The sequence below is a fragment of the Pseudomonas sp. 1121_17 genome, from assembly GCF_052850745.1.
On the sequence record NZ_VXCX01000015.1, the window covers coordinates 1 to 57,248 of the forward strand.

48 protein-coding genes, 1 other RNA gene and 2 pseudogenes (1 of these 51 running past the window's edge) are annotated in these 57,248 nt (G+C 60.0%); 21 read left to right on the forward strand and 30 right to left on the reverse strand.

Annotated elements, in window-relative coordinates:
• Positions 1-93: 93 nt before the first annotated feature.
• Both FW789_RS21650 and FW789_RS21655 read right to left on the reverse strand, forming a co-directional pair.
• Positions 94-963, reverse strand: a complete 870-nt coding sequence (locus FW789_RS21650) for a cation diffusion facilitator family transporter (protein ID WP_411562534.1) — start codon at positions 961-963, stop codon at positions 94-96.
• 22 nt (positions 964-985) lie between these two features.
• Complete coding sequence (locus FW789_RS21655) at positions 986-1,405, reverse strand: polyribonucleotide nucleotidyltransferase (protein ID WP_101322234.1); 420 nt, start codon at positions 1,403-1,405, stop codon at positions 986-988.
• 116 nt (positions 1,406-1,521) lie between these two features.
• Between FW789_RS21655 and hrpB the strand changes: the two genes are divergently transcribed.
• Positions 1,522-4,050 carry an ATP-dependent helicase HrpB gene (gene hrpB / locus FW789_RS21660; protein WP_446432015.1) on the forward strand — a complete coding sequence of 843 codons (2,529 nt, stop codon included), beginning with the start codon at positions 1,522-1,524 and terminating at the stop codon, positions 4,048-4,050.
• Between the two features lie 10 nt (positions 4,051-4,060).
• Here hrpB and FW789_RS21665 read toward each other — a convergent pair whose 3' ends face one another.
• From FW789_RS21665 to FW789_RS21675, 3 genes are all read right to left on the reverse strand, one after another.
• On the reverse strand, positions 4,061-4,573 hold the full coding sequence (locus FW789_RS21665; RefSeq protein ID WP_411564248.1) for a hypothetical protein: 513 nt from the start codon (positions 4,571-4,573) through the stop codon (positions 4,061-4,063).
• A 108-nt stretch (positions 4,574-4,681) separates the two neighbouring features.
• Positions 4,682-5,779, reverse strand: a complete 1,098-nt coding sequence (locus tag FW789_RS21670; RefSeq protein WP_103435088.1) for an endonuclease/exonuclease/phosphatase family protein — start codon at positions 5,777-5,779, stop codon at positions 4,682-4,684.
• A 65-nt stretch (positions 5,780-5,844) separates the two neighbouring features.
• On the reverse strand, positions 5,845-6,501 hold the full coding sequence (locus FW789_RS21675; RefSeq protein WP_101322230.1) for a YciC family protein: 657 nt from the start codon (positions 6,499-6,501) through the stop codon (positions 5,845-5,847).
• A 153-nt stretch (positions 6,502-6,654) separates the two neighbouring features.
• Between FW789_RS21675 and FW789_RS21680 the strand changes: the two genes are divergently transcribed.
• The 3 genes from FW789_RS21680 (at position 6,655) to FW789_RS21690 (ending at position 9,465) form a co-directional block, all read left to right on the forward strand.
• On the forward strand, positions 6,655-7,401 hold the full coding sequence (locus FW789_RS21680) for a DUF2076 domain-containing protein (RefSeq protein WP_103435087.1): 747 nt from the start codon (positions 6,655-6,657) through the stop codon (positions 7,399-7,401).
• A gap of 54 nt (positions 7,402-7,455) precedes the next feature.
• On the forward strand, positions 7,456-7,935 hold the full coding sequence (locus FW789_RS21685; protein ID WP_446432016.1) for a LabA-like NYN domain-containing protein: 480 nt from the start codon (positions 7,456-7,458) through the stop codon (positions 7,933-7,935).
• A 198-nt stretch (positions 7,936-8,133) separates the two neighbouring features.
• Positions 8,134-9,465 (forward strand): DEAD/DEAH box helicase, encoded by a 1,332-nt coding sequence (locus tag FW789_RS21690; RefSeq protein WP_103435085.1) that lies wholly within the window; start codon positions 8,134-8,136, stop codon positions 9,463-9,465.
• 46 nt (positions 9,466-9,511) lie between these two features.
• On the opposite strand, the gene FW789_RS21695 is transcribed toward FW789_RS21690, so the two are convergent.
• Together FW789_RS21695 and FW789_RS21700 are read right to left on the reverse strand one after the other, a co-directional pair.
• Positions 9,512-10,750, reverse strand: coding sequence for a TIGR03862 family flavoprotein (locus FW789_RS21695; RefSeq protein WP_446432017.1), 1,239 nt, complete (start codon positions 10,748-10,750; stop codon positions 9,512-9,514).
• A 152-nt stretch (positions 10,751-10,902) separates the two neighbouring features.
• A complete protein-coding gene (locus FW789_RS21700; protein ID WP_103435084.1) occupies positions 10,903-11,817 on the reverse strand; it encodes a histone deacetylase family protein in 915 nt (304 codons plus the stop codon).
• Positions 11,818-11,943: 126 nt separating this feature from the next.
• On the opposite strand from FW789_RS21700, the gene FW789_RS21705 reads away from it, so the two are divergent.
• From FW789_RS21705 to FW789_RS21720, 4 genes are all read left to right on the forward strand, one after another.
• Positions 11,944-12,513 (forward strand): GNAT family N-acetyltransferase, encoded by a 570-nt coding sequence (locus tag FW789_RS21705; protein WP_446432018.1) that lies wholly within the window; start codon positions 11,944-11,946, stop codon positions 12,511-12,513.
• A gap of 96 nt (positions 12,514-12,609) precedes the next feature.
• Positions 12,610-13,479 carry an acyl-CoA thioesterase II gene (tesB, locus tag FW789_RS21710; RefSeq protein WP_101322224.1) on the forward strand — a complete coding sequence of 290 codons (870 nt, stop codon included), beginning with the start codon at positions 12,610-12,612 and terminating at the stop codon, positions 13,477-13,479.
• On the forward strand, positions 13,476-14,066 hold the full coding sequence (locus FW789_RS21715) for an HAD family hydrolase (protein WP_103435081.1): 591 nt from the start codon (positions 13,476-13,478) through the stop codon (positions 14,064-14,066). The genes tesB and FW789_RS21715 overlap by 4 nt, the downstream gene beginning before the upstream one ends.
• Positions 14,067-14,106: 40 nt before the next feature.
• On the forward strand, positions 14,107-15,117 hold the full coding sequence (locus tag FW789_RS21720; protein ID WP_446432019.1) for a zinc-dependent alcohol dehydrogenase family protein: 1,011 nt from the start codon (positions 14,107-14,109) through the stop codon (positions 15,115-15,117).
• Between the two features lie 6 nt (positions 15,118-15,123).
• On the opposite strand, the gene FW789_RS21725 is transcribed toward FW789_RS21720, so the two are convergent.
• Entirely contained in the window at positions 15,124-15,837 is a 714-nt protein-coding gene (locus tag FW789_RS21725; protein ID WP_101322221.1) for a FadR/GntR family transcriptional regulator, read from the reverse strand.
• A 326-nt stretch (positions 15,838-16,163) separates the two neighbouring features.
• Between FW789_RS21725 and FW789_RS21730 the strand changes: the two genes are divergently transcribed.
• From FW789_RS21730 to gabP, 3 genes are all read left to right on the forward strand, one after another.
• Positions 16,164-17,513, forward strand: coding sequence for an MFS transporter (locus FW789_RS21730; protein ID WP_446432020.1), 1,350 nt, complete (start codon positions 16,164-16,166; stop codon positions 17,511-17,513).
• 24 nt (positions 17,514-17,537) lie between these two features.
• Positions 17,538-18,905, forward strand: coding sequence for a glucarate dehydratase (gene gudD / locus FW789_RS21735; RefSeq protein ID WP_446432044.1), 1,368 nt, complete (start codon positions 17,538-17,540; stop codon positions 18,903-18,905).
• Positions 18,906-19,397: 492 nt separating this feature from the next.
• Positions 19,398-20,801: a GABA permease gene (gene gabP, locus FW789_RS21740; RefSeq protein ID WP_103435078.1), complete on the forward strand. Its 1,404-nt coding sequence runs from the start codon at positions 19,398-19,400 to the stop codon at positions 20,799-20,801.
• A 72-nt stretch (positions 20,802-20,873) separates the two neighbouring features.
• On the opposite strand, the gene FW789_RS21745 is transcribed toward gabP, so the two are convergent.
• On the reverse strand, positions 20,874-21,749 hold the full coding sequence (locus tag FW789_RS21745) for a LysR family transcriptional regulator (protein WP_446432021.1): 876 nt from the start codon (positions 21,747-21,749) through the stop codon (positions 20,874-20,876).
• Between the two features lie 100 nt (positions 21,750-21,849).
• Between FW789_RS21745 and FW789_RS21750 the strand changes: the two genes are divergently transcribed.
• Complete coding sequence (locus FW789_RS21750; RefSeq protein WP_101322207.1) at positions 21,850-23,019, forward strand: mandelate racemase/muconate lactonizing enzyme family protein; 1,170 nt, start codon at positions 21,850-21,852, stop codon at positions 23,017-23,019.
• A gap of 101 nt (positions 23,020-23,120) precedes the next feature.
• Positions 23,121-24,428, forward strand: a complete 1,308-nt coding sequence (gene dctA / locus FW789_RS21755) for a C4-dicarboxylate transporter DctA (RefSeq protein ID WP_103435076.1) — start codon at positions 23,121-23,123, stop codon at positions 24,426-24,428.
• Positions 24,429-24,581: 153 nt separating this feature from the next.
• Here dctA and FW789_RS21760 read toward each other — a convergent pair whose 3' ends face one another.
• The 10 genes and pseudogenes from FW789_RS21760 to oxdA all read right to left on the reverse strand — a co-directional run bounded on the left by FW789_RS21760 (position 24,582) and on the right by oxdA (position 34,477).
• Positions 24,582-26,222 carry an AMP-binding protein gene (locus FW789_RS21760; protein WP_446432022.1) on the reverse strand — a complete coding sequence of 547 codons (1,641 nt, stop codon included), beginning with the start codon at positions 26,220-26,222 and terminating at the stop codon, positions 24,582-24,584.
• A 61-nt stretch (positions 26,223-26,283) separates the two neighbouring features.
• Positions 26,284-26,574, reverse strand: a pseudogene (locus FW789_RS21765) (methyl-accepting chemotaxis protein); the annotation flags it as partial.
• Positions 26,569-27,648: pseudogene (locus FW789_RS21770) on the reverse strand (PAS domain-containing protein); the annotation flags it as partial. The pseudogenes FW789_RS21770 and FW789_RS21765, both read right to left, overlap by 6 nt.
• Positions 27,581-28,837: a GTP-binding protein gene (locus FW789_RS21775; RefSeq protein ID WP_446432023.1), complete on the reverse strand. Its 1,257-nt coding sequence runs from the start codon at positions 28,835-28,837 to the stop codon at positions 27,581-27,583. The gene FW789_RS21775 and the pseudogene FW789_RS21770, both read right to left, overlap by 68 nt.
• Positions 28,834-29,496 (reverse strand): nitrile hydratase subunit beta, encoded by a 663-nt coding sequence (gene nthB, locus FW789_RS21780; RefSeq protein ID WP_207073868.1) that lies wholly within the window; start codon positions 29,494-29,496, stop codon positions 28,834-28,836. The genes FW789_RS21775 and nthB overlap by 4 nt, the downstream gene beginning before the upstream one ends.
• Before the next feature lie 39 nt (positions 29,497-29,535).
• On the reverse strand, positions 29,536-30,117 hold the full coding sequence (gene nthA, locus FW789_RS21785; RefSeq protein ID WP_186701299.1) for a nitrile hydratase subunit alpha: 582 nt from the start codon (positions 30,115-30,117) through the stop codon (positions 29,536-29,538).
• Between the two features lie 78 nt (positions 30,118-30,195).
• The gene (locus FW789_RS21790) at positions 30,196-31,710 is read right to left on the reverse strand and encodes an amidase (protein ID WP_411564256.1); all 1,515 of its coding nucleotides are present in this window, start codon (positions 31,708-31,710) and stop codon (positions 30,196-30,198) included.
• Positions 31,711-31,898: 188 nt separating this feature from the next.
• Entirely contained in the window at positions 31,899-32,423 is a 525-nt protein-coding gene (locus FW789_RS21795) for a group I truncated hemoglobin (RefSeq protein WP_446432024.1), read from the reverse strand.
• Between the two features lie 36 nt (positions 32,424-32,459).
• Complete coding sequence (locus FW789_RS21800) at positions 32,460-33,326, reverse strand: transporter (protein WP_446432025.1); 867 nt, start codon at positions 33,324-33,326, stop codon at positions 32,460-32,462.
• A gap of 92 nt (positions 33,327-33,418) precedes the next feature.
• Positions 33,419-34,477: an aliphatic aldoxime dehydratase gene (gene oxdA, locus FW789_RS21805; RefSeq protein ID WP_446432026.1), complete on the reverse strand. Its 1,059-nt coding sequence runs from the start codon at positions 34,475-34,477 to the stop codon at positions 33,419-33,421.
• A gap of 698 nt (positions 34,478-35,175) precedes the next feature.
• On the opposite strand from oxdA, the gene FW789_RS21810 reads away from it, so the two are divergent.
• On the forward strand, positions 35,176-36,117 hold the full coding sequence (locus FW789_RS21810) for an AraC-like ligand-binding domain-containing protein (RefSeq protein WP_446432027.1): 942 nt from the start codon (positions 35,176-35,178) through the stop codon (positions 36,115-36,117).
• A gap of 116 nt (positions 36,118-36,233) precedes the next feature.
• On the opposite strand, the gene FW789_RS21815 is transcribed toward FW789_RS21810, so the two are convergent.
• Complete coding sequence (locus FW789_RS21815; protein WP_446432028.1) at positions 36,234-37,040, reverse strand: HNH endonuclease; 807 nt, start codon at positions 37,038-37,040, stop codon at positions 36,234-36,236.
• Positions 37,041-37,603: 563 nt separating this feature from the next.
• On the opposite strand from FW789_RS21815, the gene FW789_RS21820 reads away from it, so the two are divergent.
• The 3 genes from FW789_RS21820 to FW789_RS21830 are packed head-to-tail and all read left to right on the forward strand — an operon-like array spanning position 37,604 to position 41,195.
• Complete coding sequence (locus FW789_RS21820) at positions 37,604-38,782, forward strand: ABC-three component system protein (RefSeq protein WP_446432029.1); 1,179 nt, start codon at positions 37,604-37,606, stop codon at positions 38,780-38,782.
• A complete protein-coding gene (locus FW789_RS21825; protein ID WP_446432030.1) occupies positions 38,779-39,258 on the forward strand; it encodes a hypothetical protein in 480 nt (159 codons plus the stop codon). Before FW789_RS21820 ends, FW789_RS21825 begins: the two co-directional genes overlap by 4 nt.
• On the forward strand, positions 39,255-41,195 hold the full coding sequence (locus FW789_RS21830) for an AAA family ATPase (RefSeq protein ID WP_446432031.1): 1,941 nt from the start codon (positions 39,255-39,257) through the stop codon (positions 41,193-41,195). The genes FW789_RS21825 and FW789_RS21830 overlap by 4 nt, the downstream gene beginning before the upstream one ends.
• A gap of 67 nt (positions 41,196-41,262) precedes the next feature.
• Here the strand turns inward: FW789_RS21830 and FW789_RS21835 are convergent, their stop codons facing one another.
• Genes FW789_RS21835 through FW789_RS21850 form a run of 4 tightly spaced genes read right to left on the reverse strand, consistent with a single transcriptional unit; the run spans position 41,263 to position 44,215 of the window.
• Complete coding sequence (locus FW789_RS21835; protein ID WP_446432032.1) at positions 41,263-41,550, reverse strand: hypothetical protein; 288 nt, start codon at positions 41,548-41,550, stop codon at positions 41,263-41,265.
• On the reverse strand, positions 41,547-42,527 hold the full coding sequence (locus FW789_RS21840) for an integrase domain-containing protein (RefSeq protein ID WP_446432033.1): 981 nt from the start codon (positions 42,525-42,527) through the stop codon (positions 41,547-41,549). Before FW789_RS21840 ends, FW789_RS21835 begins: the two co-directional genes overlap by 4 nt.
• Positions 42,505-42,864: a hypothetical protein gene (locus FW789_RS21845; RefSeq protein ID WP_446432034.1), complete on the reverse strand. Its 360-nt coding sequence runs from the start codon at positions 42,862-42,864 to the stop codon at positions 42,505-42,507. Before FW789_RS21845 ends, FW789_RS21840 begins: the two co-directional genes overlap by 23 nt.
• Positions 42,848-44,215, reverse strand: a complete 1,368-nt coding sequence (locus FW789_RS21850) for a YfjI family protein (RefSeq protein ID WP_446432035.1) — start codon at positions 44,213-44,215, stop codon at positions 42,848-42,850. Before FW789_RS21850 ends, FW789_RS21845 begins: the two co-directional genes overlap by 17 nt.
• 1,180 nt (positions 44,216-45,395) lie before the next feature.
• Between FW789_RS21850 and FW789_RS21855 the strand changes: the two genes are divergently transcribed.
• From FW789_RS21855 to FW789_RS21870, 4 genes are all read left to right on the forward strand, one after another.
• Positions 45,396-46,880 (forward strand): type I restriction-modification system subunit M, encoded by a 1,485-nt coding sequence (locus FW789_RS21855; protein WP_446432036.1) that lies wholly within the window; start codon positions 45,396-45,398, stop codon positions 46,878-46,880.
• A 5-nt stretch (positions 46,881-46,885) separates the two neighbouring features.
• A complete protein-coding gene (locus tag FW789_RS21860; protein ID WP_446432045.1) occupies positions 46,886-48,079 on the forward strand; it encodes a restriction endonuclease subunit S in 1,194 nt (397 codons plus the stop codon).
• Between the two features lie 112 nt (positions 48,080-48,191).
• Positions 48,192-50,081 carry a 3'-5' exonuclease gene (locus FW789_RS21865; RefSeq protein WP_446432037.1) on the forward strand — a complete coding sequence of 630 codons (1,890 nt, stop codon included), beginning with the start codon at positions 48,192-48,194 and terminating at the stop codon, positions 50,079-50,081.
• 1 nt (position 50,082) lies between these two features.
• Positions 50,083-53,559, forward strand: a complete 3,477-nt coding sequence (locus FW789_RS21870; RefSeq protein ID WP_446432038.1) for a DEAD/DEAH box helicase family protein — start codon at positions 50,083-50,085, stop codon at positions 53,557-53,559.
• Positions 53,560-53,723: 164 nt separating this feature from the next.
• On the opposite strand, the gene FW789_RS21875 is transcribed toward FW789_RS21870, so the two are convergent.
• From FW789_RS21875 to FW789_RS21900, 6 genes are all read right to left on the reverse strand, one after another.
• Positions 53,724-54,980, reverse strand: a complete 1,257-nt coding sequence (locus FW789_RS21875; protein WP_103392129.1) for an integrase domain-containing protein — start codon at positions 54,978-54,980, stop codon at positions 53,724-53,726.
• 187 nt (positions 54,981-55,167) lie between these two features.
• Positions 55,168-55,559, reverse strand: a transfer-messenger RNA (tmRNA) gene (ssrA, locus tag FW789_RS21880).
• Positions 55,560-55,665: 106 nt separating this feature from the next.
• Positions 55,666-55,962 carry a hypothetical protein gene (locus FW789_RS21885; RefSeq protein ID WP_103438619.1) on the reverse strand — a complete coding sequence of 99 codons (297 nt, stop codon included), beginning with the start codon at positions 55,960-55,962 and terminating at the stop codon, positions 55,666-55,668.
• A 105-nt stretch (positions 55,963-56,067) separates the two neighbouring features.
• Positions 56,068-56,328 (reverse strand): DUF3077 domain-containing protein, encoded by a 261-nt coding sequence (locus FW789_RS21890; RefSeq protein ID WP_186701278.1) that lies wholly within the window; start codon positions 56,326-56,328, stop codon positions 56,068-56,070.
• Positions 56,325-56,597 carry a hypothetical protein gene (locus FW789_RS21895; protein ID WP_103438617.1) on the reverse strand — a complete coding sequence of 91 codons (273 nt, stop codon included), beginning with the start codon at positions 56,595-56,597 and terminating at the stop codon, positions 56,325-56,327. Before FW789_RS21895 ends, FW789_RS21890 begins: the two co-directional genes overlap by 4 nt.
• Positions 56,598-56,952: 355 nt before the next feature.
• Positions 56,953-57,248 carry the 3' end of an FAD-binding and (Fe-S)-binding domain-containing protein gene (locus tag FW789_RS21900; protein ID WP_446432039.1) on the reverse strand. It continues 2,515 nt past the right edge of the window, so the window shows 296 of its 2,811 coding nt (coding positions 2,516-2,811); its start codon lies beyond the right edge, outside the window — the gene reads right to left on this strand; the stop codon is at positions 56,953-56,955.

Sequence of the window (57,248 nt, forward strand, 5' to 3'; positions counted from 1 at the left end):
CATAGCGCCCGAAGAAGGTGTACAAAATCATTAGGCCAGTTCACCTTGTGTCGCGAAAGGGGCGCAGAGCGCCCCCCGGCTTCCTGACTGACATCACAGCGGGTCAGCATGCACCATCACATCCGCCTGTGGGTAGCGCTCGCGGATCACTGCCGAGGCCTGCACGCACAGCGCGTGGGCATCATGCAGTGACAGCGTGCCGGGCAGCTCAAGGTGCAGTTGCACAAACCAGTAGCTGCCGGACACGCGCGTACGCAGATCATGCGCGCCGAGCACCCCGGGGATGGCTGTGACCAGCGCCAGCATCTGCTCGGCCACATCGCCGGGCAGCTCCTTGTCCATCAGGATCGCCGTACTTTCCCGAGCAATCTGCACTGCACTCCAGAGGATGTAGAACGCAATGCCCAAGCCGAACAGCGCATCCAGCTGCGGCCAGCCATAACCGGCCAGCAGCAGCGCCAGCAGGATGCTGCCATTGAGCAACAGGTCGGAGCGGTAATGCAGGGAATCGGCGCGCACCGCAGTCGAGCCGGTGGCCTTGATCACCTTGCGCTGCAGCGCAAGCAGAGCCACGGTCAGCACCAGCGACAGTAGCATCACGCCAATCCCCGCCGCCGTGTCGCCCAGCGGTTGCGGTGATTGCAGGCGACTGACCGCCTGCACCCCGATCAGCACCGCGCTGGCGCCGATGAACAACGCCTGGGCCATGCCGGCCAGCGCTTCCGCCTTGCCATGGCCAAAGCGGTGATCGTCGTCGGCCGGGCGCAGGGCGTAGTGCACTGCCAGCAAGTTGAGCAGCGAGGCCACCGCGTCCAGTGCCGAGTCGGTCAGCCCTGCCAGCAGGCTGACCGAGTCGCTCAGCCACCAGGCAATCGCCTTGCTCACCACCAGAATGCAGGCCACCGCCAGCGATGCGCGAGTGGCCAGGCGGAGCAAGCGTTGCTGTTCGGCAGTAGGCGTCATGCGTTGAGCATCCTGCGAAGTGTCAGGCGGCCGGGATCAGACCGTAGCTGGCCAACTGCTCGACGCTGCCGCGGTGCTGGATCAGGCGCGGGTCGTTGAGCGGCAGGCGCTGGCCCAGTTCGCTTTCGAGAATAGCCTGCAGCTTGCTGTTGTCGATGCTGCCATCGGCATTCACCGCCGGCTTGAGCTTGGCCGGGTCGACCTGGGCGGTGGTGCCGCCGGGGTAGTAGATCGCGCCAGTGGCAAAGTCGACACCAAAGGCGATCAGGCCCGGGATCACGTAGAACAGAATGCCGATGGCATCGAGGGCGACGATCACCGGGTCGACCTTGCCTTCGATCTGGCCACGGCGATCTGGATAGAACAACGTGCCGCAGGCCGTCAGCTGAGTCAGCAGGGTGGCAACCAGGGCGCCACCGATGACGCGGGAATGAATGCGCATGTAAATCTCCGATGGAAAATCGCAACGAAACAGGCCAGCGGCCTGCTGCCGATAGTATGACCTATCGGGCCTCGCCCGGTTCGCCGTTATACTCGGCGCCTCGTTCGAGGACCACCATGATTTCATTACCAATCGATGCCGTACTACCCGCCCTGCGCCAGGCGCTCAGCGCGCGCCACGAAGCCGTGCTGGAAGCGCCGCCTGGCGCCGGCAAGACCACCCGTGTGCCGCTGGCCCTGCTCGACGAGCCGTGGCTGGCCGGCCAGCGCATCATCATGCTCGAGCCACGCCGGCTGGCCGCACGGGCCGCAGCCGAGCGGCTCGCCAGCGAGCTGGGCGAGCAGGTTGGAGAAACGGTCGGCTATCGGATTCGGCTGGACAGCAAGGTCGGGCCGAACACCCGCATCGAAGTGGTCACCGAAGGCATCCTGACCCGCCGGCTGCAGTCCGACCCGGCACTGGATGGCGTTGGTTTGTTGATTTTCGACGAGTTTCACGAGCGCTCACTGGACGCCGATCTGGCGCTGGCGCTGACCCTCAACGGGCGGGCGCTGCTGCGCGACGAGCCAGCGCTGAAGATCCTGCTGATGTCGGCAACCCTCGAAGGCGAGCGCTTGTCGCGCCTGCTCGACGACGCTCCGGTGGTCAGCAGCCAGGGCCGCATGCACCCGGTAACGGTCCAGTGGGGCCGGCCGATGCAGCCGGGTGAGTTCGTCGAGCCGCGGGTGGTCGACTGCGTGCTGCAGGCGCTGGCCGATCAAAACGGCAGCCTGCTGGTGTTTCTGCCCGGCCAGGCCGAGATCCGCCGAGTCCATCAAAGCCTGCAGGAAGCCGTCGGCGAGCGCTCCGACATCATCCTCTGCCCGCTGCACGGCGAGCTTGACCTGAACGCCCAGCGTGCTGCCATCGAGCCGCCGGCCAAGGGCCAGCGCAAGGTGGTGCTGGCGACCAACATTGCCGAAACCAGCCTGACCATTGATGGCGTGCGGGTGGTGATCGACGCCGGCCTGGCGCGGGTGCCGCGGTTTGACCCGGGCAGCGGCATGACCCGCCTCGACACTCAGCGCATCTCCCGCGCCAGCGCCACCCAGCGCGCCGGGCGGGCAGGGCGGCTGGAGCCGGGCGTGTGCTACCGGCTGTGGTCCGAAGCGCAGCATGAACAACTGGCCGCCCACGGCACCGCAGAAATTCTCCAGGCCGACCTGGCCGGGCTGGCGCTGCAACTGGCGCGCTGGGGCGTGAGCCCGGACCAGTTGAGCTGGCTCGACCAGCCGCCTGCCGCTGCCTACGCCCAGTCGCAAGACCTGCTGGCCCGGCTTGGCGCCTTCAAACCGGCCAGCCGCAGCAACCTGAGTAGTCATGGCCAGGCCATGGCCGAACTGCCCGCGCATCCACGGATCGCCCATCTGTTGCTGCGCGGTCAGCAACTGGGCCTGAGCGAAATGGCCTGTGACGTCGCCGCGCTGCTGGGCGAGCGTGACATCCAGCGCGGTGGCGGCGCTGATCTGCACAGCCGGCTGGCACTGCTCAGCGGCCAGAGCAAAGCAGTGCGCGGTGCACAAGGCGGCGTGCAGCGCGCCCGCCAGTTGGCGCGCCAATACCGTGGCCTGCTGCGTGGCAGCGCGCAGACGCCGGTCGCCGACCCGCAGCACTCGCGCTGGCTCGGTGCACTGCTGGCGCTGGCGTATCCAGACCGGGTCGCCCAGCAGCGCCGTGACGGTGGTGCCGAGTACCGCCTGGCCAATGGTCGCGCAGCGTTGTTTGCCGAGGTCGATGGGCTGATGAAGTGCCCGTGGCTGGTGATTGCCGACCTCGGCAGCCGTCAGGGCCAGCGCGAAGAGCGGATCTATTTGGCTGCCGAGTTTGACCCTGAGTTATTCGACGGCGTGCTCGCCGAGCAGGTGCAAACCCTCGACCTGCTCGACTGGGATGAGCGTGAGCAGGTCCTGCGCGCCGAGCGCCAGCGCAAGGTCGGTGAGCTGGTGCTGAGCCGTGAAGCCCTGCCGGGGCTCAACGATGAAGCCCGCGCACAGGCGCTGCTCGGGCTGGTTCGACGCAAGAGCCTGGCCTTGTTGCCGTGGACCCCGGAGCTGCGCCAGTGGCAAGCTCGGGTGGCCTTGCTGCGACAGCTTGATGTGGCACAGAACGGCGCCAGTGACTGGCCCGATCTGTCTGAGCAGGCCCTGCTCGACAGCCTCGAAGATTGGTTACAGCCGTATCTGGGCAAAGTCTCGCGGCTCAGCCATTTTGCCCAACTGGACCTGTCGTCGATCCTGCGCAACCTGCTGCCCTGGCCGCTGCCGCAGCGGCTGGACGAGTGGGCGCCGCAGCATCTGCAGGTGCCCTCCGGCTCGAGTATCCGTCTGGACTACAGCGAGACGCCGCCGATTCTGGCGGTGCGCCTGCAAGAGCTGTTCGGTCTGGCCGACACCCCACGCATCGCCCAGGGCCGCCAGCAGGTCAAGCTGCACCTGCTGTCACCGGCACGCCGGCCAGTGCAGGTGACCCAGGATCTGGCCAACTTTTGGCGCATGACTTATGCCGAGGTGAAGAAAGACCTTAAAGGCCGTTATCCCAAGCACTACTGGCCTGATGATCCGCTGATCGCGCAGGCCACCTCGCGGGTCAAACCGCGAGGGACCTGAGCAGTGAGGGCTAGCTGGTTTTTTGCAGGAGGAACGTGGCGGTCTCACCTTCGCTGACATTCAGATAGTTGAACCGGCCGGGCTTGTGGTGGGGATTGTCTTGGAGAGTTGCTACCTTGTAGCCGCGATGGTCGCGCAGGTGGCAGAGCAGGCCCCCTTTGATCTCCTGCAAAGGTTCTACTTTCCAGTAGTCGGTTACCTCCTCGCGCCAGTAAAAGCCCAGGTATCCATTCATGCTTGCATCCAGCCTGCGCGGTACCAGCGGCCCGGTCGCGGTTTTGGGCGGGCCAGGGATGTGCAGGTGGTAATGCAGACGGTTTTCGTCCATCGAGTGGTAATCGAAGCTGATGACCAGCGATGGTTCATCGCCGCCAGTCTGCAGCCAATCGTATTCCGGAGTGACGCCCCAGGAGAACTTGTCTCTTGTCCGGCTCAAGCGCAGCGGAGTATTTCTGCCCGCTTCGTGCAGATACAGCTGGGCGCGAAATGAAGTGGCGTACGTCGCAATGATGCTCTGGTCCATGGCATGTTCCTCGCAATGTCTAAGGGGTGGGCCGCACGGTTTCGGGCGGTGTCACACCTTAGGTGGCGAGCTCTGCTCAACGGAGCCTGAAGCCCTTCCTGGCGCTGTTCATCTGCCCTGAACGGGCAACTGCAGCCCAGGCAGGGCGAGGTCGGCGCGTACGGGCAGGTGATCGGAAATCTGCTCGGTGCCGTTGCCCAGCACATAGGCCTGCAAGCGCAGCAGGCGCGGGCTATGGAAGATGAAGTCGACACTGCGATCAGGCCCGCTGAGGGCAGGGTCGTTGGGGAAGTGGGTCAGCCAGCGGGCACGCTCGGCGCCGCTGGCTTCAGCATTGCTGGGGATCATCGGGTACTTGTCCCAGAGCAGGTGCAGGTCGCTGTCCGGGGCGTAGCTGCCACGCTGGGCAGGCGGCAGGCGGCGATACTGGCCTAGCGGCAACTGCTTGAAGTCGCCGCCGAGCAGCCACGGCGTACCCTGACTTTCGAGGCGGTCGACGACCTTGCTGACGTGGTTCATTTGCCGCCTTTGCAGGTCGCTGCCGGCGCGGTAGGGCGACAGCTGGGTGTTGAGCACCGCCAGCCGGCTGCCATCGCTCAACGGCAGATAGCTGACCTGCAATGCCGGTTGCTGCTCGAGCAGCCGGCTCAGCGGGCCGTTCACGTCATTGGGCAGTTGCAGGCGCTCGGCCTTGGCGATCGAGTAGCGACTGAAGGTAGCCAGGGTGCGGCCCACGCTGCCGAAGATATGCCGGTCGGGCACAAAGCCAGCCTGCCACTGATAGCTCTGCACGCTGCACGGGTAGAGGTCGGCCAGACGCTCGTGGAGCAGGCCGAGCTGGTCCTGGTAATCGCTGGCCTTGGCGTCTTTGTCCAGCTCCTGCAGCAGCACCACATCAGGCTGCTCGGCACGGATCACCCGCGCAACCTCATCGAGGGTAAACGCCAGGTCTTCAGCGGTGGCGCGGGTATCGCTGCCCTGGCCCTGGTCGTTCCAGAACACATAGCGCTTGCCGGCCAGGTGCTGCACGTTCCAGCTCATCACCTTCAGCGGCTGGCCAGCTTGCAGGACTGGCGCCGGGTTCGGACAGGCGACTGGCAGCGCTTCACGCGGGGCAGGTTGCCAGCCCAGATGGTTGGCCAGCAACCAAAGCAAGGCCAGCGCCAGGAAAATCAATAGCAGGACGTTGCGCAGTAGTCGGATCATCGGCTCGGCTTGTCGGTGCGAATGGCGCCAGCATACCCAAGGTGGTGGCGCCGTGTCAGCGTGGTTCAGGCGCCAGCATTGGCCTCAAGCAGCATGAAGATGCGGAACAGCACCACGCTGCTGAACAACTGCAGCAGCCCACTGAGGCTGTCCATGGCCAATTGCACGCCGCCGGCGGGATCGGGGAAGGCCATCAGCAACAAGCCGTCGAGCAGCCATGCCGGTGCCAGCGAAACGAATACGCACACCAGAATGCGCATGAAATGGCCGGTGGTCATCCGCGCGCTTTCGCGCATGGCCTGCATCAACGGCATGCCGCGCAGCACCAGCAGGTACTCGGCAAACACCAGGTTGATCATGATCCAGATGCCGGGAAACACGAACAGTGCCAGGCCGGCCATGATCAACAAGGTGCTGATCATGATCAGCAAGGCCAGCGGCGGCCACAACTGCACGGCGCGGGCAAACAGATCGCGCTTGGCGATGTGCTGGTCTTGGCTGCGGGTGTCCAGGTAGAGGATCAGCGCCGCACTGTACAGCGGGTACAGTAGCAGGCTGACAAGCATGCCGTAGACCGGGGAGGCGCTGTCGCCAAGCTGGCGATAGAGCAGTTGGGTGGCCAGTGCCTCGAGCACGATCAACGGCAGGCAGAGCTGGACGATGCTCGCCAGGTGGCGGCGGAAAAAGTACAGGGAGTCGCGCAGAACGCTCAGCGGATTCATCAGTCAACATCGCATGGCAGTAATAGCAGGGGCGTAACTTTAGCCCACTCCGGCCCTTGCTGAAAAAAGTTTCACCCGTGCGCCGATTGAATCCCGCGCTGCCACCCCCCATCTTTGACGCATCCGATGTCCCGCCCAGCGCGTGAGGTAAGCATGAATACCGAAGAACAATCGCTGATCGATGGCCTGTTTGGCCGCATCAAGCAAGCCGAAGACCCCAACCAGCCGCGCGATGCCCAGGCCCAGGCCTGCATCGAAGCGCACCTGCGCACGCAGCCGGCGGCGCCGTACTACATGGCGCAGGCGATCCTGGTGCAGGAGGCTGCGCTCAAGCAGCTGGATGAAAAGAACAAGCAGCTGGAGGCCGAGCTGAAGCAGGCCCGCGCCCAGGTCGATGCGACCCGCAGCAGCACCAACAGCGGTGGCTTCCTGTCGAGCATCTTTGGTGCCGGTAGCCGCAGCCCTGATCCGCAGCCGCAGCGCCCGGCAGCACCAGCAACGTCTGGCGGTGGCTGGCGTGACCCTGCGCCTGCTGCGTACAACGCGCCACCACCAGCCCAGCAACCGCAGCAGTCGGCATTCAACGCCGCGCCGGCCCGCTCGGGTGCGTCGAGTTTTCTCGGTGGGGCCATGCAGACGGCAGCCGGCGTTGCCGGTGGCGTGCTGCTGGCGCAGGGCATCAGCAGCATGTTCCACCACAACTCGCAGCCAGAGGAAGTGGTCGAGGTGATCAAGGAAGAACCGGCGCCGGCCAGTGACAGCGGCGGCTGGCAGGACCAGGGCGGGCAGCAGCAGGTGGCCGACAACGGTGGCTACGGCGCTGACCAGGGCGGCTACGCCGACACTGACTATGGTAGCGACGATGGCGGCTTCTTCAGCGACGACGACAGCTTCGTCTGACAGCTGGCATACTGCTCAGCTTTGCGGGCGCCTGCCCGCTCAGCCGAGGCCTGGATGAAAAAAATCGCGCTGTTCGCCGACGTGCAGAACCTCTACTACACCGTCCGCCAGTCCCACGGCTGCCACTTCAACTATGCAGCCCTGTGGGCCGAAGTGAGCCGCGAGGGCACCATTGTCGAAGCGGTGGCCTATGCAATTGATCGCGGCGACAGCAAGCAACAGCAGTTTCAGCAGATTCTGCGCAACCTCGGTTTCGAGGTGCGCCTCAAGCCGTATATCCAGCGCAGCGATGGCTCGGCCAAGGGCGATTGGGATGTCGGCATTACCCTGGATGTGATCGAAGCGGCCAGCCGGGTCGACCAGGTGGTGCTGGCGTCTGGCGATGGAGATTTCGATCTGCTGCTGGAGCGGGCGATTCAGCGTCATGGGGTAGAGGCGGTGGTGTATGGCACGCCGGGGTTGACGGCGTTGTCGTTGATACGCGCGGCTAGCCGTTATGTGCCGATCGAGGGGCAGTTGCTACTGCGCCATTGACCCTGCGCGATCCCTCTGTAGCGGCCTTGCCGGGGCGCCGGACCGGTCGGAAAGGGTCGCGCAGCGGCCCCGCCATTCTGTGGTGCTGCACAGATCCTGGGCCCGCTGCGCGCGCCTTTCGCGACACAAGGCCGCTCCTACAGGGACGTATCTCAGGTTAAACTGCCGCCTTCGCTGAACCCCCCTGACGGTATTGAAATGAATTTCGCCCAACTCGGCCTGATCGAACCGCTGCTGCGCACCCTGCAGCAGCGCGACTACTCCACCCCGACGCCCGTGCAGGCCCAGGCCATCCCCGCCGTGCTGGCTGGCCGCGACCTGATGGCCGCCGCCCAGACCGGCACCGGCAAGACCGCAGGCTTTGCCCTGCCGGTGTTGCAGCGGCTGGCGCTGGAAGGTGAGAAGGTCGCCAGCAATTCGATCCGCGCACTGATCCTGGTGCCGACCCGCGAGCTGGCCGAGCAGGTCCATGCCAACGTCCAGCAATACGCCGAAAACCTGCCGGTTTCGACCTATGCCGTGTACGGCGGGGTCAGCATCAACCCGCAGATGATGCGCCTGCGCCGTGGTGTCGATCTGCTGGTGGCAACCCCAGGCCGACTGCTCGACCTGTTCCGGCAAAAAGCGGTCAAGTTCGGCCAGGTGCAGATGCTGGTGCTCGACGAAGCCGACCGCATGCTCGACCTGGGCTTTGCCGAAGAACTGCAATCGGTGTACGCCGCACTGCCGCGCAAGCGCCAGACCCTGTTGTTTTCGGCGACCTTCTCCGAGCAGATCCGCATGCTTGCAGGCCTCGCCCTGAACGACCCGCTGAGCATCGAAGTCAGCCCGCGCAACGCCGCTGCCAATACCGTCAAACAGTGGCTGGTGCCGGTCGACAAGAAGCGCAAGGCCGACCTGTTCTGCTACCTGCTGCGCAAGCAGCGCTGGAAGCAGGTGCTGGTGTTTGCCAAGACCCGTAACGGCGTCGATCAACTGGTCGAGCGCCTGCTCGCCGAAGGCGTAGTGGCCGACGGCATCCACGGCGATCGCCCGCAAGCGACTCGCCAGCGCGCACTGGATACCTTCAAGGCCCGCGAGATTCAGGTGCTGGTTGCTACCGACGTGGCCGCCCGTGGCCTGGACATCGACGACCTGCCGCTGGTGGTCAACCTCGACATGCCAATCGTCGCCGAAGACTACGTGCACCGGATTGGCCGTACTGGCCGGGCCGGCAACAAAGGCGAGGCGATTTCGCTGGTATGCGCCGATGAAGTGCAGATGCTCTCGGCGATTGAAACGCTGATCCGCCAGACGCTGCCACGCCACGAAGAACCGGACTTTATCCCCGAGCACCGGGTGCCGCTGACCGACGCCAGCGGGCAAGTGATCAAGAAACCGAAAAAGCCCAAGAAGCCCAAGGAAAACAGCGCCAAGCGTGGTCTGGGCAAATGGATGGACAGCACTGATTCGGCCGACGCCAAGCCAGCGGTGAAAGCCGTGCGCAAGGTGCCGAGCTTCAACGGTGGCCCGCGCAAGCGCAAGCCGTAAGCTGATCAGAGCCGAGCGCAGACCCTGCGTTCGGCTCGACTCGCCATCAGCGTGCGTTGAGCCACTCGGCCGCAGCCTTGCCCGCACGCAAGCCACTGGCAAAGCACGCCGTGAGCAGATAACCGCCCGTCGGTGCCTCCCAGTCGAGCATCTCGCCAGCGCAGAACACCCCCGGTAGCTGACGCAGCATCAAGCCCTCATCCAGCCCGGTAAAACGCACCCCACCGGCACTGCTGATAGCCTCGTCCAGCGGCCGCGTGCGTACCAGCTCGATCGGCAGCGCCTTGATCGCCGCCGCCAGTGCCTGCGGGTCAGCGAACGTGGCCTGATCGGTCAGTTCGCGCAACAACCCCGCCTTCACGCCATCGATGCCCAACTGACTGTGCAGATGCTTGGCCATCGAACGCGAGCCACGTGGCTTGGCCAGGGCCTGGACGATTTTGTCCACAGGCTTGTCTGGTAGCAGATCGAGCAGCAGGGTAGCGCGGCCCTCGCGGTTGATCGCCTCCCGTACCGGCGCCGACCAGGCATACACCAGGCTGCCTTCCACGCCTTGGGCGGTGAGGATGAATTCGCCCTTGCGCGGCGGGCTGTCGGGCATGGCCAGGGCGATGTTCTTCAGCGGTGCCCCGGCAAACTTGTTCACCAGCAGTTCGCTCCAGCCTGCCACTTCAAATCCACAGTTGCTCGGCTGCAATGGCGAGATATCCACAGCCCGCTCTGTCAGCAATGGCAGCCAGGCGCCGTCAGAGCCGAGCCGTGCCCAACTGCCACCACCCAGCGCCAGCACCACGGCATCAGTCTGCACGCTCAGTTCGCCCTGTGGATAAGCTATCCGCAGCGCGCCCTCGGCATTCCAGCCCAACCAACGATGCCGGGTGTGGATAACTACGCCGCTGTCGCGCAGGCGTTTGAGCCAGGCGCGCAGCAACGGCGCGGCTTTCATATCGGTGGGGAACACCCGCCCGGAGGTGCCGACAAAGGTCTCGATGCCGAGATCATGTATCCACTGGCGCAGCGAGTCGGCATCAAAGTCGCGTAACAGCGCGTCGATCTCGCGGCTGCGCTCGGCGTAGCGGCCGACAAACGCGGGATAGGGCTCGGAATGGGTGATGTTCATCCCGCCAACGCCCGCCAGGAGAAACTTGCGCCCAACCGACGGCATGGCGTCGAACACCTGCACCGCTGCGCCCGACGCTGCCAGGGCTTCGGCGGCCATCAGCCCGGCAGGGCCGGCACCGATAACGGCAACCAGAGGAGGGCGAGCAGGGTGAAGATCAGACATGGTCGGCGGCAACGGGCTGTGGAAAAGAGCCGGCATTCTACCCCAAGCACGCTTTCGCAAGCACTGCTCAAAAAATGATCAGTGCTGTGCAGGCCATACAGCTAGTGGCCTGCAGCGGGTTGCCAGCAGGTTATCCACAGGCGGTTCCACAGTCATTGTGAACAACTGATGACACGTGCTGCAGTGTGATGAAGGATGCCATGGCGTTTGGCCAGAGCCAGGCGGTCCTTGCTGTAGCCGCCACCAATCACCCCCACCACCGGAATATCCCGCCCCAGGCAATGCCGCAGGACCTTTTCATCGCGCGCCGCCAGGCCTTGGTCGGTCAGTTGCAGATAACCCAGCGCGTCGTCCTTGTGTACATCGACTCCGGCGTCGTACAGCACCAGGTCGGGCTGATACAGCGGCAGCAAATAGTTGAGCGCGTCATCCACCACCTGTAAGTACTCGGCGTCACCCATGCCCCGCGGCAGCGGGATGTCCCAATCGCTCTGCGCCTTGCGCGCGGGGAAGTTCTGCTCGCAGTGCAGCGACACGGTGATCGCCTCCGGGGTGTCTTGGAGCATGCGTGCGGTGCCGTCGCCTTGATGCACGTCGCAGTCGAAGATCAGTACCCGGTGCACGCGCCCGGCCTCCAGCAGATAACGGCTGATCACCGCCAGGTCATTGAAGATGCAAAAGCCTGCCGGGTGGTCGTAGTGGGCATGATGAGTACCGCCGGCGAGGTGGCAGGCGACGCCGTCGCGCAGGGCCATCTCGGCGCTCAACAGCGAGCCACCGACCGCCCGCACGGTGCGCCGGGCGAGCGCTTCGCTCCAGGGTAGGCCAAGCCGGCGCTGGTCTTCACGGGACAACTCGCCGCTCATGTAGCGCTCGATATAGCCGCGGTCGTGGGCCAGCGCGAGGATGTCATTGGGGCAGATTTCCGGGCGCAGCAAATCCTCGTCGCGGGTCAGGCCGCTGTCGATCAGGTGGTCGCGCAGCAGGCGAAACTTGTCCATCGGGAAGCGGTGCTCGGCGGGAAACTCCGGGCTGTAGTCGTCGTGGTAGATCAGCGGCAACGGCATGATGGGATCGCACTAGAGATGTGTGTGGATAGTGCCAGCTCCGATGGCCGTTGGGCTATTGCCGGGCGCCGCCGCGTTGCTGGGCCTACCCTGTAAGATGCGATACGACCTTTTCGGAGCTGGCTGATGACGCTGATCCCCAAACTTGAGAGCGCCCGCCTGATCTTGCGCCAGTGGCACGACGAAGACCTCGCCGAGTTTGCCGCGATGTCTGCCGACCCCCAGGTAATGCGTTACTTCCCGGCGCCGTTGAGCCGGGTCGAGACCGCTGCGCTGATCGGCCGGGTGCGCGGTCACTTCAATGAATACGGCTACGGCCTGTGGGCGCTGGAGCGCAAGGATACCGGTGCCTTCATCGGCATGACCGGCCTGCTCAACGTCAACTTCGACGCGCCGTTCGCCCCAGCGGTGGAAATCGGCTGGCGCCTGGCTCGTCGGCACTGGGGCCTGGGTTTTGCCAGCGAAGCGGCCTGGACCTGCCTGCGCTGCGCCTTCGCCCAGCTGCGTCTGGAGCAGGTGGTGTCGTTCACTACCGAGAGCAACCTGGCGTCGCAGAAGGTCATGCAGGCCATCGGCATGCAGCAGGACCTCGACGGCAGCTTCGACCACCCCAAGCTTGCCGCCGATGACCCGCTGCGCCGGCATGTGCTGTACCGCATCGACCGCGCCCACTGGCAGGACACCCTGCACGGCTGAATGGCGCTGCATGCGTAGCGCTGATGACAAATTCTGTATCATCTTGTCTTTCAAAAATGCTGTAGCGCCGTGCTGCCTAGCTAGGAGAACACCCCCATGAGCCACGTGTTGGACGACCTGGTCGACCTGTTGAGCCTTGAAGCGATCGAGGAAAACCTGTTCCGTGGCCGCAGCCAGGACCTGGGCTTTCGCCAGTTGTACGGCGGCCAGGTGCTCGGCCAGGCGCTGTCGGCTGCCAGCCAGACAGTCGAAGACGCCCGCCATGTGCATTCGCTGCATGGCTATTTTTTGCGCCCGGGCGATGCCAGCCTGCCAGTGGTGTATTCGGTTGATCGCGTGCGAGACGGTGGCAGCTTCAGCACCCGTCGGGTGACTGCGATCCAGAAAGGCCACACCATCTTTACCTGCAGCGCCTCGTTCCAGTACGACGAAGAAAGCTTCGAGCACCAGGCGCAGATGCCCGATGTGGTCGGCCCGGAAAACCTCCCCAGCGAAGTCGAACTGGCCAGCGCCATGGCCGAGCAATTGCCCGAGCGTATCCGCGACAAGGTGTTGTGTGATCGGCCGATCGAAGTGCGCCCGGTAACCGAGCGCGACCCGTTCAACCCCAAGCCCGGCGACCCGGTCAAATACGCCTGGTTCCGCACCAGCGGCAGCCTGCCGGACGTGCCCGCGCTGCACAAATACCTGCTTGCCTACGCCTCCGACTTCGGCCTGCTGACCACCGCACTGCTGCCCCATGCCAAGTCGGTGTGGCAGAAGGACATGCAGATCGCCAGCCTCGACCACTCGCTGTGGTTCCACCGTGACCTGCGCGCCGATGACTGGCTGCTGTATGCCACCGACAGCCCGTGGGCCGGCAACGCCCGTGGCTTCTGCCGCGGCAGCATCTACAACCGCGCCGGGCAACTGGTTGCCTCGTCGGCCCAGGAAGGCCTGATTCGCCATCGCAAGGACTGGTCATGAGCCTCTCGGCAGTACGCAACTGGGTGTTCGACATGGACGGCACGCTGACCGTGGCGGTGCATGACTTTGCCGCCATCCGGGTAGCGCTGGGCATTCCGCCCGAGGACGATATTCTTACCCATCTGGCCGCCTTGCCTGCTGCCGAGGCCGAAGCCAAACACGCCTGGTTGCTCGAACACGAGCGTGACCTGGCCGTGGCGTCGACTGCCGCAACTGGCGCGGTCGAGCTGGTGCGCGAGCTGGCCGGGCGTGGTTGCCAGTTGGCGATCCTCACCCGCAATGCCCGCGAGCTGGCACACGTCACCCTCGAGGCCATCGGCCTGGCCGATTGCTTCGACAAGGAGCTGGTGCTCGGCCGCGACGAAGCCGCGCCCAAACCAAGCCCCGACGGCCTGCTGAAAATCGCCCAGGCCTGGGACGTCGACCCCAGCGAGCTGGTGATGGTCGGCGATTACCGCATCGACCTGGAATGCGGCCGCACCGCGGGCGCACGCACGGTACTGGTCAACCTGCCGGACAACCCCTGGCCAGAGCTGACCGACTGGCACGCCGCCGACTGTCACCAGCTGCAGGCGATGCTCGGCTAAGCTGCACAGCACCCCAATCACTCACATAGGAACAGCTGCCATGACCAGCAAGGCCATCTACGTTCAGCCCGGCGGCGGTTACGCCAACGTCCAGATCGGCATCTGCGAGGCTGCCGCGCCGCAGGCTGGCGAGATCAGCGTGCGCCTGCACGCCAGCTCGCTCAACTACCATGACTTTGCCGTGGTCAGCGGCATGTGGGGGCCGAGCGAGCGGCGCATTCCGATGGCCGATGGCGCTGGGCTAGTGACGGCGGTGGGCGCGGGCGTCACCGAGTTCAAGGTCGGCGATGCGGTGGTCAGCACGTTCTTCCCCGACTGGCTCGACGGCCAGCCGCTGGTCGAGGGTTTTGCCAGCGTGCCTGGCGATGGTATCGATGGCTATGCGCGCCAGCAGGTTACTGCGCGCGCGACCTCGTTTACCCGTGCGCCCAGTGGCTACAGCCATGCCGAGGCCGCTACCCTGACCACGGCTGGGCTGACTGCCTGGCGTGCACTGATGGCCGATGATCAGCTCAAACCAGGTGACAGCGTGCTGGTGCAGGGCACCGGTGGCGTATCCATTTTTGCCCTGCAGTTCGCCAAGCTGGCCGGCGCTACGGTGATTGCTACTTCGTCCAGCGATGCCAAGCTGGAGCGGCTCAAGGCGCTGGGCGCCGATCATGTCATCAACTACCGCAGCACCCCGGCCTGGGGCGAGCAGGTGCGCAAGCTGACCGACAATCGTGGCGTCGATCATGTGATCGAAGTCGGCGGCCCGGCCACCCTTGAGCAGTCGATGATCGCGGCGCGGATTGGCGGGCATATTTCGCTGATCGGTATTCTTACCGGCGTCGCTGGGGAGTTGCCATTGGTGCAGGCGCTGGTGCGGCAGATTCGTCTGCAAGGCGTGCTGGTCGGCAGCCGCGCGCAGCAGCAGGCGATGGTTCGCGCTATCGACGCCAATGGCTTGCGGCCGGTGGTCGACAAGCACTTCGAGCTGGAACAGATCGTCGAGGCGTTCCAGCATCAGGAAAGCAATCGCCACTTCGGCAAGATTTGCCTGACCTTCTAAGGCCCTTCACTCGGGCAGCAAGCGGTCGCGGCTGTTGGACAGGTGCAGGCAGATCGCTGCCCGCGCCGCATCCGGGTCCTGCCGGCGGATGGCATTGAGGATCGCCTCATGTTCCAGGTTGGCCAGGTAGGCATGCCGGGCCAGCTTGGCGCCTGAGCGCTCATCGGCCGCCATGCGGTTGCGCGGGATCAAGCCGCTGCCCAGTTGCGCCATGGTCTCGCTGAAATACAGGTTGCCGGTGGCCTCGGCGATCAGCAGATGAAAGCGCCGGTCTGGTTCGATGCAACTGTCGCCGGCGGCGGCGAGGTCCTGATGATCATCCAGCGCCTGGCGCATGCGCTGCAACTGGCTGTCAGTTCGGCGCAGCGCGGCCAACGCCGCAGCCTGGCCTTCCAGACCAATCCGTAATTCCAGCAGATCACGCACGCTGGCTGCGCTTTCGGCGCCGACGCGCAGGCCGCTTTGTGCCTGGCGTTCGATAACGAAGGTGCCGATGCCATGGCGCGGCTCGACCAGCCCGGAAGCCTGCAACTTGGATAACGCCTCGCGCACCACGGTGCGGCTGACAGCGTGCTCGCGTACCAGGGTGTTTTCCGAGGGCAGCTTGTCGCCGGGCTTGAAGGTGCCGAGCAGAATCTGCTGGGTCAGGCTCGAGACCAGATCATGGGCGCGGCTGTGGCCACGTTTACGCGGGGGATCGATGGCTTCGGGGGCGGTCATGGGCGGCTCCGCAACGGTTCAGACAAGTGCCAGGGGCTCGCGGCGAGATTAGCATCGGCGCTTGTCTGACAAGTTGAAATTTCAAATTATTTTCGTCGGTATAAATCAGACAGGTGTTGTCGTTGTTTAAACCATATTCATTATTTTTGCCGAATTTATCCACTTTATAAGCTTGTATTTTGCTTTTTGCTGACCGTTCAGCATCTTGTCGTACAACTGCGTGAGGCCTATTCTGGCCTCCACTGGCATGTCAGACAACCAAGCGCGCTGCCCGCCGCCGTGACCGCCATCGACCCGCACAAAAACAATTAGTGGGAGATTCTGCAGTGAACGACACCCTCGCTCCGTCCGCACGGCGTGACGACGTGTTGACCAGCGCCGTGGCCAAGGTCAAACGCCACGTCCTGCCGCTGTTCGTCATCATGTTCATCGTCAATTACCTCGACCGCGTCAATATCGGCTTCGTCCGCCCGCACCTGGAGAGCGACCTCGGCATCAGCGCCGCCGCCTACGGCTTTGGCGCCGGGCTGTTCTTTATCGGCTACGCCTTGTTCGAGGTGCCGTCGAACATGCTGCTGCAGCGCGTCGGCGCCCGTGTGTGGCTGACCCGGATCATGTTCACCTGGGGTCTGGTGGCAACTGCCATGGCCTTCGTCCAGACCGAAACCCAGTTCTATGTGCTGCGCTTTCTGCTTGGCGTGGCCGAGGCGGGGTTCTTTCCGGGGGTGATCTATTACTTCACCCGCTGGTTGCCTGCGGCTGAGCGTGGCAAGGCGATTGCGATCTTCCTCAGTGGTTCGGCGGTTGCCTCGCTGATCTCCGGGCCATTGGCCGGCATGCTCATGCAGATTCAGGGCTTCGGCATGCACGGCTGGCAGTGGATGCTGTTCATCGAAGGCATGGCCTCGGTGTGCCTGACCTTTGTGGTGTGGTTCTGGCTCGACTCCAAACCCCACGACGCCAAGTGGCTGAGCCGTGCCGAGCAGGACGCGCTGGTCGAGACCATCGACCGCGAGCAGCGTGAGCGCGAGGCGAGCGGGGTGGTCAAGACCTCGGCCTGGCGCCTGCTCAAGGACCGGCAGATTCTGCTGTTCTGCGGCATCTACTTCTGCATCCAGCTGACCATTTACGCCGCGACCTTCTGGCTGCCGAGCATCATCAAGCGCATGGGTGATCTGTCCGACATCCAGGTCGGCTTCTTCAACTCGATCCCCTGGCTGATCTCGATCATCGCCATGTATGCCTTTGCCGCCGGCTCTGCCCGCTGGAAGTTCCAGCAAGCGTGGGTCGCCGCAGCGCTGATCATCGCCGCAATCGGCATGTTCATGTCCACCACCGGTGGCCCGGTGTTCGCCTTTGTCGCGGTGTGCTTTGCCGCCATCGGCTTCAAGTCGGCTTCGGCACTGTTCTGGCCGATCCCGCAGGGCTACCTGGATGCGCGCATCGCCGCGGCGGTGATCGCCTTGATCAACTCGGTCGGCAACCTCGGCGGCTTTGTCGCGCCAACCACCTTCGGCTTGCTCGAGCAGCACACCGGCTCGATCCAGGGCGGCCTGTATGGGCTGGCGGTGACCTCGGTACTGGCGGCGATTGTGGTGTTCTTCGTTCGCACCGGCCCCAAGGCCAACACGCCCAATGAGCTCAAACCGCAGTCGGCCCTGAGCCAGACCCACTGACCCGGCAGGAAAACAATAATGACTATGCATAACCCAGCAGACACCTTGAGCGTCACCCAGGCTCACAATGGCACCCCCGTGGTCACCGATTTGCGCGTGGTGCCGGTAGCCGGCCACGACAGCATGCTGCTCAACCTCAGCGGCGCCCATGGCCCGTATTTCACGCGCAATATCGTCGTCCTGCGCGACAGCGCCGGCAACACCGGCGTGGGCGAAGTACCTGGTGGCGAAACCATCCGCCAGACCCTCGAAGACGCCCGCAGCCTGGTAGTCGGCCAGCCCATCGGCCATTACCAGCGCGTGCTCAACTCCATGCGCCAGAACTTTGCCGGGCGCGACGTCGGCGGTCGCGGCCTGCAAACCTTCGACCTGCGCATTACCGTACACGCCGTGACGGCCATCGAGTCAGCGCTGCTCGACCTGCTCGGCCAGCACCTCGGCGTGCCCATCGCCGCCTTGCTCGGTGAAGGCCAGCAGCGCGATGCGGTGAAGATGCTCGGCTACCTGTTCTACATCGGCGACCGCCAGCAGACCGATCTGGCCTACCGTAACGAACACGATGCCGATGACGACTGGCTGCGCCTGCGCCACGAAAAGGCCATGACCCCAGAAGCGATCGTGCGCCTGGCCGAAGCCGCCAAGGCCCGCTACGGCTTCAGCGACTTCAAGCTCAAGGGCGGCGTGCTGCGGGGTGAGGACGAGATCGAAGCGGTTACCGCCCTGGCCGGACGCTTCCCGGAAGCGCGCATCACCCTCGACCCCAACGGCGCCTGGTCACTCAAGGAAGCGATTGCCCTATGCCGTGACCAGCACCATGTGCTGGCCTACGCCGAAGACCCTTGCGGTGCCGAAAACGGTTACTCCGGGCGTGAGGTGATGGCCGAGTTCCGCCGCGCCACCGGGCTGCCGACCGCGACCAACATGATCGCCACCGACTGGCGGCAGATGGGCCATGCGATCCAGCTGCAGTCGGTGGATATCCCGCTGGCCGATCCGCACTTCTGGACCATGCAAGGCTCAGTGCGCGTTGCGCAGATGTGCCATGACTGGGGCCTGACCTGGGGTTCGCATTCGAACAACCACTTTGATATTTCCCTGGCGATGTTCACCCAGGTGGCGGCCGCGGCGCCGGGCGAGATCACGGCGATCGACACGCATTGGATCTGGCAGGACGGCCAGCGTTTGACCCGTGAGCCGCTGCGCATTGTCGATGGCCATGTGCGCGTGCCGGCGCGTCCTGGCCTGGGCGTCGAGCTGGATGAAGATCAGTTGGCCAAGGCGCATGAGTGCTACCGCAATATGGGCCTCGGCGCGCGCGACGATGGCGTGGCCATGCAGTACCTGATCCCGGGGTGGAAATTCGATAACAAGCGGCCTTGCCTGGTGCGCTAGAAGACCGTGTAGCATCCGGGCGACGCGGCTTTTGTAGGAGCGGCCTTGTGTCGCGAAAGGCCCGCAAAGCGGGCCCGGCGATATCGGCGGCGAAGCCAGATCTGGGCCCGCTACGCAGGCCTTTCGCGACACAAGGCCGCTCCTACACAGACCGCGCATCATCGGCAAACCACGGCTGTACACGACAGAAAGCCCTGTCCGTTGCTACCCCTCCAGCCGCCCATGACGCAATCAGATATGCCATTCACGACATCTGCCGCGATTCGACATCGGCTGTCGTGATCGCGCACCTGCGAGGCGGTCTCGCATAATTTCCAGCCGCTCTGGCCCGGTTAAATGGATGTGCATTCGAGCTGGCGCGCTGCTCTGCAAAGCGTGTAAAACATCCCGCCAAGAGCACACACAATGTGCCTACCCCCTTGTATTCGAAGGAGATTATTTCGCCTACGCCTGCCCGTCCTTCCTTGTGTCAGCAAAAAGAGAACAAGATCAATGAACACCGTGGGATCTGATGGAAGTAACCTCGCGCAAGGGTTCAAACCCCGTCACGTAACGATGCTGTCCATCGCGGGCATTATCGGAGCGGGGCTCTTCGTAGGCTCCGGTCACGCCATTGCGGCGGCCGGCCCGGCCACCATAGTTTCTTATTTCGTCGCCGGCACCCTGGTCGTGCTGGTGATGCGCATGCTCGGCGAAATGGCCGTTGCGCACCCCGATACCGGCTCCTTTTCAACCTACGCCGACCAGGCCATCGGCCGCTGGGCCGGCTACACCATCGGCTGGCTGTACTGGTGGTTCTGGGTGCTGGTAATCCCCATCGAAGCGCTCGCCGCAGGGCATGTTCTCAACGCCTGGTTCCCACAGGTGGACAGTTGGATCTTTGCCCTGGCCTCGATCATTCTGCTGGCCGGCACCAACCTGTTTAGCGTGGCCAAGTACGGCGAGTTCGAGTTCTGGTTCGCTATCCTCAAGGTCGTGGCCATTCTCGGCTTTATCGGGCTGGGCTTTGCTGCGTTGCTGGGCTGGCTGCCCAACCGCGAAGTCAGCGGCCTTAGCACGCTGGTCGACGAGTACGGCGGCTTCGCACCAAAAGGCTGGTCGGCCGTGATCGGCGCGTTCATCACCGTGATGTTCAGCTTTATCGGCACCGAGGCGGTGACCATCGCCGCCTCCGAGTCCAGCGACCCATCGCGCAACATCGCCAAGGCCACCCGCTCGGTGATCTGGCGGATCAGCACCTTCTATATCCTGTCGATCTTCGTGATCATCTCGATCGTGCCGTGGAATGACCCGCAACTGGCCGTGGTCGGCTCGTACCAGCGCGCACTGGAAATCATGAACATCCCCAACGCTGCGTTCATGGTCGACTTCGTGGTGCTGGTCGCCGTGGCCAGTTGCATGAACTCGTCGATCTACATCGCCTCACGGATGATGTATTCGCTGGCCAAACGCGGCGACGCCCCGGCCCTGCTGAAAAACACCTCGAAGGTCGGCGTACCGCGTGCAGCCGTGTTCGGCAGCACCCTGATCGGCGCGGCGATTGCCATCCTCAACTACTTTGCCCCGGCCGGCGTGTTCGAGTTTCTGCTGGCCAGCTCCGGCGCCATCGCGCTGCTGGTGTACATGGTCATCGCCATCTCGCAGTTGCGCATGCGCCGCCGCCTGGAGCGGGAGAACACCGAGCTCAAGTTCCGCATGTGGCTGTTCCCGTACCTTACCTGGCTGGTGATCATCTTCATCGCTGCGGCGTTGAGCGTGATGATGTACACCCCCGAGCACCGCGTCGAAGTGTCGGCAACGTTGGGCTTGGCGATCATCATTTCGTTCCTCGGCATCATCACTACCCGCGGCCACGGCCGCGCCACCGCAGCCAAGCCGCTCGCAGACACCGCGTAGCATAGGCATGCGCTCCTGCTCTTGTCCGCGCATGGCATTGCTGTGCGCTGTCAGGTGTGGCTTGCAAGTGCCTCAGCCTGCCAACTTCCCCCAGAACTCCTGCGCTGACTGGCTGATCGGTCCGGTCGGTCGGGTCAGGTGGATTTCCAGTGGGATATCCCAACTCTCGTCCAGTGCGCGCACCAAGCGCCCATCGGTGACTTCCTGTTCGGTCAGGCTGCGCGGCAGCCAGGCCACGCCTTTGCTCTCCAGCGCCATCGACATCAGCACCGCCGCCAGGTGGCTGCTGAACAGCGGCTTCAGGTGCAGGTATTCCTCCTTGCCGCGCAAGCGGTGGGCAACGATGCGCCCCAGGCCCGACTCATGGGTGTAAGCCAGATAAGGCAGCGCCTCAGGTGAGGTGCCAAAGTTGGCCGAGGCACTCGCCAGCGGCACCAGCACATCCTCGCCGACCTTCTTGCTGACGAACTGATCCGGCGCCAGCAGCGGCGGTACGTCAGGGTGGCGGTGGCAGAGCATGAACTGCACCTGACCATGGATCAGCATCTGCTCGCACACCGCCATGCTGTCCGAATGCAGCTGCACCGCTTCGATCGGCGCGCCGTTTTCTGCGCTGCGCAGCCACTTCGGAAAGAACGTGAACGACAGCGAATGGGTGGCCGCAAAATGCAGCGACTTGGCCGCCATGCCCGCCACTTCCTGGGCCTCGGTGCGCATGCGGTACAGGCGCCTGGCCGCGTCCTGCGCACTCGGCAGGATCTGCCTGCCGGCCTCGGTCAAGGTCGCCCCCTGCGGGGTGCGGATGAACAGTTGCACGCCCATCCAGTTCTCCAGCGCCCGCACCCGACGGCTGAACGCCGGCTGGGTAACGTGGCGTGCTTCGGCGGCGCGCACGAAGCTGCCGTACTCCGCCAACGCGGAAAGATCCTCCAGCCAAACCAGTTCCAAGGGCCATGCCTCCTGTGCATAGGGTCCGGCATTAATAGCATTGGGCGGGTACCCTCGCAACGCCTAACGTGGGGCCACAAACAACAACAGGAACCCCGCCATGCGCATCGTCGACATTCGTGAAAAAACCGTTTCGATTGCCTCGCCCATCGCCAACGCCTACATCGACTTCTCGAAAATGACCTGCTCGGTGGTCGCCGTGGTCACCGACGTGATCCGCGATGGCAAGCCGGTGATCGGCTACGGCTTCAACTCAAACGGCCGCTACGGCCAGGGCGCGCTGATGCGCGATCGCTTCCTCGCGCGCATCACCGAAGCCGACCCGGAGACCTTGATCGACCACGAGAACAACAACCTCGACCCGTTCGCCATCTGGAAAACCCTGATGACCAACGAAAAGCCCGGCGGCCACGGTGAGCGCTCGGTTGCCGTCGGCACCATCGACATGGCCGTGTGGGATGCGGTGGCCAAGATCGAAGGCAAACCGCTCTATCGCCTGCTGGCTGACCGCTACCGCAATGGCGTCGCCGACGACAAGGTGTGGGTCTACGCCGCTGGCGGCTACTACTACCCCGGCAAAGACCAGACCAAGCTCAAGGCCGAAATGCAAAGCTACCTCGACCGCGGCTACGACGTGGTCAAGATGAAGATCGGCGCCGTGCCGCTGGACGAAGACATCCGCCGTATCGAAGCCGTGCTCGAAGTGGTCGGCGACGGCCAACGCCTGGCGGTCGACGCCAACGGCCGCTTCGACCTGCAGACCGGCATCGCCTACGCCGAGGCGATCAAGAAGTACAACCTGTTCTGGTACGAAGAAGTCGGCGACCCGCTCGATTACGCCCTGCAAGCCGAGCTCGCCAACCACTACGAATTGCCGATGGCCACCGGCGAAAACCTGTTCTCGCACCAGGACGCGCGCAACCTGCTGCGTCACGGCGGCATGCGCCCCGACCGCGACTACCTGCAGTTCGACTGCGCGCTGTCGTACGGCCTGGTCGAGTACATGCGCACCCTCAAAGTAATGGAAGACCTAGGCTGGTCATCGCGCCGCGTGGTCCCTCATGGCGGCCACCAGATGTCGCTGAATATCGCCGCCGGCCTGCACCTGGGCGGCAACGAATCCTACCCGGACGTGTTCCAGCCATTCGGCGGCTTTGCCGACGGCATCCAGGTTGAGAACGGCTATGTCGGCCTGCCGGATATCCCAGGCGTCGGCTTTGAAGCCAAGTCTGCGCTGTACGCAGTCATGCGCGAACTGGGCGAGGGCTGAGCCACCCCCGCGCTGCGGTCTTGCGATAGAGACCGCAGCGTCGGCGTCGCCTGCCGACGCCAAGCCACACGCCCATCACAACAATAAAATGAGGTGCATTCGTGGAAACGTCCAAGTCCCGCTGGTACAGCCAGCTCTACGTGCAAGTGCTGATCGGCATCGTCATCGGCGCCGCCATCGGTTACTTCGTGCCCGACATCGGCGCCAAGCTGCAGCCGTTTGCCGACGGCTTCATCAAACTGATCAAGATGCTGCTGGCGCCGATCATCTTCGGCACGGTGGTAGTCGGCATCGCCAAGATGGGCAGCATCAAGGAAGTCGGCCGCATCGGCGTCAAGGCGCTGATCTACTTCGAGATCCTCTCGACCATCGCCTTGGTGGTTGGCCTGATCGTGGTCAACCTGGTCAAACCCGGCGAAGGCATGAACATCAATGCCGCCGGCCTCGATGGCAGTGCCATCAGTAAGTACAGCCAGGCTGCCAGCGAACAGGGCGGTACCGTTGATTTCTTCCTCAATATCATCCCCAGTACTTTTGTTGGCGCGTTCTCCAATGGGGTGATGCTGCAGGTCATTCTGCTCTCGGTATTGATGGGTGTGGCGCTGGTGCAGATGGGCGAAACCAGCAAGCCGCTGATCAACACCATCGACCTGTTCCTGCAGGGCCTGTTCAAGATCGTCGCCATGGTCATGCGCCTGGCCCCGCTCGGCGCCGGTGCCGGCATGGCGTTCACCATCGGCAAGTACGGCATTGGCACCTTGCTCTCGCTCGGGCAGTTGCTGGTGGCGCTGTACATCACCACGCTGATCTTTATCGTGGTGGTGCTCGGGGCTGTGGCCAGATGGTCGGGCATGCCGTTGATGCAGTTTTTGCGTTACTTCAAGGACGAGATTCTGATCACCCTGGGGACCTGCTCAACCGAGGCGGTGCTGCCGCGGATGATGGTCAAGCTTGAGAAGCTAGGCTGCAAGAAGTCGGTGGTGGGGATGGTGTTGCCGACCGGGTATACCTTCAATGCCGACGGCACTTGCATCTATCTGACCATGGCGGCGATCTTCATCGCCCAGGCGACCAATACGCCGCTGACGTTCATGGATCAGATGATCTTGCTTGGCGTGTTTCTGCTGACCTCGAAAGGCTCGGCCGGGGTGGCGGGGGCAGGCTTTGTGACGCTGGCGGCGACGTTGACCACGATTCATTCGATACCGTTGGTGGGGCTGGTGTTGCTGCTTGGGATTGACCGCTTCCTGAACGAGGCGCGGGCGGTGACCAACTTGATTGGCAATGGGATTGGCACGATTGCGATTGCCAAGTGGGACAACTCGTTTGATGTGGCGGCGTGTGAGCGCGAGATTGCTGCGATGAAGGAAGAGAAGGCGGCGAGGAAAGCCCTGCTGGCGCATAAGTAAGCCGCACGCGTGTGCGTAGGAGCGGCCTTGTGTCGCGAAAGGCCAGCGCAGCTGGCCCGGCGATATTGGCGGCGAAGCTGAGAATCTGGGGCCGCTACGCGGCCCTTTCGCGACACAAGGCCGCTCCTACGCCGACCGCGTTATACCTTGGGTTCAGCTCTCGACGGTCTGCTGCTTGGCAATCTCCTGATTACGCAGAATAAACCGTTGCAACTTGCCGCTCGGGGTCTTCGGTAGTTGCTCGACGAAGTCGATCTCACGCGGGTAGGCATGCGCAGCCAGGCGGTTGCGCACGTGCAGGCGCAGCACTTCGGCAAGCTCCGGGCTTGGTGCATGGCCGCTGTGCAGTACCACAAACGCCTTGATCAACTCGGTGCGCTGCGGGTCGGGTTTGCCGATCACAGCGGCTTCGACCACCGCCGGGTGTTCGATCAGCGCGCTCTCGACATCGAACGGGCCGACGCGATAACCGGAGGTGGTGATCACGTCGTCGTTGCGGCCGACAAAGCTGATGCTGCCGTCGTCATTCAACTCGACGATATCGCCACTCAGGTAATAGTGGTCGACAAAGGCCTTGGTCGGCATGCCGTAATAACCGTCGAACCAGCACAGCGGCGAGCGCTTGCGATCGACCGCGAGCACGCCCGGCTGACCGGGTGGCAGCTCGCGGCGCTGTTCATCCAGCACCACGATGCGGCAACCCGGCACGGCGTAACCCGCTGAGCCCTCGCGGATCGGGTGGCTGAGGCCGTGGTGGTTGCACAGCACCATGCCGACTTCGGTTTGGCCGTAGTGGTCGTGAATCACCACGCCAAGCTCTTCGGCAAACCAGCGGATCACCTGCGGATTGAGCGGCTCGCCGGCACTGCTGACGGCGCGCAGTTTGCCGCGAATGGCATCGGAGAATTCAGCACCCGCGGCGATCAGCAAGCGGTACGCGGTGGGTGAGCCGGCGAGGTTGCTGATCGCGTATTTGTTGATCAGGCGGCTGGTGCTTTCGACCGAGAACGGGCCGTCGTAGAACAGCGTAGCCTGGCCGCAGGCGAGCGGGCCGGTGACGGCGTAGTACAGGCCGTAGGCCCAGCCGGGGTCGGCGAGGTTCCAGAAGCGGTCGTCGTCGCGCAGCTCGATCGCGTCGCGCATATAGCTCTTGAACGCGAGGATGGCGCGCAGGGGCACTTCCAGCGGTTTGGCCGGGCCGGTGGTGCCGGAGGTGCACATCAGCAGAAACGGCGCGTTGCCGTCGAGCAGCGCCGGCGGGCAGTCAGCCGAATGCTGGGACAGCACGTCCCAGAAATCGAAGTCGTCCAGGTCCAGCCTGTCCGCGCCAACGACGATGATGTTCGGGCAGTCGGCGATCTCGTCGAGCTTGGAGCGGTTGTGTGGGTCGGTGAGCAGCCAGCGCGCCTTGGAGCAGCTCAGGCGTTGTTCGATGGCCTTGGGCCCGAACGCAGTGAACAAGGGCTGATAGACCGCGCCGATGCGCCAGGTGCCGAGGATGGCAATCAACAGCTCAGCCGTGCGCGGCATCAGCCCGGCGACGCGGTCGCCCGGCTTGACGCCCTGGCTGCGCAGGAAGTTACCGAATTGCGCGGCCTGAATCTGCAGCTCGCGAAAGGTGTGCTGGGTCGCACGGCCATCACGGGTTTCGCAGTACAACGCCACGGCGTCACTGTAGGCGTGGCGGTCGCAGCATTCGATGCAGGCGTTCATCGCGGCCAGCTCGCCGCGAAGGTCTTGCGCGGCCAGCTGGTGGTAATTGAAGGAGGTCACTGCTGAGTCGTAATCGCGCATAAAGTACCTGATTGTTATTGTTTGGAATCTTTAACGCCGCGCTGGCGCTGGGTTAGCTGTCGATCATCTGCGCTGCTTGTTGCGTTGCCTGACTGGTGCGCGTGGCCAGCTTGCGCACCTCGTCGGCCACCACCGCAAACCCACGCCCGGCTTCGCCCGCGCGGGCCGCTTCGATGGCGGCGTTCAAGGCCAGCAGGTTGGTCTGGCTGGCGATGCCCTGGATGGTGGCGACGATGTGGGTCAGTTTGCCGAGGGTCTCCTGCATCACCTGGTGCTGTTGCGCCTGCGCCTCGCGGATGGTGCTTTCTTCATGGCGGGCATGGATATCAGTTATAGCTCCAACTACCCGCAACGGCGCGCCATCTGCAGCACGCCGGGTTTGCCCGCGGCCGCGGAACCAGCGGTAGGCGCCGCTTTGGTGGCGTAGGCGATACTCGACATCGAACGGGGTGTTGCCGCTGCGATCGTCGACATGGGCGACAAACGCCGCGATGGCGCGGGCGCTGTCGTCGGGGTGCAGGCGTGAGGTCCAGCTTTCCAGGGTGTTGGGGAATTCTTCGACGGTGCTGCAGCCGAGCAGCCGGCGCATCTGCGACGACCACCAGATGGTGTTGCTCGGGTTGGCCGGGTCGCCGGCGACGACTTCGATATCCCACAGACCGTCGTGGAGCATTTCGCGGGAAATGTCGAAACGCTCGGCGGCCAGCTCAAGCTCTTGGATGTGCAACTGTTGCTCGTGGATATCCAGCAGGGTGCCCGCCGTGGCGATGGCAACGCCGTTGGCGTCACGCAGCGAACTGCCGCTGACCCGGCACCAGCGATAGTCGCCGCCAGCGGTGAATTTCATGCGCAGGTCCAGCGCAAACGGTGTGCGCCCGCTGCGGTCGGCGAGGTGCCGGGCGAGGGCTTGCTGATGGGCGTGGCGATCAGCCGGATGCAGCTGTTCGTGCCACTGGCCCAGCTCAGGCAGATGCGGGGCATGGATCGCGGCTGAGCCCGTCCACTCCATCGCGCAGTCTGGTGCAGGCGTGCCTGTGGCAGGCAAATGCAGTTGCCAGAACAACTCATCGGCGCCTTCGGTGACCAGCGTCCAGCGCGCTTGCAACTGCTGCGCCTGTTCGTCGCGCTCAGCCAGGCGCTGTTGCAGTTGGCTCACCTGCGCGGCAAGTTCGCGAGCCTGCTCCTTGAGCGTGCGCCGCTCCTGCAGCAACTGCTCGACGCCGGTAAGGATGCGCCGCAGCAGCGGGTTGCGCGACGACAACGGTGCGCCCGGCTGGTCGGGCTGGTCGAGGCGGTCGGCGAGTGGGGCCAGAACCCAGCGGCTGGTGCGATTGAAAAACAGCATGCTACATCTCCAACTAGATAGCGGCAGCAGCCGGTAATGGCGGCGTCTGCCTGGCGGACAAGGCGAGGTTGTCGAAGGCATTCGCCCAGGGCAGTGCGGGCCAGGCCGACGGGCCGGTAGCGATTTCGTCTGCGCTCAACAGGCAGTGGTCGAGCTCGCGTTGCAACGCTTCGGTGTCCAGGTCCTGGCCGATGAACACCAGCTCTTGCCGGCAGTCGCCGACGATGCTGTCCCACTTGGCCATGATCCCCTGCAGGCGATACTTGTCCTGCGGCCACTGCGAAGGGTCGATGAAGTTCCACCAGTGGCCGACGTAGTCCCACTGGAACTGCTTGCCGCTGTGCACCAGCAGGCCGATTTCGCGGTGGCGGCTGGCCACCCAGAAGTAGCCTTTGCTGCGCAGCAGGCGGCCATTGCCCCACGGGCGGGAGAGAAATTCGAGCAAGCGTTGCGGGTGAAACGGGGCGCGCTCGCGATAGACCCACGACGTCACGCCGTAGGTGTCCGACTCGGCGGCGGGAGTGTCGTCGGCGTCCATCTGCTTCATCCAACCGGGCGCGGCGGCCAGGCTGTGCAGGTCGAACAGCTGGGTGCCGAGGATGGTGGACAGCTCAACATTGCCAGCGACCATCGGCAGGATCTGCGCGCCGGGATTGAGCCCGGCCAGCACCGCCCGCAGCGTCTGGTATTGCGTGTCGTCGATCAGGTCGCACTTGTTCACCAGAATCACGTTGGCGTACTCGACCTGCTCGATCAGCAGGTCAGCCAACGGACGCCGCGGCGCAGTGGCGTCGGCCCGCTCGACGGTTGCCGGTGAGTCGAGCAGGGCCTGAAACTGGCTGGCATCGACCACGGTTACCAAAGTATCCAGTCGCGCCAGTTCACTGAGGCTGAAACCCTCGGTGTCGAGAAAGGCAAAGGTCTCGGCCACCGGCATCGGCTCGGAAATACCGGTGGACTCGATCAGCAGATAATCGAAACGCTGCTGGCGCGCCAGCGCACTGATCTGCTCGAGCAGGTCGGCGCGCAGGGTGCAGCAGATGCAGCCGTTGCTCATCTCGATCAACTCGTCCTGGCCACGGTGCAGCGTTACATCACGCTGTACCTCGGCGGCGTCGATGTTGACCTCGCTCATGTCGTTGACGATCACCGCCACTTTCAAACCCTGGCGATTGCGCAGGATATGGTTGAGCAGGGTGGTCTTGCCTGCGCCGAGGAAGCCGGAAAGAACCGTCACCGGCAGTCGGCCTGCCTGGGCGCCGGCAGTCATGCGTGCACCGCTCGCGGGCTGTCGACTTTGTCCAGGTAGCTCTCGAACAGGTCGACCACCACCAGGCCATCGTCAGCGGCGTCGCCCCACAGGTCCTTTACCCGGAACTCGACGTGGTAGGTCGGTTGATGCGCCGCGCTGCGGTCGCCGTGGCCGATCGCATCCGGGAACGGCCACTGCGCAGTGGTGCGGTGCAGCACCACGCCTTGCTTGCCGCGCACATAGGCCGGCATGCGCACATGCCCGGCGACGTATTCATCACGCACGCTGACCCGGTCGCCGACTTCAAACGGCGGGCGCCCGGTGATCGCTTCGCGGCCTTGGGCATGGGCTGGGTTGGCCAGCTTGAAGTGCGAGCCGAGGGCCTCATCCAGTTCGGCCTGAGTGATGACGCCGGTCTCGACCAGCAGGGTGGCGGTGGCGATGACATAGCGCTCGTAGTACTCGGTACCGACATGCTGGCGTACATCGATGCGCTCCACGGCATGACGGATTTCGTCGACGCTGAACTTGCCCATGTGGTCGGCGCCAATGAACATCAGGCTGTAGGCCAGGTGCTCCCAGTCCTGCTTGAACACCTGCTTGTAGCTGAGGCTGTTGATGCGGTGGGGCACTTTGCCAAAGCCCTGGAAACCGCCGAGATCGTGAAAGCCATCCATTTTGAACACTCCGCAAGGGTAGGGGGTTGGGCGCGTTGCTCAGCCGACACGCGGCAGGGCGACGCCAATCAGCACGTCCTTTGTCACCAGTTGGCGCAGCTGCTCTTCGCTCATGTGCTCGGAGCCCGCTGGCCGCTGTGGCAGCACCAGGTAACGGCTTTCAGCGCTGGTGTCCCAAACCTTGATCAGCACGTCTTCCGCCAACTCGGTGCCCAGCTCGCGCAACACCGTGCGCCCCTCCCGTACCAGCCGCGCGCGGAACTCGAAGCCCTTGTACCACTCAGGCGGCAGGCCCAGCACCGGCCAGTTGGTGCAGGAGCACAGGCTGCAGACGATCACGTTTTTAAGCTGCGGGGTGTCTTCCAGGGCGACGATGTATTCGCCCTGCGGCCCGGTGAAACCGAACTGCGCGCAGGCGGCAGTGCCGTCCTTGAGCAGCAGCTCGCGGAAGGCCGGATCGACCCAGGCCTTGGCGACGATGCGCGCGCCGTTGTCCGGGCTCCAGCCGTGTTCCATCAGCTGGGTGAGCTGCTCGATGTAGCCTTCAGGGATGAGGTCTTTGTTCTTCAGCACTGCGTACAGTGCCCGCGCCCGCTCACCCGGGGTTGAGGTTGCCGTCATGGAATTACTCCTCTCGTTGAACACGGTTGTTGATCTAATTGTTGTTGTTGTTCGGGGCTGTGGCGCTGGCCGCATGCGCTACAGCGTGCGCCAGTCCACTGCGCCTTCGAATGCCGCCGCCGCCTGGTAAATAGTGCCCTCGGCGTAATGCTTGCCGACCAGCATCAGCCCAACGGGCAAGCCGTCGACCAAACCGCAGGGGATGGACATGGCCGGGTGGCCAGTGATGTCCTGGGCGGCGGTGTTGCCGAGCATTTCCAGCGCCCGTGAGACGTTCTCGGTGATCGAGCAATCCGCCTCTGGCAGCGGCTGGGCGATGATCGGCACGGTCGGCATCACCAGCAGGTCGTATTGCTCCAGCGCCTTGTCGTAACCGGCGCGGGCGAAGCGGGCGATGTTTTGCGCCTTGGCGTAGTAACGGCCGTGGTAGTGATCGAGACCAAACTGGCCGACCAGCATGCACAGCTTTAGCGAAGGCGAGAGGGCGTTGGCCTGGGTGCGCCAGCCGACCTGTTTGTCGAGCAGGCCGACGTCGTACAGCCCCTTCCAGTTAAACCCCGCACCGTTGCCGTGCATCATCTGCATGGTCAGGCCTTCGCAGCCGATCGGGCCCCACAATGTGCCGGCCAGGGTGTGCTCGGGCACCGAGACTTCCTCGACGACCGCGCCCAATGCTTCGAACTGGGTGATGGCGCTGCGCACCGATTTGGCAACCCGCGGGTCGAGGTTGGCCAGCTCGAAGCCTTGTTTGAGGATGCCGATGCGCAGGCCGCGCACGCCACGATCTAGGTAGTGGCTGTAAGCGTCGACTTCAGGCGTGCCCTGGCGGGGATCGAGCCCATCGGCGCCGGCCATCACTTCCAGCATCAGCGCGTTGTCGCGCACGTTGTTGGTCATCGGGCCGACATGGTCGAAAGTCGCCTCGACCGCCATCACCCCGGTATACGGCACCAGGCCGAAGGTCGGCTTCAGGCCATAGATACCGCACCACGCCGCAGGAATACGCGCCGAACCGCCTTGATCGCCGCCCACCGCCAGGTCGACTTCGCCGGCCGCCACCAGCGCCGCACTGCCCGAAGACGAGCCACCGGTACTGAAGCCTGGGCGCAGAGGGTTATGCACTGGCGCCGGGTCCGAAGTGTGGCTGGCGCCGGACAGGCAGTAGTGCTCGCAGGTGGCCTTGCCGAGGATGGTCACCCCGGCGTCGAGCAAGCGGGTAACCACGGTGGCATCGAACGACGGTACATGGCCGGCCAGCGGTGCGGCGCCGTTCATCATTGGCACGCCGGCCAGGGAGATGTTGTCTTTCAGGGCCACGGTTTTACCGAGCAGTTTGCCGGAGCTGGCGCCCATCACCTCGGTGCGGTAGTACCAGGCGTTCAGCGGATTTTCGCGGCTGGACGGGCGATACCCGGCGGTGCGCTCGTAACGCACCAGCGGGGTGAAGTCGGGCAGCTCGTCGACCAGGTCGTAGGCGTCCAGGCTGGGCTGCATGAGTGCCAGGTATTCGCTGGCTTGCTCGGGTGTCAGCTGCATATGCAGGCGCGCGGCGAGGGCCTGCAGTTGTTCGAGCGTCGGGCGGGTGATGGCCATGGTGTGTCCTGTTTCCGATGCCAGGCCTCAGGGCCTGGCAAATGGCTGTGCGAGAGGCCCGCCGCGGCTGGGCCTGCTACTAAGCTAGCGCCAGCGCGCGGCCGGCACTTGGTTGAGCAGGACAGTTGCTTGGTTGAGAAGGACTGCCTGCGCCAGGTGCTGAGCCCCATCTAGGTGGCCGAGCGGTGTTACGACTCGAGCTTGGGCACCGCGGCCTGTGCCGCCGCTTCGCCGCGCGCGGGCCAGACCACGCCGACGCTCTTCATGCCCTTGGCTGGGTCCATCTCCGGGTTGGCCAGGACCACGTCGCGGTAGGACGGGCTGCCGATCACCGCCGGCTTGAACTTGATCAGAAAATCGTTGACCTCCTCGCGCAGCTCCGGCGCCAGGTTGTAGTCGTTGTAGCACTCCTCCAGGCAGTCCAGCGTGGCTTGCCAGTGCACCTCGGTCAGGCCCATGCCGCGGTGCGCGGTGACCATGTCGCGGCCGCGGTACTTGGCGCTGCCACCCCAGTGCTGGGAGAGGAAGTCGACAAAGTTGATGTGCTCTTTCTGGAAGGTCGACTCGGACATATGCGCCCAGATATGCCCAATGGCCGGGTGGCCCATGGTCTTGCGCAATACCGCGCCGGCGAACTGGTAGATCACGTCGTAACCGCCCAGGCGGGTGTACAGCGAAGGTTGTTGTTCGGTAGAGGCGTTTTGGTCAGTCATGTGAATGCTCCATTTCAGCTGAGGATCGGCAGACGGTTAAAAGACCCGGGCGTACCTGAGGTTCAGGCGGAAGTTCTCTTTCGGGCCGTTTTCTACCGCGAGGTCACGGCCCAGCTGCATCTGCAGCTGGTCCTGAGCGGTAAAGAACTTGGTCGCGGTGACGCGGAAGTTGGTGGTCTCGCCGCGGTCGTCCTGGGAAGTGCCATCAACTTTGTTTTCGCCGCCCCAGGTGTGGCCAAAACCAAGCGCCAGGGACGTGCCCGGGTCGATGATGTAGCGCCCCATCAACTGCGCTGCGTAGGACATATCCTGCTCACGGCGGACCGAGTTGGCGCCGAAGTCGTCGTTGTCGCTGTACCAGATCGCATCGCCGACCAAATCGACCGCCCACTTCTCGCCGAAATGCTTGATGTACGCCGCCTGCAAGTCGACCTTCCAGCGGTTTTCGCCCAGGTTGAGCCCGTCTTTGCGGTCGTAGTTGCCCGTCGGTGCGGTGATGTAAACAGTTGCGCCGACCGTGTCGTTGGCTTCGTTGAGGCGGTACTTCAGCGGCGCCGTCACGGTGAGGTCACCGATGCCGCTGGTGTCGCCCAGGGCCGAAGCGTCACCGCCGCTGGAGACACGGCCGAACGGCAGCAGAAATTGTGGCGAGATGGTCAGGCGGTCAGTCAATTGATAGACGTGCAGCAGCCGCAAAATGCCAACATTGGAGGTCAGATTGAAATCCGAGCTGGCCTTGTGGCCTTGGGCGTAGGCACTGTCGGTGGTGGAATGCTGGTAGTACAGCAAACCGACAGTTGCACCCACCGGCAGAATTTCATAATCCCCCGGCGAAACTTCAATTGCCTGGGCAGAGAAGCACGGCGCGGCCGCCGCGAGCATCAGGTAACGGAGCTGTTTCATGGACTAAGTCCTTACTGTGAGCCCAAACTCGGGCAAAAAGAGCCCCGCTGCCGTAACAACGACAGGTGCAAGGCTAAACGTGGAGTTCGTTGTTAGTTGGTGTTTACTTGCGCGTCACGCAACATGCCCGTGTGCGGGTGGCAGTTGATGTATTCGAACACCTGGCTGCTTGCATCCGACACCGACACCTCGTGGTACAGGCGCAACTTCTGCAGACCCGCCGCCACTCGGAAGAAGGTCACGAAGATGCGCAAATGAGTCGGGTGTGATTCCGCCCAGCGTTCGAGTTTCTCTACCGAGCGCCAGTGGCCGATGTTGTAACTCATGTCGAGGAAGTTGCCGTCGGCATCGATATTGCGCACGAAGCGATTGCTGTAACAGCCCAACGGCTGGCCGTTATCGCGCAAGAAGTCCATGCCGTCCTGCAAGGTCGGCAAGATCTCATCCAGGTACAACGAACGCTCCGCCGCCTCCGCCGCGGCCCAGTCCTGGCCCGAGCGAATCAACGCGATATTGTCATGGCCGACCACCACCACCCGACCGCCCTTGGCCGGGTCGCCAGACACCACCCGCAGCTCGCCGTTAGGGTTCATCCAATCGGTTTGCGACACCGGGAAACGGTCGCGCATCGAGCCCCAGTAACCGTGCTCTTCGATCTCGCCACTGGTGTTGTTCATCACCGCGCCAACGCCCGGCAAGTCGCTCTGAAACGCATACAACGTCTCGAACTGCTCCGCCCGCGGCGCAGAGATTTCGCGGTAATAACCCAGGCCATCATTCAAGCGCTGCGGCGAACTCCACCAGCCCTCCACCTCGGCCGAACGCACCCAGCGGCAATAAGCGCCCGCGTCCTTCCAGTAGCCGACGATCATCAGGTTGTCGTAGCCGCTGCTGTCGGTGTGGTGAGTCAAGTCGTGAGTCAACGGGCCGTCGGCCAGGCTGAAGCTGGCAACGATGTCACGCATCGCCTGCAAGGCCTGCTCACGCTGGCCGTCACCTTTGTATTGCACGCCCAGGTAAGCCATCACCACCTGAGTCAGCTGCTCATCAGCGCGGCCAACCCACATCGGGAAGGGCGGCTGGTAATCATCAGGCACCCGGCGCGACAACGTGCGCGGGCACTTGAGGTGTTTGTCGATTGCAGACTCCATCACAGGCTCCTCATTATTTTATTTTCAGGCACACGCTCAGTATTCAGGGTCATTGCTTTCAAACGCTTCCTACTCCCCCGAACAGCACCCCTGTCGGACGCGGTAGCCCTGTTGGGCGCGGTCCGTGTAGGAGCGGCCTTGTGTCGCGAAAGGGCTGCAAAGCAGCCCCCAACCCACGCAAACCAGACCCGATTTTTCGCTTTCAAAGCCATGGCATTAAGCAAGCCCCTCCCCAACCGAGCCCGCACCGCACATCCCCCCCACTCAAGCACCCAAGACAAAAACTCCTCGGGCGCCAGATCACGCATATGCAGCCACCTCAACTCATCGGCCACCTGCTGTTGTTGTTCGAATTGCATGGGCTCACCTCATCGGCATGGGTTGCTGATTTGCCGTAAGGTCAAAGTTAGGCAGGACTGACCAGCCCCGCTTTGTTCGCAAGGACAACCGTTTGGTTGGAAAAGACAGCACCAAAACACCCGCCTGAGCACGAACCAAGAGGGTGCGGCGCACCGCGCAAAAAAGGACTTTTGCCCTAAAACGGGGGGGAAGTTGACGCTGTTTACAGCCACACGTTTGCGCAATCACGCAGTAGACACTCTCGCGCCACCACAACCCGCTGGCGTGTTTATTGCCTGTACCACCCACGGTAACAGTGCCCCGTTTTCTCCCGTTGTTGCATCAAGGTGAGCGCCATCATGGCTGAGACCAACCACTACACCACCCTTGCCGTTTCACCCGCTCGCCGCTTTGATTACTGGCGAGAAGTGGTCTGCCATCATTGCCTGTCGGCAGACAGCAAACCCTCGTCGCAGAGCGATTTCGAAGGTGCGCTGCAGGTCAACGGAATTGGCCCCCTGGACATCACCACCCTGTCGTCGCCGCTGCACCACTGGGTGCGTTCCGAGCAGCATTTGCGCAGCGACCCCGCCGAAGATATCTGGCTCGGATTCACCCTCGACGGCTACGGCGAAATCGAACAACACACCCGCAAAGCCAGCCTCAGCGCCGGCAGTTTGTTTCTTTACGACGCAACCCAACCCTTCCGCTTCAGTCTCGGTGGTACCGAAAACCACCTGATCCGCATCCCCCGCCCACTGCTCGTCCAACGCCTGCCGCGCATCGGCGACTTCACCGCGCTGGTGCTCGACGAAACCCGCCCCGGCGTGACCCCGCTGCGGCAGATGATCGGCCAGGCGGCCAGCTCAGTCGCGCTGCTGCAGGATGAAGGCATCTCCCGGCGCTACTCCAACACCATCATTGATTTGCTGGTGCTCAGCCTGGAGCTGCAGGACCTGAAGACTACCCATCAAGAGCTGGATTTGTATGGGCGGATCATGAACTACATACAGCGGCATTTGACTGAGCCTGAGTTGTCGATCGAGACGATTGCGGTGGCGCATCATGTGTCCACGCGGACGGTGACTAGGGCGTTTGCTCGGCATCAGAAGTCGCCGGTGGCGGAGATTTGGAAGGAAAGGCTGAATGCTAGCCGGGCGGCGATTGAGTGTGGGCAGGTTAGGAGTGTTTCGCAGGCGGCGTTGGAGTTTGGGTTTTCGGATTTTTCGCATTTTAGTCATGCGTTTCGGAAGGCGTTTGGGGTGGCGCCGCATACTTTGTTGCCGAAGAGTGGGGGGTGAGACTTTTTGGGGAGGCGAACAGGAGGAGGGCACGGTAAACACGGCGTTGGATGCCCGTCGCTATGGCGGCCCCGATCTAGCGCTCGGGTTGTGAGCCAGCACCGGCCAGGCGCTGGCTATTCCGCGGTAACCCAGTGGCCTCGCAACATTTCTTTGAGCTCATCGATGGTCAAGGTCATATCTCGCTTGAGATGAACTACCGCGTGACAGTTGGCGCATAGAGGAACTAGGTCAGTTTTAGGATTAACGGCTTTCTCTCCATCGTATGTCGAAAGCGGTACGACGTGATGGATGTGTATGAATCCCTTAGCGTGCTTGCCGTAAGCTCGCTCAAAATCGAATCCGCAGGCTTTGCATTCCACGCCATGAAGCTTGATCGCCATCGACCTTAGTTCTCTTCGCCGCTCGTACTTGGTGCCAAAGTAACTCGACTTACCGCCCTCATTGGCGGATTCGAACGTCTGAGGACCGTGGTCGATATCTGCTTCGGCGACGTCAAAAACGGGCGTTAGTGTGAGTTCGAGGTGGCTCAGGATGGCATCGTAGTCGGCTTGAGAAATGTGGCGGACCCCATCCCTCCAGTAATTTTTTACGCGGGTGGCAGGGATGGTCTCTAGATACTCGCCGTCAATTTTTGCGGGGATGGGGCTCTCGAATGGGGTGTAGCTTTCGATTGCCGCAAAAAGGTCTCCCTTCTTACTCGACTTATCTGAGTCAACCTTGCCGATACGGGCTATCGCGAAATAGTGCGGCGCGTTGCTGAGACGGGCAGACGCAAAGGCTTTGTCCTTGAGGCGGCCCTTGTAGTAGATCACCTCTGTGCCCTGGGCTAGCCATTTCTCATAGCGCTTGGGGAAGTGGTAAACGGCGCCTGTCTGGTCGGCCCACTGGGATGTGTCGTTTTCGACGATGACGACGGGCATATCGCTTCCTCTGAAGTGGTGGCTGAAGCCTACCAAAAAAGAGGAAATTTCCTACGTGATTGTCAGATCGAGTACGGAGTCAGGTCTGTTGCCTGGCTTCGCATGGCGCGCCAACCGTGCTCTTGCCAATGATCTGCTGATAGAAGAGCGGCCTGCTCATACGCGCCGGGGTAATCTGAACTGTCCGCGTATCACGTTGATTTTGTTTATTATTTCCAGTTAACTATTTTTTTTGGAATACCAACTGGAATACCACTGATTCAAAGATTCAAAATGTATCGGCTGGCAACGGATATTTTTTCGCCAAATCCATCAAGCTTCAGTCGGCTCAACGGCTGCGGTCTCCCGTTGAAGGACATAAGCCGCTGGCTATCATCGGCGATTGCTTCCTGTCCTTGATGGCTCATTGCCTTTCTGAATGCTAATATTTCAGATCTTTTCCAAAGGCCGTAGAGAATGGACTCGCTAGGTATCGATCAGCGCATCAATTCTGCTCCAGAATTGGGCTGCGCGTTCCATGTTTGCGCTCCAGCACTCTCCAATACCATCACCAAGAGAATGGCATGACTAATCATCAAAAGCCCATGCTGGGCGTTTTCGTGCATGGCTTCACCGGCGGCAGCGAAACGTGGAAAAACCCTAGCGGCTTAACTTTCAAGAGCCTGCTCGCAGCAGAGCCTGAAATCAACCAACAGTTCGATTTTGTCGAGTTCGAATACTTTACTAAGGTAGTAAGTATTTTTAATACAAACCTCTTGCAGAAGGCTGCAGGCTTTTTGGGGTTTGGGCGTAGTGCTGTCAGATATAATAGGCCAATTAACAAGTTGGCCCAGGAGCTTCAAACGTTTATCCAGTTGAATGCTGATGCTTATGAAGGCATAGTATTAATAGGGCACAGCATGGGTGGACTAATCTGTAAGGAAGTAGTTTTATCGCAAGTGAGAGGAGAGGTTCCAGAAATAGTTGGTTATGTGTCTGTAGCAGTTCCGCATAAGGGATCTCTCAATGCAATGCTTCTTTCAGGTGTGAACACTAACGCCAAAGAATTTACTCCTCTTAATGAATATAATGATCAGCTAAATAATAGATGGATAGATCAAAAGAGTAGTCTTCCTGAGTCCTTGTATTTAGTCGGGCAGCATGATCAATACGTGCCTAGTACCAGTGCACTTCCTTTCAACACCAAGCACTTTACATTGGCGCACGATCACAACACTATTTCCAAACCGGTAGGTCCTGCTGATGGATCATTCAAAGCAGTTGCTAAATTTATCTCAAAAATCGCTAAGGCGAAAATGATGGAGGCAGCTTTAAATGTTTCATATGACGAAGCTGCCCCTGAATATGATAAAGAGATTTTCGTCATAAAAATGATTCTTGCTGAAATCGGGCCAAAGGGGATAGATGATGCGAAAGAGTCATTTTTTAATGCGGAAATAATCACCAAGGCAGCCGACGACGCCGACAAGGAAATGTTACGCGACTTGCGAGCGAAGGTTATATCCCTCTACCGCCAAACGTACAATCACTACACAGCAATCCAGAATTCACCAAATGTGGTTTTTGCACAAGTGCATGAGAAGCTTCTATCGCAAGACAGACAAAGTCTTGAAGTGGGTGCTAAGTATGTAAATTTTCTGCATAAAAAGGGATTGCTTCATCAGGTTGCCAATAAGCTATGCACTACCGTTGTTTGGCACGACGACACCGATCTTGACGAATTACATAGGAAGACTCAATGAGCATCGACTACATGTTCTTCGATTATCGGGAAGAACAGTATACGAGTATGTTCAGAATATGGGCGATTGCTGAGACATTAGACCGCAATAGTAAGGGGCGCAATGTCTTGACCTTGAATAAGGCTCTGCTCATTGATTTGATAGTGAAAAACCCGTCTTTGTTTCGGCGAACCTGCGAGTTTTTGAGCGGGAAAGGAACTGCTCGAATGGTGGGGGACGTTCTATACAGTACTCATGTCGATAAAAGCCATAGAACTCGGCAAAAAGACTTTCTAGCTAAAGTTCTTCTCCTGCAAAAAGATGGAGTAGTTAACTTCTTTCGTGAGGAGGAGGACTACTACTTGCAGTGCTTGCAACCGCTGCCGATTAGTGAAGATGAGAGTCTTGTTCACCTCAAGAGTCAGCTTGTTGCAATAAAAGGCATCCTTAGTAAATCGGATGCAATTATCGAGAAAATGATTTTAGGTGCCGAATGAGCAATAGACCGTCTTTAATAATCCAGCGATTAGTTTTGTCTGGGGTAAGCAAGAATTATGAGTCTACTTTTGCGCCAGGACTGAATATCGTTCGTGGTGCAATGGACTCTGGAAAATCTACAATTCTTCACATGATCAATTATTGCCTTGGTGGGTCAAATAGGAAAATTCTATATGACGAGGTAAGAGCAAAAGTTCGTATAATATCTCTTCAGGTTTCGCTGAACGGCCAAGTTTTTACTTTCGAGCGCCAATTGCTGGATTCTAAAGCTGCTGTCAAAGTTTATGCCTGCCCCTACGATAATCGCGATGAGGTTTTTCCTCAGTTTATGTCCGCTGATTCGCAAGGCTCTATGCCTGATGGCTGGCTGTCGGACTTCATTCTCGAAAACTTGGGGGTCGCTCGTGTAAAAATCACTGAGTCGTCTAGGAATCCGAACGCAGGCGAAGATCGTCTTAGCTTTCGTGATCTAATGAAATTAATGTTTTTAAAACAAACCGAAGTCGGTTCTGACGGTCTGTTAGACTATAAGAATAAGTCGGTATTTTTTAAGAATGTTAATGTTCAAAAATTTGTTTTTAATGTTCATGATGAACAGCTTTCCAATCTAAAAACTCAACGAAATCTAGAATCTACAATACTTAATGAACTTCAAAAAAGCGAAAAAACAATATCTGCATTTTTAAAAGACGTAAGAATTCCTCTTGATAGATTTTCTGCGGGCGATCAGATTGATGAGGCGAAGAGTAAAATTCAAGAGCTAGATGCTGCGACTCAAGAGTTAAAAAATGACTTGGGTTTTAGCACTCAAGCCTCATTAGCTCTGCGTCAAACTATAGTAAATTTCAAATCGGAACTTGACACTAAAAATTTAGCGATCGATCTCGCAAAAAAGCAAATTGACAATTTTACAAAATTGAAAAGTACTTATCGGCTTGAATATGACAGTCTTCAGTACTCCAAGCTGGCACGGCCTCATATTTTTAGTATGCAATCCTGTAAGACAATTGCGTGTCCTTTATGCACTTCCGAGTTGTCGCTCGATACGGAGGTTATCCCAGAGGAGGATATAGCCGCGCTTGAACGTTCTCTTAAAAATCGTTTGGCGGGGTTAGATGCGTCAATCAAAAATTCTTTAGAAAAAATCGAGAGTATAAAAACTGAGACTGCTCATATAGAAAGCTTGATCAACGAAAATACTCAGATTTTCGATCAGAGTAATCTGTCTAGCATTTCTCCATTGATTTCGATGATTGAAGCTTCTGAAAAAACGAAAATACAAGCTCATCTTGATCTTTCCCAATTGAAGCGAAACTTATCGATATATAATAAATATACGGAAATAAAAGATAAAATTCGAAATAAACAGGCGGTGATTGATAATCTTAATGATGCCATTTCTACCGTCGAGGGTGGTCTGGTTGATTTGGATAATGTAGTAACTGAATTAGGCGCCATGTTTCGTAATTACATGAGCCGTAGCGCGGTTCAGAATGTCCAAGCGGCCAGTTATAATAAGACATTTACAGCTAGCTTGAGGGGGGTTTCCTATTATGATCATCTTTCGGGTGGTATAAAAACTGTTACTTCGATTGGGATGTATCTGACGCGTTTCTTATACACGCTGGATCATAAAAGTAATTTGCCTCCGCTTCTTATGATTGATACCCCTGGGCAGAATATCGGTCGAAAGCGTTCAGCGGATGATGGTGATGCAAGCGTTTCCGATCCGGATGTTTATGAGAAAATCTATCAGCAATTATTAGACGCTGTTAATTATGCTGAGGAAAAACAAATTCCTTGCCAGATAATTGTAGTCGATAATGATTTTCCAGATATTTTGACTACACCACCGTACAGCGATAAATATCATTTGGTGAAAAGGTTTCAGAAAAATAGTGATAAATTTGATAAGGGCCTTATTGATGATGCGTGATTTATCTTGCTAATAAATTAACGGGTTGTCAGGGCTCTAGCTGATTGGTGTTGGTTTTTTAAAGGTGTCATTTAGGGTGGGGATTAACTTTGAAGGGGTTTTTCCTCATTCGCTTCCAGATAATGAGAGCGGTGAGTTGGTAGTAATACCGGGACGCGTATGAATGGGCTTTTAGGTGCTGATTAAAAAACCAGTGCACATGTTTGAGTTGCCAGGCCCAGGGATTATCTCGTTGCCATCGCTGGTGAATGGCTGTTTGCATGATTTGGGCTTGCCGTAGATGGCGTTGTCGAGTGGCCTTTGAGCCAGTTAAGACACCGCTGAGGAACAGCCCCATATCGTAGGGCTTGGTCATGCTCGAACTCCAATGTAGGCCGAAACCACATCGATTCGGTTATGCCCAAGCTCGAGACTGATTTGCCGTCGCGCCTGTTGGTCCAGAACGCGGTCGATGCTATAGCATCGGCCACCGTTGACGGGGGCTGCGTGGCCAGTAAATTGTGCGTAACGCTCGCACGCATAGGCCGCTCGCAGTTCATGAAGCCCCTTCAGCCCCAACTTCTGTAGTAATTCACGGGTGGGCCTAACGGACTGTTGCTGGAACTTGGCGTAGCTTTCACCTTGGGCCAGCAAATTGCGGCTGTGGGGCGGCGAAGCGTGACGAGCCATTTGCAAGGCTGCCTTAACCTCGTTATTTGCGATGATCCAACGTGGTGCCGAAGCTCCGGCCCGGCCGCCTTTGGTCCCGTCCTGAATATTGATGCGGCCTAAGTGTTCAGCCTCGCGCTGCAAGCGTGGCAAGTCAGCCAGGATTGCTTCGCGCAAGCGGATGCCGGTTGCGCGGGCCAAGCAGACAATCGCAGCGACGCGGTGGTGTTGCTGTTCGCGAAGCGCTTCAATCACTCGACTCAGTTGTTGGTGGTCTTGGCCATCCGGTGCGCGGGTGCGTACGCTTGATCGCAGCATGCCGAGTGCCTTGCTCGGGCTGGCGATGTTCACGTACTGGTCACCGCGTAGCGCTGCGAGTGTGCGGTTGACGCTACTCAGGCGGTTCTGCGCGGTGGCGATGCAGATTTCACCTTGTTGGATTTGCTGACGCAGGTGTGTGGCGTAGCTGTGCAAGGTACTGCGATCTATCTGGCGAGCGTCGTTGTAACCGGGGCCATCTGTTGACCGACACCACTTCACAAACGCTTGCCAGCGATCACTGTGTGCTTTGACCGTAGCGAAATGTCCGCCGGCAAACATATCTTTCAGCGCTTGTGGGCCGGCATAGCTGAGCTGACGGCCGTAGCCAAAGTTGCGGCCATCACGCCGGCCGACCAGTGCCATCGGCTTCACCGTTTTCCGTGTCTTGCAGAAAGCGCAGCACCGCTTTCCAGTGGGCGCTGATCTTGTTCACTTGTTGCCAATGTGTGGGGCGAATCAGCAGTGCATGTTGCTGATGCCGCAGCATTGCTCCCTCTTCGCGCAGTTGGTGGACCAGTTGGCCGATGTCGATAGGCCCTAAGGCGGGTGTGGCGACAGAGGCGACAGTGGCGACAACCCTTGTAGTTGCTGCTCTGAAGCATGGCGACAAGGCGGCGACGGAAGTGGCGACACTCCGCAACGCAGGCCGTGTCTGATGCTGCGCCTGATAACGGCGCACCGCATCATTGAGGCGGAACATGGCGCACCTCGAAAGTCTTGGCATCGCGACTGTTCAACCAGTTATGCGTGATCAATTCGACCAGCAGCGTAATGGTGTGATGACTGCTTCTGCGGGCAAAGCGGGGGCCATTACGATTGAGATCGCGCACGGTAAATTGGTTCCAGCCTTTTTGCGTCAGCCAACGCAGCAGGCGATCCGCCTCTTCGCGTAACGTGTTGATGGGTTCTTGTTCTGTCAGGCGCTGGATCTCAGCCAGGTAGTAATCCATCAGCGTCGAAGCGCGCTGGATATGGACTTCGCCTACCACTTTGGCGTCTTCAATTACTGCTAGTACGCCGGCAATGCGCAGCACATTGGCTGCCGCTTTTCCCGCGACGGATTGGATGCTGGCCAGTTCGCCGAATTCGCCAGACTGGCATTCGATTGTGTCGTGAATATCAATCCAGGCAGTGCGGGCGCTAGGCGTCAGTTCCAGCCTGGCTGGGTTAAGTGAACCGTCCTTATGCAGCGACAACGGCTTATCCAGCAGGGTAATGATGCGTGCTTGGTAGCGCTGGACCTTTGCATCTCGCGTCAGGTCGATTGCCTTGTACAGGCGCCGACCGACCAGGCGTTCGGGCCAACTGATCAGGCAGCGGCCTAGGATGCCTTGACCATTGATTACCGGATCTTTGAGTAGCTGGTTGGCCAGGTAAGGCTGAAGCATCAGATGCAGACTTAGGCGGCGATCATAGGCACGCAGGCTTTCCCCGGGCATGGAGCGCGCTCGGTCGATTGGGCTGCCATCCCAGAGCGAGGATAGGGTAGTAATGGCCTTGAGTTGGTTCTCTTTGCTCATGGTGCTGCTGCCGAGGAACTGGCCACCTTCATCGTTGAATAACCCCATACTGGGCAAACCATGGCACAGGCTTTTGATCAAAGCCTCGATAGTGGGTTCGGCGATGATCAACCTGGGCGGTACGGGTTCGGAAAGCTCACGGGCTTCAAGCTTTCCACGGATGGCTGCGCGGTAGGCTTTCAGCTGTTCCGAGTACAAGGCCCATTGCTGCCGCTCCCATTCGCGCGCCGCTGTCAGCGCCAAGTGGTCCACCGCGCTTTTGCGATCACCCGACGACGCCACCGTCAGCATATACAGGGACAACGGATAAATGCGGCCATCGAGATGCACATTGGCGTGCGGCTGGCTCACCAGGGCTGAGGTGGCCAACACCGATTGCGCGGCCATAGCGCAAGGCACGCCGATGACGTCGGCCATCCGCTCCACCGCTGGCCCCAATATCTGTCCCAACGCTTCGACCGGATACGCCAGCGGCTCGGGCCGATACCCCAGCAGCGGCCGTGGCAGGTCGAACGTTTCGCACAATTGCATCGCCATTCTCCTGGTGCTTCGAGTTTTTTCCTCACTTTCCCCGCCACGGTTGTTGAGTGTTATCAGGGATCAAGGCCCCTGCCGCCTGTGAGGGTTGTCCACTAACGCGGGACTGGCGGCTCCTTACGGCCGAGAGCTTGGGCATCTCATGATCTGGCCCCCTGAGCACCGATACCGGTGGGCGGGTGGAGGCTGCGTCGGGTGACGAGACCGGCGCCGCGAGATCCTGAGTCGGTTGCAGGTAGTAATGCGATGACCGGGGCGTGCCTGACTGTCAGTCAGGTGCAGTCCATTCCATGGGCTGCGGCACCATCATCTGCATCGCTGCTGCGGGTGACATCGGGATTTGTCATGCCGATTGTCACTGGGACAAAAGCCGCAATGCATTGCCGGGTAAGGGCTGCGGCAGTGGTTTCGGCGCCCGTCTCTTTCCGGGAGAAAGAGACGGGCTTGGGTTGCCGCATTTGCACTGTGGATAAGTTGGCTTCCATCACGTTGGGCGTGACCGCGCGTACTACCGGAAGCGAACGCGCATGGGCATGGACCACCACGGCGTGGCGTAGCCTTAAAGGTCCTGGCTACCTGGGCATGCTGTCGCGGACAGCGGTTTACGGTTCTGGTGTAACGCTTGCGCGGCGGGTGGTCAACCGAGTGTGCGGTGGGTTTTTTATGCGGTGTACGAGTATGGAAGAGGGTGGCATTGAGTGGACGAGAGGCCATTCGTCGGTTTTTTAAGTGAGCCTCTGAGGACGGGAAGGCGAAGCCTTCCTGCCCTCAGGGGCTTGGCCGGTAAAGCTCAAGGGCAACGCAGATGGTGGCGACTGTCGCCGATTTGTCGCCATATGCCAGACCCGTTAATGCGCGGGTTGTCGCCACTGTCGCCGCTGTCGCCAACAGAACTGTCACTGCGTCTGAGGTGTTACGGATACTGGCGCCATCCACTGAGTGCTTAACGTATCGGTATGGCGTTGCGGTCCTGCGTTTAATTGATCGCTGGGCCAATCCATCATCGTACGGCGGCGTTCGATGCTGTCCTCGCGGTTGTACCTGACAGCCTCAACCGCTAGTCGTTACACTGCGCGCACCTTGTCAGGCTGGCGTTTCCCCGGCTTGGCATATTGCCCTCAGTGTTGCTTCGCTGAGCATCAAATCCATTATTCAATTCAGGTAGTCATCAGTAGTGATCACAGGCGCCATCAAATCCCAAGTTGACCAGATCTGGAGTGCGTTCTGGAGCGGCGGTATTTCCAACCCCATGGAAGTTATCGAGCAGATGACCTATCTGCTGTTTATCAAACGCCTCGACGAGTTGCAGACGGTTAAAGAGCGTAAGGCCGCGCGCACCGGGCAGCCGATTGATAATCCGATTTTCAGCCCCTACCAGGCGAATTTGCGCTGGGCGGCGTTCAAGTCACTGGGTGATCCGGCCAGCTTGTACACACTGATTGCTGACAAGGTCTTCCCTTTCATCAAGTCGCTGGGCGGTGAAGATGGCGAGTCCACTTACGCCGCGCATATGAAGGATGCGCGCTTTACCATCCCCAGCCCGGCGTTGCTGGCCAAGGTGGTGGACATGCTCGACGCCATCCCCATGGAAGACCGCGACACCAAGGGCGACCTCTACGAATACATGCTCGGCAAGATCGCCAGTGCTGGGCAGAACGGTCAGTTCCGTACGCCTCGGCACATTATCAAGTTGATGGTCGAGATGATGGCGCCCAAACCGTCGGACACCATTTGTGATCCGGCCTGCGGCACCGCTGGTTTTCTGGTGACGGCTGCCGAATACCTCAATACCCATCACAGCCACGAGTTGTATCAGGACGCGGCCAGCGCCAAGCGCTTTAACCACGACACCTTCCACGGCTTCGACTTCGACAGCACTATGTTACGCGTCGGCTCGATGAACATGCTGCTGCACGGCGTGGAAAACCCGGCGATTGAAAACCGTGACTCCCTCAGCGAGGGCCATGCCGGTGTCGAAGGTCAGTTCAGTTTGATTCTGGCTAACCCGCCGTTTGCCGGCAGCCTGGATTACGAGAGTTGCGCCAAGGATTTGCAGCAAATCGTTAAAACCAAAAAGACTGAGCTGCTGTTTCTCGCCCTGTTCCTGCGCCTGATGAAAGCCGGCGGCCGCGCGGCGGTGATCGTCCCGGACGGCGTATTGTTTGGCTCCAGCAAGGCGCACAAAACACTACGTCAGATGTTGGTGGAAGACCATAAGCTGGACGGCATCGTCTCCATGCCCTCCGGTGTGTTCCGCCCCTATGCCGGGGTGTCTACCGCGATTTTGCTGTTTACCAAAACCAACTCTGGCGGCACCAACCACGTCTGGTTCTACAACATGCAGGCCGACGGCTTCTCGCTGGACGACAAGCGCAGCGAGCTGGATGCGAGTAAGCACGAGTGCAACAACCTGCCCGACATCATCGACCGCTGGCACAAGCGCAATACCAGCGCCGGCCTCGACCGCACCGCGCAAAGCTTTCTGGTGCCCAAGGCGGAGATCGTCGGCAATGACTATGACCTGTCGATTAACCGCTACAAGGAAGTGGTGTACGAGGAAGTGCAGCATGAGTCGCCGCAGAAGATTCTGGCTGAGTTAAAAGTGCTGGAGGCGGAGATTATGCGGGGGATGGATGAGTTGGAGGGGATGTTGTCGTGAGTTTGATGAGGTCTCCTACGAAAAAAATTGAAGACTTTTGCCGTACAGGTAGTGGCGGTACACCGTCGAGGTCTAAATCCGAGTATTTCGAGGCCGGAACTATCCCATGGGTTAAGTCAGGCGAGCTGAAAGCGAGATTTGTAACGAATACCGAGGAGGCCATTACAGAAGCTGCTGTGAAAAATTCGTCAGTTAAGCTTGTGCCTAAAGGCTCATTGTTAATTGCGATGTATGGCACAACGGTTGGGGAGATTTCTGAGCTCGCAATGGATGCAGCGACTAATCAAGCTATCTGTCATATCGTTCCAGATCCCAACGTCTGCGACCGTGGCTACCTATTTCAATACCTCTCTTCCATAAAGTCTGAGTTGCTGGACAGGCGTGTTGGTGGCGGTCAGCCTAATATATCGCAGGCGATTATTAAATCTTTGGAAGTTCCGCTCCCAGCACTCTCCGAACAACGCCGTATCGCGGCGATTCTGGACAAGGCCGACGCGCTGCGCGCCAAGCGCCGTGAGGCCATTGCCAAGCTTGATCAACTACTGCAATCGGTATTTCTGGAAATGTTCGGTGACCCGGTCACGAATCCCAAGGGTTGGCAGCAGGTACGCTTCTCTGAATTGCTTGAGTCTATTGATAGTGGTACCAGCCCTGTATGCCTCGACCGATCTGCTAGTGATAACGAATGGGCCGTATTGAAGCTGAGTGCGGTTACTCGCTGTGAGTATGATCCGTCTGCCAATAAAGCTTTGCCGGAGGGCGTAGAGCCAGACAAGTCTTTGGAGGTGAAGGTCGGGGACTTGCTTTTTACACGGAAAAATACGCGTGATTTAGTTGCGGCATGCGCGTTTGTTACTGACACACCACCACGATTATTGCTTCCGGATTTAATTTTTCGCTTCAGGCTGAAGCCGTTGGCACCTGTCGTACCTCGATATTTGCAGGCATTGCTGGCCTTTCCTGGGAAGCGGAAAGATATTCAGAGTCTGGCAGGTGGCTCCGCTGGTTCGATGCCAAACATTTCAAAAGCAAAGCTTTCTAACGCGCTTATTGAGCTTCCACCTACAGACCTGCAATGTGAGTTCGAGCGCCGTTTGAAGCACTGTGATCTATTAAGAGAGAAGCAGCGTTTCGCCTTAGCGAAATTGGATGCAACTTTTTTTGCTCTACAGCAGCAAGCGTTCGCAGGGCAGCTCTAAACCGTAGGGTGGATCATGCTTCACCGATCCACCGCGCGGCGTTATGGTAGATAAAAAGAGCCCCATCCACCCTACAAAGTGCCCCATCACGCCAAGGAACAGGCAACCCCATATGGCTCAATTCTTCCCCGCTCGCACCACCTGCCGCTTCGACACGCCCGGCGAACGCCGCCTAGCGGAACGTCTGGAGAAAAAGCTCGAAGACGACTACTTGTGCTGGTTCAATATCCCAGTAGGGCCAAAAGCCTTGCAGCCAGATTTTGTGCTGATGCATCCGGTGCGCGGGCTGCTGGTGCTGGAGGTTAAGGACTGGAAACTGGAAACCATCCAGAGCATGGATCGGGGCCAGGCGAAAATTTATGCCGACGGCCTGCTAAAAACCCAGAAGAACCCCATGCTGCAGGCGCGAGCCTACGCCATGGACGTGGTGATGATGTTGCAGAAGGACCCTGCGCTAAAACACCCCCTCGGTTCGCCGCATGCTGGCAACTTGATCATGCCCTACGGCTGGGGCGTGGTAATGACGGCAATTACCCGCAAGCAGTTCGAGGGCACTGATCTGGTCGAGGTGCTGAACCCACATCATGTACTGTTTCAAGACGAGATAACCGAGACGGTAGACGCCGAAGTCCTCCAGCAGCGGCTGTGGAATATGTTCCACCATGTCTTCCCTTGCCACTTGAGCCTGCCGCAGATCGACCGCGTGCGTTATCACTTGTATCCCGAGGTACGAGTGAACACGGTGCCAGGCCAGTTCGGATTGTTCGCCGAACAGGACGCGCCACTGCCGACGTTAATCAAAGTCATGGACTTGCAGCAGGAGCAACTGGCGCGCTCGATGGGCGAGGGACATCGGGTGATTCATGGCGCTGCGGGTTCCGGCAAGACCATGATCCTCGGCTATCGCTGCGCCCATCTGGCGAAAGTATCGAGCAAGCCAGTGCTGGTGCTCTGTTACAACAAATCCTTGGCGGGTCGTTTGCAGCAGGTGCTGGCCGAGCGTGGCCTGAGTAATAAGGTCACGGTGCGTAATTTTCACGCTTGGTGCTCGGACATGCTCACGGCTTTTAACGTCGACCGCCCGGCGCAGCATTTGTCGATCAACGTGAAGATGGCGCAGATGGTCGAGAACACTATTGATGGCGTCGACCGCGGGCAAATTCCCCGTGCTCAATACGCGGCGGTGCTAATCGATGAGGGCCATGATTTCCAGCCGGAGTGGTTCAAGCTGGTGGTGCAGATGATCGACCCCGATAGCAATTCTCTGCTGGTACTGTATGACGATGCGCAGTCTATCTACCGCAGCAAGGGTGGTAAAAGCGGCATGGATTTCAGCTTCGCCAGCGTCGGCATTCAAGCCCAGGGGCGTACTACCATCCTGCGGTTGAACTACCGCAATACCGTCGAGGTGCTATCGGTGGCGCGGGCCTTTGCGTTGGAACTGCTAACCGCCCGCGATGCCGCCGAAGATGGCGTGCCCATTGTCGCGCCACAAAGTGCAGGCCGGCGTGGCGCGTTCCCGGAGTTGCTACGGTTTGAGTCCGATTGGCAGGAATACAACTGCATCGTCGAGCGCATCCGCGACGAGCAAGGTCAGGGCCGCGCATTGGATGACATGGCGGTGATCTATCGCAGCACCGCTCAGGCCCAACGCATCGAGCGGGCGTTGAGTGAGGCTGGCATCGCCTTCGCCTCGGGCCAGTCGGCCAAGGGCCGTGGCGCGTTGTATGGCAGTGAGGACTCAGTCAAGATCGTCAGTATGCATTCGAGCAAGGGCTTGGAATTCGGCTTGGTGTTGATTCCCAGTCTGGGTGACATGCCGAAAAAGGGCGAAGACGAAGCCGACGAGGCGCGTTTGCTGTATGTCGCCATGACCCGCGCGATTGATCGGCTGGTGATGACCTATCGCGAACATTCCAGCTTTACCCGCAGGATTAAGGATTCAATCGGCAGCGTGCGCCAGCACCTGGACGAAGTGGACTCACAGAAGGCAGCCGGTTGATATGAGCAACTTTGAATTTCTCATCCCCGAATTTAAAGCACTGTTTGAGCCGGCCAAGGGCGCGGAACAACTGGTGTATTCCGACCCGCGTGCCTGCTGCATGCGTACTCGGCATGCGCTGGAGCAGGCGGTGCATTGGCTGTACGAGCATGACCGCGACCTGCGCATGCCTTACGACAACGGCCTGAATCTGCTGCTGACTCAGGTGGAATTTGTACGCCTGCTGCCGCCACAGATCCATCAGAAGGCGCGCTTGATTCAGAAGTTTGGCAATCAGGCGGTGCATGCCAATCAGCCGATTGGCTACAGCGATGCGATGAAGCTTGTTCGCGAGCTGTTTCATCTGCTGTTCTGGGTGGCGCGTACTTACACCCGCGCCAGCGACCCGAAAAGCATTGGTGCCGCGTTCGACGAAAAACGTGTGCCGCAGTTGGTCAGCGTTAGCGAGGCAGCAGCCTTTACTCGTGCGGAACTGAAAAAGCAGGAAGTCACATTCCAGCAACAGATTGCAGCTCAGCACGGCACCCTTGAAGCCCGCGAAGCGGCGATTGCCGAGCAAGCCGCAAGCCTAAGTGAGCGCGAATCGCTGTTGGCGCGACTGGATGCTGAACTGGTTGCCACCCGTGCGGCGCTGGCCCAAGCCAAAGCGACCAATATCGCAGTACCGGATACCCATGATTACGACGAGGCCGACACTCGCCGTTTGTTTATCGATGTGCTGCTGCGCGAGGCCGGTTGGGAATTGGGCAAAAACGCTGACGCCGAAGTACCGGTAAGCGGCATGCCCAATGGGCAAGGCGAGGGTTTTGTCGATTATGTGCTGTGGGGCGCCAACGGCAAACCGTTGGCGGTGGTAGAAGCCAAGCGCAGCCTGAAAGACCCGGACGTGGGGCAGCAGCAAGCCAAGTTGTACGCCGATTGCCTGGAAATCGAGAAGGGCCAGCGTCCGCTGATTTTCTACAGCAACGGTAACCACACTTGGCTGTGGGACGACCGCCGTGCGCCGCCACGCGAAGTACAGGGCTTTTATACCCGCGAAGAACTGGAATTGGCGATTCAGCGGCGCAGCCTGCAAACCGACTTGCGCGAACTGCCGATCAATAGCGAGATTGTTGAGCGGGCATATCAGCACCGGGCGATTCGAGCGATGACCGAATCACTGAGTCAGGGCCGCCGCGCCGGTTTGCTAACCATGGCCACCGGCACTGGCAAGACGCGGATGTCGATTGCCCTGATCGAGCTGTTGATGCGGGGTAATTGGGTCAAGCGCGTGCTGTTTTTGGCTGACCGGGTAGCCTTGGTAAAACAAGCTACCAATGCCTTCAAGGAGTTCCTGCCAGACTCCAGTCCGGTCAATCTGGTTACGGACAAGAACGGCCAGGGTCGGGTGTATCTGTGTACCTATCCGACCATGATGGGCTTGATCGAGCAGATGGAGGGTGATCGCCGCAAGTATGGCGTTGGCCACTTTGACCTGATTGTGATTGATGAGGCGCACCGCAGCGTGTACCAGAAGTACGGCGCGATTTTCCGTTACTTCGACAGTTATCTAGTGGGCCTGACTGCTACCCCGCGTGACGAAGTGGACCGCGATACCTATCACCTGTTCGGCCTGGAAACCGGCGTGCCAACCGATGCCTACGGCTTGAGTGAGGCAGTGGATGACGGTTATCTGGTACCACCCAAGGCGTATTCGGTGCCGATCAAGTTTGTCCGCGAAGGTATCCGTTACGACCAGCTCAGCGATGATGAGAAAGAGCACTGGGAGTCGCTGGATTGGGGCGATTACAGTGCCGAAGGTGATGCACCTACTGAGGTGTTGGCGTCTGAGGTCAACAAGCAGCTGTTTAACGAGCCTACCGTTGACCTGATGCTCAAGCACTTGATGCAAAACGGCCTGACGGTGGAGGGCGGCGACAAGCTTGGTAAGACCATTATTTTTGCTGTGAACCAGAAACACGCCGCGTTTATCACCCAGCGCTTTAATCACCATTACCCGCACTTTAATGGCGAGTTCGCGCGAGTTATCACCCATTCGGTGAGTTATGCGCAGACCTTGATCGATGATTTCAGCAGCAAGCTCAATAAGGTGCCGCAGATCGCCATTTCGGTGGACATGCTCGACACCGGCATTGATGTGCCACAGGTTTTGAATCTGGTGTTCTTCAAGGCCGTGCGCTCAAAAGTGAAGTTTTTGCAAATGATCGGTCGCGGCACGCGCCTGTGCCCGGATCTGTTTGCGCCAGGCGTGCATAAGCGCGAGTTCGCCATCTTTGATTTCTGCGCAAACTTCGAATATTTCAACGAACACCCCAAAGGTGCACTGGGCGGTATGGCCGAGCCACTGGGCAAGCGCCTGTTCAAAGCGCGGCTGGATCTACTTTCGTTGTTAGCTCCTAAGGACGTTTGCGAGCCTGGTGGCCTCGCGGAGACCAGTAGTCAGTATGATGTCTTTGTTGAGCTGCGCAGGGGGTTGACCAACGAGCTGCATGACGAAGTGGCAGCGATGAACCAAGACAACTTCATCGTGCGAATTGAACTTGAGCACGTGACCCGCTTTTCCGAGCGTGAAGTTTGGAATGCGCTGGATGATGCGGCGCTGGGTGATCTGCGCAGTCACGTAGCTGGCCTTCCGAGTGAGCGCGCTCCTGAGCACATCACCGCCAAGTTGTTCGATTTGTTGTGCCTTAATTTGCAGTTGGCGTTACTGCGCTCGACCAGCGACTTCGTGGCCTATCGCGACAAGGTGGTCGAGTTGGCCAGCCAGTTAGAAGTGATGGACAGCATTCCAGCAGTGCACGCTGAACTGGCGTTGCTCCAGGACGTGCAGACCGACGAGTATTGGCAGGACATCCGCTTGCCGATACTTGAGCAGCTTCGCCGCAGGATGCGGGAGCTGATCAAGTTTATCGAGCGCCGGCCAAGTAACCCGGTGTACAGCGTGCTGCGCGACGAGATAGGCGAAGCGACGGTAGTAAATTTGAAAGACTTTAACACCGGCATTAATCTAGGGCAGTACAAGAAAAAGGTCGAAGCCTATATCCGTGCCAATGAGAATCATGTGGCCATCGCTAAGCTTAAATTCAACCGACCGCTAACGCCGAGCGATCTAAGCGAGCTGGAGCATTTCGTCTACGAGTCGGAACCGGTGCGGAGCCGCGAGCAGTTCGAACAATGTTATGGCGCTGACCAGCCGCTGACCCTGCTGATCCGCTCATTAGTAGGCTTGGACCGCAACGCAGCAAAAGAGGCTTTCGGTCAATTTCTCGACGAAAACCGCTACAGCAGTCAGCAGATTCGTTTTGTTGAAATGATTATCGAGCGTCTCACCCGGCAGGGTGTGATGGAAGCGGCTCAACTCTACGAACCGCCGTTTACCGCACTGCACCATGAGGGATTAGACGGTGCATTTGGCGACGCGGATGCCAATGCGATTGTAGCGGTGATCGCGGCAATCAAGCGCAGTGCGGCAGCTTGAGGGTGAATGGGTCAATCATTGGGACTGCTTGGTTTGCACTGGCGTAGGGGTCTGTAACGTTTGACTAAGCGCTTGGCGACAGTCGCCACTTCTGTCGCCATGCTGCACGCCACGGATTACGCGGGTTGTCGCCGGTGTCGCCGCTGTCGCCATCCGGTGAGCCCTCAGCGTATCGGCACGACGTTACGGTCCCTGGTTTGATTGATGGCGGATGCCGACAGGCTGCCGGTGGCTGCCTTCTGGATATGTTCACTCCACCAGGCCATCATCGGACGCCGGCGTTCGATGTAATCCGCCCGGTTGTAGGCGCTTCGAACTTCGTCTTTATCGACATGCGCCAGCGCGACTTCGATTAGCTCCGGATCCCATCCATGCTCATTCAGAATTGTGCTGGCCATGGAGCGCATGCCGTGGCTGACTAAGCGGTCCTGAAAGCCCATTCGTTTCAATGCCATGTTGGCTGTCTGGCTATTCGCGTGGGTGCGCGGATTCCTATCTGACGGGAACACATATTCCCTGTGGCCGCTATGGGGCTTAAGCGTCTCCAATAACGAGAGTGCATGTTCGGTCAACGGAATTGTGTGCGGACGACGCTTTTTCATTCTCTCCGGAGGGATGGTCCAGATGCGTTTTTCGAAGTCGATGTCTGCCCATCGGGTAGTCGCCGCTTCGGCAGGGCGGGTCATAGTGTGTAGCTGCCATTCGATCAGGCAGCGGGTCGTCCGCTTAATGCTGGCGTTCGCGATTTCCATCATGAGCTCCGGAAGCTCATCTGGTGGTAGCGCTGCCATGTTCTCTTTCTTAGGTTTCTTGAACACCGCTCGAATGCCGCTGAGAGGGTTGGCAAAGATCATTCCGGAATTGACCCCGTAGGTCATGATCTCGTTAAGGCGCTGGCTCACTCGCTTAACTGTCTCGAGGCTGCCTTTGGCCTCAATCGGACGAAGGAGCTTGATGACCATTGGGGCGCTGACTTCGGAGAGAGGCGTTGATTTCATGCTCGGAAAAACATGCAGTGTGAGAGACCGCCAAATGTCTTCGGCATACGCCGGCGTGACGGAATCCTTCTTCAGCTCGAACCACGCGGTGGCCACGTTCTCGAAGGTGTGTTCCGTTTCCGCTCGTTTGGCTTCCTGTAGCTCATTACGCTGAGCTTTTGGATCGATGCCCTGTGCAAGCAGCTCTCTGGCCTCAACGGTTTTCTTCCTCGCTTGCGCGAGAGAAACCTCGGGATAAGAGCCGAGTGCCATGTTGATTCGATTTTTGGTGACGGGATGCCGGTAGTTGAAATTCCACTGCATCGAGCGATTGACCCTGACTCGCAGCTGGAGCCCGTCGCCATCCGTGAGGACGTAATCCTTGTCTTTCGGTTTGACCGCCTTGAGCTGGCGGTCGGAGAGGCGGGTGGTTTGAGCGCACATGAGAAGTACTCCATGACACTTTTTGGTATTCCCAAGATTAGCGCCGGTTAGCCGGGAATACCATTGGGAATACCAAACAGCCTGGAACTCAAAAAACCTGGAAAACCCCCCGAAGCCCTGAAGCCCTCGTATTCACTGGATTTCAGGCACAAAAAAAGACGTCCGTGGACGTCTTTAGATGATGAAGTGGTGGAGCCGGGGGGATTTGAACCCCCGTCCGCCAGTACTCCGCTGTCGGTACTACATGCGTAGCCATCTCAACTAAGTTAATCCGCAGCCGCCCGAGTGGCAGGGTGCTTTGGACGAGTTGGGTAAGTTTTAGTCGCTTTGCCCCCAACGTGCTACACGACGATCCTGTTCTGTATGACAATCACTTCGGGTTTACAGGCATCCCCTAGTGATTGCTGGAGCCGAAGCTACCAGGAGAGCGGGCTCAGCTGCTTACGCAGCGAGAGCGTAACCCTCGTAGTTTTCGTCATTGGCAACTATAGAAAGTTGCAACAGTGGATTTACGAGTTCTGTTACCAACTCGGCATGCACCTAGAGTTTCGCGACCGGCGTCGAATCCTAATCGGCCCCAACTCAGCTCTAGAGCTGAGCGTGCTTTTCAGCACGCAAGGTGGAGTATACGCCTTTGTGCGGACGACGTCGACTGCGGGTGTCGTCGTCCGTTTACAGCCTGGCCTTACGAGCCGCTGCCGCCAGCGGTGCCGCTGCCTTTGTCGGTTTTCTCGAGGCGCTCGAGCACTTTGCTGGTGATGGTGATGCATTCTTTCTTGTCACCGCTGGCTTGGGCGGCCTTGGCTTTGTCGATGTGCTCGGTGAGGGTTTTATCGAGGCCTTCGGAGGTGGTGGCGGTGGTGGCCATGCTGTCGTCGATCTTCTGCAGGTTGATGGCGCAGAGGTCTTGATCAGCAGCAAACACTGGCGAGGCCAGCAGTGTGGCAGCCGCGAAGAGAGCGGAAAGCGCAGTACCTTTCATGGGTGTCTCCTTCTGGAAGGCCTCTGGAAGGCGGGCCTGTAAAGATGGACTGCGCGGTTTCCGCGAGGGTTCAATGCAAATGCTGGCCTGCTGATATGGCTGTCGTTATTGGGTCGCGTCGCGTAGGGCTTTGCCGCTTTCTATGTCGGTGCCGAGGGCTCGGGCTAGAGCGCTCAGGTAGCGGGCGGCTTCGAGGGCGACGGGGTCGTCGTTTTTGTCGGCTTGCTGGGTGAGGTGGCGGACCATGCTCAGTAGCGCGGACAGTTCCTGGAAGGCACGCTCGACGTGCACGCCGGGCTTGATGCGGTAGAGGTCGTGGCAGGTTTCGGTGCCGACGGTGGTCCAGCTGTCGAGGTCGTGGGTCATTGCGGCGCTCCTGCTTCTGCGGTCGCTCGGCGCATCACGTGTTCGACCAGGGCGCGGGCGGTTTCGGCGGCGTGGGCGGCGTTGCTGAGCATGTTCAGGCCGGGCTCGCCGGCGTGATGGCGGCAGTGCTCGTCGATGGTTTCGATCACACCGCGCAGCAGTTCGCTGGAATGGGCGAGGGCGTCGGGCGTGGGCAGGTCGTTGTGGAGCGAGAAAAAGGGGTTGTTGAGCATTTTGAAGCGGGGTGGATCGGGCACTATCTTCTTCATGATGTAACTCCTGGATGTTTACAGGAGCTACCTCCAGCATCCCTCTCACAGGATAAGGGTGGCAGCCGTACGCGGGGTGAGAGACCGGGCCCAGGAACACGCCGGCCAGGCCGAAGCCTGCCCACGCACAGCTGCCATAGCAGCGCTGCGGGGGTTCCGGACACAGGGCTCTCACACCCAAATCGCCTTACAAAGACGACCCGAGGAAATTAGCCCTGATGGCCAAGATCAACAACAGCGAAACGGCGTTAGCGCCCGTAGGATAATTCCCAAGAGCGCCGATTTAGAAGCATTTGGTTTCAGGTTCGGAAATGTCCTACGGAAAACCCGCCACTGGACACCGCCGAACCCAAACTCAGATCACCCGCGCCCGAGTCACCCGATCCACCAGATAAACCAACCCGTGATAGTCGATTCCGCTGTTGCTCGACAGCCCGATTTCACACGTACGGCTGGTCGAAATCCCCTCGCTGCAGTACTGCACCGCATCCTTCAAACTGCGCAGCGCATGGCTGTTCAGCTCCGGCGTGGTAAAGCCCTTATCGCCGGCAAACCCACAGCAATGAATCCCCTCGGGGATCACCACCTGCTTGCTGCAACGCCGCGCCAGGTCAATCAGCGCCTGGCTTTCACCGAGGTGCTGAGTGCTGC

What these genes read in the sequence shown, in the direction of transcription:
- FW789_RS21650 (WP_411562534.1), bottom strand. Translation starts at nt 963, where the DNA reads ATGACGCCTACTGCCGAACAGCAACGCTTGCTCCGCCTGGCCACTCGC.
- FW789_RS21655 (WP_101322234.1), bottom strand. Translation starts at nt 1,405, where the DNA reads ATGCGCATTCATTCCCGCGTCATCGGTGGCGCCCTGGTTGCCACCCTG.
- hrpB (WP_446432015.1), top strand. Translation starts at nt 1,522, where the DNA reads ATGATTTCATTACCAATCGATGCCGTACTACCCGCCCTGCGCCAGGCG.
- FW789_RS21665 (WP_411564248.1), bottom strand. Translation starts at nt 4,573, where the DNA reads ATGGACCAGAGCATCATTGCGACGTACGCCACTTCATTTCGCGCCCAG.
- FW789_RS21670 (WP_103435088.1), bottom strand. Translation starts at nt 5,779, where the DNA reads ATGATCCGACTACTGCGCAACGTCCTGCTATTGATTTTCCTGGCGCTG.
- FW789_RS21675 (WP_101322230.1), bottom strand. Translation starts at nt 6,501, where the DNA reads ATGAATCCGCTGAGCGTTCTGCGCGACTCCCTGTACTTTTTCCGCCGC.
- FW789_RS21680 (WP_103435087.1), top strand. Translation starts at nt 6,655, where the DNA reads ATGAATACCGAAGAACAATCGCTGATCGATGGCCTGTTTGGCCGCATC.
- FW789_RS21685 (WP_446432016.1), top strand. Translation starts at nt 7,456, where the DNA reads ATGAAAAAAATCGCGCTGTTCGCCGACGTGCAGAACCTCTACTACACC.
- FW789_RS21690 (WP_103435085.1), top strand. Translation starts at nt 8,134, where the DNA reads ATGAATTTCGCCCAACTCGGCCTGATCGAACCGCTGCTGCGCACCCTG.
- FW789_RS21695 (WP_446432017.1), bottom strand. Translation starts at nt 10,750, where the DNA reads ATGTCTGATCTTCACCCTGCTCGCCCTCCTCTGGTTGCCGTTATCGGT.
- FW789_RS21700 (WP_103435084.1), bottom strand. Translation starts at nt 11,817, where the DNA reads ATGCCGTTGCCGCTGATCTACCACGACGACTACAGCCCGGAGTTTCCC.
- FW789_RS21705 (WP_446432018.1), top strand. Translation starts at nt 11,944, where the DNA reads ATGACGCTGATCCCCAAACTTGAGAGCGCCCGCCTGATCTTGCGCCAG.
- tesB (WP_101322224.1), top strand. Translation starts at nt 12,610, where the DNA reads ATGAGCCACGTGTTGGACGACCTGGTCGACCTGTTGAGCCTTGAAGCG.
- FW789_RS21715 (WP_103435081.1), top strand. Translation starts at nt 13,476, where the DNA reads ATGAGCCTCTCGGCAGTACGCAACTGGGTGTTCGACATGGACGGCACG.
- FW789_RS21720 (WP_446432019.1), top strand. Translation starts at nt 14,107, where the DNA reads ATGACCAGCAAGGCCATCTACGTTCAGCCCGGCGGCGGTTACGCCAAC.
- FW789_RS21725 (WP_101322221.1), bottom strand. Translation starts at nt 15,837, where the DNA reads ATGACCGCCCCCGAAGCCATCGATCCCCCGCGTAAACGTGGCCACAGC.
- gudD (WP_446432044.1), top strand. Translation starts at nt 17,538, where the DNA reads ATGCATAACCCAGCAGACACCTTGAGCGTCACCCAGGCTCACAATGGC.
- gabP (WP_103435078.1), top strand. Translation starts at nt 19,398, where the DNA reads ATGAACACCGTGGGATCTGATGGAAGTAACCTCGCGCAAGGGTTCAAA.
- FW789_RS21750 (WP_101322207.1), top strand. Translation starts at nt 21,850, where the DNA reads ATGCGCATCGTCGACATTCGTGAAAAAACCGTTTCGATTGCCTCGCCC.
- FW789_RS21760 (WP_446432022.1), bottom strand. Translation starts at nt 26,222, where the DNA reads ATGCGCGATTACGACTCAGCAGTGACCTCCTTCAATTACCACCAGCTG.
- FW789_RS21775 (WP_446432023.1), bottom strand. Translation starts at nt 28,837, where the DNA reads ATGACTGCCGGCGCCCAGGCAGGCCGACTGCCGGTGACGGTTCTTTCC.
- nthB (WP_207073868.1), bottom strand. Translation starts at nt 29,496, where the DNA reads ATGGATGGCTTTCACGATCTCGGCGGTTTCCAGGGCTTTGGCAAAGTG.
- nthA (WP_186701299.1), bottom strand. Translation starts at nt 30,117, where the DNA reads ATGACGGCAACCTCAACCCCGGGTGAGCGGGCGCGGGCACTGTACGCA.
- FW789_RS21790 (WP_411564256.1), bottom strand. Translation starts at nt 31,710, where the DNA reads ATGGCCATCACCCGCCCGACGCTCGAACAACTGCAGGCCCTCGCCGCG.
- FW789_RS21795 (WP_446432024.1), bottom strand. Translation starts at nt 32,423, where the DNA reads ATGACTGACCAAAACGCCTCTACCGAACAACAACCTTCGCTGTACACC.
- FW789_RS21800 (WP_446432025.1), bottom strand. Translation starts at nt 33,326, where the DNA reads ATGAAACAGCTCCGTTACCTGATGCTCGCGGCGGCCGCGCCGTGCTTC.
- oxdA (WP_446432026.1), bottom strand. Translation starts at nt 34,477, where the DNA reads ATGGAGTCTGCAATCGACAAACACCTCAAGTGCCCGCGCACGTTGTCG.
- FW789_RS21810 (WP_446432027.1), top strand. Translation starts at nt 35,176, where the DNA reads ATGGCTGAGACCAACCACTACACCACCCTTGCCGTTTCACCCGCTCGC.
- FW789_RS21815 (WP_446432028.1), bottom strand. Translation starts at nt 37,040, where the DNA reads ATGCCCGTCGTCATCGTCGAAAACGACACATCCCAGTGGGCCGACCAG.
- FW789_RS21820 (WP_446432029.1), top strand. Translation starts at nt 37,604, where the DNA reads ATGACTAATCATCAAAAGCCCATGCTGGGCGTTTTCGTGCATGGCTTC.
- FW789_RS21825 (WP_446432030.1), top strand. Translation starts at nt 38,779, where the DNA reads ATGAGCATCGACTACATGTTCTTCGATTATCGGGAAGAACAGTATACG.
- FW789_RS21830 (WP_446432031.1), top strand. Translation starts at nt 39,255, where the DNA reads ATGAGCAATAGACCGTCTTTAATAATCCAGCGATTAGTTTTGTCTGGG.
- FW789_RS21835 (WP_446432032.1), bottom strand. Translation starts at nt 41,550, where the DNA reads ATGACCAAGCCCTACGATATGGGGCTGTTCCTCAGCGGTGTCTTAACT.
- FW789_RS21840 (WP_446432033.1), bottom strand. Translation starts at nt 42,527, where the DNA reads ATGGCACTGGTCGGCCGGCGTGATGGCCGCAACTTTGGCTACGGCCGT.
- FW789_RS21845 (WP_446432034.1), bottom strand. Translation starts at nt 42,864, where the DNA reads ATGTTCCGCCTCAATGATGCGGTGCGCCGTTATCAGGCGCAGCATCAG.
- FW789_RS21850 (WP_446432035.1), bottom strand. Translation starts at nt 44,215, where the DNA reads ATGCAATTGTGCGAAACGTTCGACCTGCCACGGCCGCTGCTGGGGTAT.
- FW789_RS21860 (WP_446432045.1), top strand. Translation starts at nt 46,886, where the DNA reads ATGAGGTCTCCTACGAAAAAAATTGAAGACTTTTGCCGTACAGGTAGT.
- FW789_RS21865 (WP_446432037.1), top strand. Translation starts at nt 48,192, where the DNA reads ATGGCTCAATTCTTCCCCGCTCGCACCACCTGCCGCTTCGACACGCCC.
- FW789_RS21870 (WP_446432038.1), top strand. Translation starts at nt 50,083, where the DNA reads ATGAGCAACTTTGAATTTCTCATCCCCGAATTTAAAGCACTGTTTGAG.
- FW789_RS21875 (WP_103392129.1), bottom strand. Translation starts at nt 54,980, where the DNA reads ATGTGCGCTCAAACCACCCGCCTCTCCGACCGCCAGCTCAAGGCGGTC.
- FW789_RS21885 (WP_103438619.1), bottom strand. Translation starts at nt 55,962, where the DNA reads ATGAAAGGTACTGCGCTTTCCGCTCTCTTCGCGGCTGCCACACTGCTG.
- FW789_RS21890 (WP_186701278.1), bottom strand. Translation starts at nt 56,328, where the DNA reads ATGACCCACGACCTCGACAGCTGGACCACCGTCGGCACCGAAACCTGC.
- FW789_RS21895 (WP_103438617.1), bottom strand. Translation starts at nt 56,597, where the DNA reads ATGAAGAAGATAGTGCCCGATCCACCCCGCTTCAAAATGCTCAACAAC.